Origin of the sequence: Acidithiobacillus marinus (genome assembly GCF_002847505.1) — a bacterium.
GTDB classification, from domain to species: Bacteria; Pseudomonadota; Gammaproteobacteria; order Acidithiobacillales; family Acidithiobacillaceae; genus Acidithiobacillus; species Acidithiobacillus marinus.
In genome coordinates, this window is sequence record NZ_MXAV01000010.1 from 1 (window position 1) to 55,660 (window position 55,660).

The following is a 55,660-nucleotide window of genomic DNA, read 5'->3' on the forward strand; positions in this document are numbered from 1 at the left end:
CCCACTTGAAATGACGAGGAACCTTTTTTGTTTCATTATAAATAAATGGATTGGGGTGATTCATTACAACCTCCTCTACAAAAGCCTCTTTCACTTTACTTTTACGAAGTGATTTTTAATATACCTTTTGGTATCATGATTTTGCTTTTTTATTTGGTACGATGAACAACTTGACCGTGATCTAATAGTAAGAATGCATCACAAAACATGTTCACCTGCTCCTGACTATGCGAAACCAAAATCAAAGACATCCCGTTCCTCCGCATTTCCGCAATCTTATTCAGGCACTTATCCTGAAAAGCCTGGTCTCCCACCGCCAGTATTTCATCCGCCAGAAGGATATCCGGTTGCAGGTTCACAGCAACCGAAAAACCAAGGCGCATCTGCATACCAGAGGAGTAGTTTTTCAGAGGCGCATCGATAAAATGCTCCAGCTCCGAAAATTCAATGATGCTTTTGACACGCCTTTTGATTTCCTTGTTGAGAAAGCCATAGAGGCTGGCATTGAGAAATATATTTTCGTAGCCGGTCAATTCCGGGTTGAAGCCCACGCCTAATTGAATCAATGGCGCTACTCGTCCGTTGGTAATGACGCGGCCCTTGCTGGGCTGCAAAATCCCGGCGATAATTTGCAGCAGGGTGCTCTTGCCAGATCCATTGTGGCCCAACAAGCCTAGGGCTTCCCCTTTCTCCAGAGTGAAGCTGACATCATCCAGGGCCAGAAAATGCTCGCGCTTTTCCCGTTTGTTTTTGTGAAACACGCTCAGAAAGCGGGTTTTTAACCCCATGGCGCGGTTGTGACGGAGAATAAATTCCTTGCTGACGTGTTCCACAATAATGGCGGGTGGCATCAGAGGTCTTCCACCAGATGCCGAGCCTTGCGGCGGAACAAGACCATACCGACGCTCACCGCGCCGAGGGTCCAAGCACTGGCGATGAGCACATGATTCAGGGCGGGGAGAGTGCCCGCGTAGAGCAGGGCATGGAAGAGATCCATGAACTGAGTCAGCGGATTCATGGAGATGATCTCCAGAAACGGCGGTTTGAGGACGTTAATGTCATAGACAATGGGAGCAGACCAGAAGCCAAACATCAGGGCAATGTCCACCAAATGTTTGAGGTCTCGAAATTCCACTTGCAGCACCGAGAAAGCCAAGGCAATTCCCCAGATGAAAGCAACATACAACCCCAAGATCAATGGGTAGAGTAGCAAACCCCAATGGTAGATTCCGCCCAAAAATGGATAGAGCACCACCAGGATCAGAATGGCAACTACCCATAAGACAAGGGTGAACAGCAGACTGGAGGTAGGCACCAGAATACGCGGAAAGTAGATTTTCTGAATGAGACCGGAGGCGCTGGTCAAGCTTTCGCAACTCTGGCTGACTGCCTGGGAAAACAGATTGTAGTGCAAGACACCGACAACCAGATACAAAATATAGTTGGGCAGATCACTGCGAAACACATGAGTAAAGACAAAATCATAGAGCAGGATCAGGGCCAGAGGGTTGCCCAGGGACCAGAAAAATCCCAGCACGGCGCCTTGGTAACGTACCTTGAGATCCTTGATGACCAGATTGCGAACCAGGTCGCGATATTGCCAGTAGGGGCGGAATGTAGCGGCAATCGGGTTAGGCACCAGGCGCTCTCATACGAAAAAAGGATGCAGAAACTTAGCCTTTATGACTAGACAGGTCAAGAACTGGCCCGCACTGCGGCATTGAGCAGGGCAGCGGTTTTGTCGCCCCGCCAGGTAAACCGGGCGGCATGGGCGCGGCCTTGTGCAGCCAGTTTTTGGCAGAGGGCGTCATCCTGCAACTGTAGAATGCCCCGACGGATGGATGCCTCGTCCAGAGGGTCACAATAAATGGCCGCATCGCCGCAGACTTCGGGCATGGCGGTGACCTGACTGACCAGTACAGGACAGCCGCAGGCCATAGCTTCGATGGGGGGTAGGCCAAAACCTTCGTAAAGGGAAGGGTAGAGCAATGCCTGGGCACCCTGGTAGAGGGCCGGAAGGAGTTCGTCGCGCAGGTAACCGGGCATCAGCACTTCGCCGCGCTGGATGAGGGCGTCGAGCATGGGCGCGAAGCGCGACTCCTGCCAGCCCATTTGTCCGACCATCACCAGAGGGTGCTGACTTTTGACATTGTCGGGGAGCAGAGCATAGGCGCGGAGCAGGCGTTCCACGTTTTTGCGCGGTTCCAGGGTGGAAAGAAACAGAAAGTATCGGCGGGTTTCGCCGCCCAGTGCAGCGCGCAGGGCGCGTTGCTGTTCATCGGTGCTGGGCTGACGAAAGCGCTCGGCGATGCCGGGATAAATAACGCGGATGCGACCCGCCAGCTCGGGAAAATAGTGGAGCAATTCCTGTTTGCTGAATCGGGAGATGGTCAGGATGACATTGGTTCTGGCCAGAGTGGGACGCAAATGTTTTTGTAGAAAGCGTACGCGGCCTGGTGGGTGCATTTCAGGATGGCGCAGGTGCGAGAGATCGTGCACAACCAGCACTGTGGGCCTTGCGGTTTTGGGGAGGATGTAATTGATGCCGAGGATCACGTCGGGGTGCCATTGCTGTGATAGTTTGCGCAACTGCCATTGTTGCAGGATTAATTGCAGGCTGCGGCCCATGGGAATCTTTTTTTTCCAGGTGCTGGCAAAGCGTTTGGGAATATGCAGGCCAGCCGGGGAGGGCATTCTTGTGGACCAGCCGTTAGCGGTAAAATAACTCAGGCGAACTTTAGGATTTTCAGCAAGGGCCGCGCAAAGCTGTTCGGCATAATGTCCTATTCCGGCGCGTTTGCCTTGCAGAGTATTGGCTTCGATGGCAATGCGTAATTGTTGACGGCGCTCCTGACGGGCTTCACGTTCTGCGTAATCTGTGTATTCTCCGGCATAATCCTGGCCTGTCCAGGCCTGATGGATAGCGGGCCAGTTGGCAGGCTGGAAACTGCAGAGGCGGCGGAACAGACGCAGGCTGGTGCCTATTGCCCAGGCTACGCGGGGGTAGCGTGTGTAACGCTGCAGAAAGGCTCCGGTGGAGCGGGTGACATAGTAGTCCTTGAGAGGATGTGCTCGCCCCAAGCTGGAGGAATGTTCATGCCAGATGCGGGACAGGGCGGCTACGGTCAGTTTCCAGCCCCTTCGCCGCAGGCGCAGGCAAAGGTCGGTATCTTCCCAGTACATGAAAAACTGATCTTCATCAAAAAGCCCGACATCCTGCAGGGCCTGTCGGCGAAGCAGCAGGCTGGCGCCGGTAATGTAATCCAGGCGTGCAGCTGCGACCGGATGATGGAAGTGAGTAGCGAGACCCGCCCACAGTAATACCTGCCCACCGCCCCAGACCTCGACACTTTCCGGTTTGTGCAGGTCATAGATGACCGAACCAACAGCGCCGATCCGGGGGTCGCTATGCAAAGCTTCCTGCATGGACTGTAGGGCATGGGTGTCGGCGATGGCATCGTTATTGAGCAGCCAGAAGCTGTCGGCACCTGCTTCCATGGCCCGCTGGATGCCAATATTGCAGCCCCCGCCAAAGCCGAAATTCTGACCACTACGCACCAGGGTGGCGGACAGGGGTGATTTTTTCAGATAATTTTCCAGACCGCTAGCACTGTTATCGGTGGAGCCATTGTCTATCACCCAGACATGATCAGGCGCTTGGGCCAGCTCCTCCAGAGAGCCGAGACAGCGACGGGTTTTGTCGAAGCTGTTCCAGTTGATGAGGATGATGTGGGTGTGTGCTGCTGAATCCAAAGGATGCTGGCCGTCAAAATGAATGGGCCGGATAATAACGAAATTATCTGATGCCGTCATTGCCGTCGGAAGGATGACGCCGACTATTCCCTGTTCAGGAGAGCTCCAGGCGGCGCTCAATGTGTTCTATGCGTGTAATGATCTTATCAATACGCGTTTGTTGCCGATAGGTATCTTCTTTGGGCGCCGACGACATCACGACGCAAACCGACGATTTGCTCTTCTACGCGCCCCAACCGATGTTTGATATCGCTCAGTTCCGAGCGTGTTTCACTACGGAATGCAGTGAGATCATTACGTATGACTCGCAGATGCTCTAATACCAGATTTTCGACAGTTTCGGTCATGTTACGGCTCCAAAAGTTACTTTATGAGCATAAATTCAGTTTTGGAACAAAGATGTCACATGTGCTCATAAATGAGTGCAGCATAACCGGAAGGTTTAATCAAGCTAACCATGCGAAAAGTATTGGATTGCTGTTTAATTTGGCGTCCCCAGGGGGGTTCGAACCCCCGTTACCGCCGTGAAAGGGCGGTGTCCTAGGCCACTAGACGATGGGGACCTGGACAGCGCTGTGCATCCTACACAGATGCACGCTGTCTGGCAAGTACGATCACGGTAAAACTCCGCGTTAGCCGGACAGGGCTTCAAGAACGCCATGGCGTAGCCCCGCAGGGGGAACTTCGGGTAGACTGGGCGGCGTATCATTTTCAGTCACTCCGGAAAAGAAGGGTCTTATGGAAGAACAAGAAGCAATATTCATGATTGAACGGATTTACGTTAAAGACATTTCCTTTGAGTCACCCAATGCGCCCCACAGTTTTGTGCAGACCGAGGCTCCGACGGTGGATGTGGGCCTGAATACCGCCAGCACCCAGGTCGAAAACATGGATGGGCTGACCGAGGTGACTTTGACTGTCACGGTCAAAGCCAAGGCCGGTGAGAGTACCTATTTTGCTGTTGAAGTGCAGCAGGCAGGCCTGTTCCGGATTCAGAACATTCCCGAAGAGCATATGCCGGCTCTGGTGGCGGTGCATTGCCCGACCATTTTGTTCCCCTATGCCCGCGAAGTGGTGGCGGATCTGGTCGGACGGGGTGGCTTCCAGCCGCTGCATCTGCATCCGGTCAACTTTGAGGCGCTGTTTCAGCAGGCCCAGCAAGAACAGATGGGTCATACGACCCAGTAAATCATGAGCTGGAAGCCATGAGCTGGGCGGTACTGGGGGCGGGGCACTGGGGTACTGCGCTGGCGGTACATTTGTGTCGGCAAGGGCAGGTCGTGCGACTTTGGGGGCGCAACCCGCAACGCTTGCCGGACGGAAGCAATCCCTCCCGATTGTCTCCGGTTTTTCCGGATTTGCCCTGGCCTGCGGGTTTAGGGGTAGAGCCGGACCTGGCCACTGCCGTGGCCGGGGCAGAGGGTATTGTCCTGGCGGTCCCGAGTCATGCCTTGCGCAGTCTTCTGAACAGCTTGTCCTGTCTGGATTTGTCCAGCGAAACTGTGCTGGTGCTCGCTGCCAAGGGGCTGGAATTGCCCAGTGCCCTGCGTCTGGATCAGGTGGTTCAGGCAGAATGCCGCCAATTGCCTCTGGTGGTCCTTTCCGGCCCGAGTTTTGCCCACGATCTGGTGCTGGGCAAACCCTTGGCCATGACTGCTGCTTCCCACGATATGGTCCGGGCGCAGAGGGTGGCAGGGGTGTTTGTCAGTGATCAGATGCGGGTGTATCGCAGCGATGATGTGGCCGGGGTTTGTCTGGGCGGGGCCATCAAAAATGTACTGGCCATTGCGGCGGGTATTTCCGATGGCCTGGACAATGGCGATAGTGCCCGGGCAGCCCTGATTACCCGGGGTATCGCCGAGCTGCACCGCCTGGGAACAGCGCTGGGCGGGCGCACCGAAACCTTCATGGGCCTGACCGGGACGGGGGATCTGATTCTCACCGCGAGCAGTGATTTGTCGCGGAATCGACGAGTGGGCATTGGCTTGGGGCGTGGCGAGACCCTGGAAAAGGTGCTGGCGGATATCGGCCAGGAAGCCGAGGGGGTGCGCAGTGCCCAGGCGCTGTTTCGCTTGGCCCGGCGCCTGGGCGTGGAGATGCCCATTACTGAACAGGTCTATCGGGTGCTCTATACCGGAGCCGACGTGCGCCAGGCCAGCGAGCAATTGATGCGGCGGGCCGCCCGGGCCGAGCATCCTGCTGCGCTGTCCCCGGCTGATAGCGCCAGCCGGGAAGCAGGCGCCTAAGTTTATGGCGATTTTGCGCTTACCTGGTGGTGCCGATGGTCGCACGCGCATACCTTTTGCGCCTTTTCGGACCCTCGGGGTGCTCCTGGTGCAGTTTGTGGTGCTGGCTTTTCTGCTTTTGGGGATATTGCTGGTACATACCAACCAGGACCTGCGCACCCTGGACGCCTATACCGCCTACATGGCGGATTTGTCCCGGACCTCCCAAGATACGCTGCGTACCTGGCAGCAACAGGGTTCGGCCACGGCGCTATTGGTGCTCCGCAAGAACCTGCAGAAAATAGCGGCAACGCATCCGGAAAAAATCCGGGGTAATCCGCACTGGACAAAATTGCAGGCGCTGGTCCATCGCCAGGATGCGGGGCTATTACCCGAGGCTTTGCTGCAGCTTTCGGATATCAGCATGCAAGAGCATGCCAGCGGCCGGAGGCTGGTGTTGGCGGCCGGCCATGATGCCCGTTATACCCTGATCGGCACGGCGATAGCGCTGTTTTCCTTCATGATTTTTGTGCTGGTGACCCTGGTTTTTTTTCGCCTGCGTATTCTCGGACCGTTGCGTCGCCTCCAGGATGCCATGCATTCCCTGGAAGTCGGCGCTTTCCGGCGGGTGTCAGAAGCCCATGCGGACCCCGGTATCAGCCCCTTGCTGCAATATTACAATCACATGATCGGGCGTCTGGAGGACCTGGAAAAAACCCGGCGTCAGTATTTGCAGGATTTGCAGCGGGAAGTGAATGAGGCCGCGCATACCCTGGTGGCACAACAGGCAGCGGTGGCCCGTTCCGAGCGGCTGGCGGCAGTTGGCGAAGCAGCTGCAGCTTTCGCCCATGAATTGCGCAATCCTCTGGCCGGATTGCAGGTGGGCTGCGCCAATATTCGTCGGGAAATTCGCGATCCCGAACTGGCCGAGCGCCTGGGTTTGATGGAAGAGGAGCTGCGCCGGGTCAGCCGGCTCCTGGATCAGCAGTTGCGCGGTGCTCGGCAGGCCCATGAGAAGGGACGCCGGGTGGCCCCCCGGGAAACCGTGGAAACCCTGCTGACTCTGCTGCGCTATCAAATGCCCGCCCAGGTCAAGCTGGAACTGTTGCCGGGAGAATGTCGCGATTGCCTGCTGCCCCTGGATCAGTTCCGCCAGGCACTGCTCAATCTCATTCTCAACAGCATGCAGGCTCTGGCGGGTGAGGGGGGCCAGATCAGTGTGGCTCTTGCCCAGGTCGACAAGCGGTTACAGGTGGTTGTCGCGGATAATGGTCCGGGCTTTCCCGATACCCTGTTGCGCGAAGGAATTCGTCCCTTTGCCAGCAGCAAGGAGCAGGGTACCGGACTGGGTTTGTCCATGGTTCGGCGTTTTGTGCGCAGCCTCGGTGGTGAGGTGCAATTACGTAACCGGGAACCGCACGGTGCCGAAGTGTGTCTTTTGTTACCCTGTCCTGAAATTGCCGGTAAGGAGTAGCAGATCATGGCGGATGCTTTGCTGATCATTGAGGATGAGATTTTTCTGGGGCGGGAAATGTGCCGCTTTTTTGAAAAGGAAGGCTGGGAAGTGCATTGGGCGGAGCGCTTTGCCGATGCCGAGGAATTGCTGCTGAAGCAGGATCTCAGCCCGCTGGTGACTCTGGCTGACCTCAATTTGCCGGATGGGAACAGCCTCGATCTGCTGGAAAAAGTCCGGGCAAGGTCGGGTACGGGAGAATGGATTTTTCTGACGGCTTTCGGCAGCGTGCCCGATTCGGTCCGGGCCTTGCGCCTGGGGGCCTATGACTTTCTTGAAAAGCCCTGCGAGATGGAACGCCTGGAGATGGTGGTGCGTTCGGCGGGGCGGGGCGCCCGTGCCCAGCGCCGGGTGGCTGAGGATACTTCGTCCCAGCACCGCCGCTATCGCCCGGAAACCTATCTGGGTGAAAGTAGCGCCGCTGCCAGTGTGCGCAGCATGCTCGATCGTCTGGCACAGGTTCCCTACAGTGCCCTGGTGATTTCCGGCGAAACCGGGACCGGCAAGGGACTGGCCGCACGCATCCTGCATTACAGCAGTGCCCAGGCGGGCGGGCCGATGGTGGAAATCAACTGCGCAGCCTTGCCCCGGGAATTGCTTGAATCCGAACTGTTTGGCTATGAGCCGGGGGCATTTACCGGTGCGGCGGTACGTCATCGCGGACTGGTGGAACAGGCCAACGGGGGAACCCTGTTTCTCGATGAAATTTCCGAAATGGAGCTGGATCTGCAGGCCAAGTTGCTGAAGGTCATTGAAGATCACAACTTGCGACGGCTGGGTGGGGATCGCGCCATTAGCGTGGATGTACGCTTCATAGCCGCCAGTAATCGTGATCTCGAAGCCCAGGTCACTGCAGGTGATTTCCGCGCCGATCTTTATCATCGCTTGAGTGTGTTTCGTCTCGCTCTGCCTTCCCTGCGTGAGCGCAAGGACGATCTGCACGCGCTGGTGCCGCATTTTGTGGCTGAGTTCAATGCGCAGGCCGGAAAGCATGTGCATTATGTCAGTCCAGCAGTCTGGGCAGCACTGGAGGCTTATGACTGGCCGGGCAATGTCCGGGAACTCCGCAACGTGATTGAGCGAGCGGTATTGTTTTCCGAGACGGATGAGTTACCCATGGAGTGGTTGCAGTTGCCGGGTCAGCTCACTCATGCCTGTCCGGCGCCTGCAGGTTGCCCGGTGGACGGACAGCATATCATTTTGCCCATGGATGGCAGTATGGATCTGGAGGCCATGGAGCGGCAGATTTTGCAGCAGGTGCTCAGTTTGAGTGAGGGTAATGTCACTCGCGCTGCAAAAATGCTGGGGATTACCCGGGAGACTTTGCGGTACCGGATTCGCAAGCATGGTCTGGGTGATGATGACGAATCCTGATTGGAGATGCATGGTCTATACTTGCAGAAATGTTGCGAGATAGTTACATTGCCGCGATGCAACGGGTCACTACAGGCACCCGGACAAATAGAACAAGGAGTTTGGATGTCACCGGACAGGACCGCTGCATGTCGGTAGCCCTCGATCAGGCCTTGGCCTGGCAGCAACAACACCTGCAGCTTGTTTCGCGTACTTTTGCGTTGACCATTCCGCAGTTGCCGGAAGCCTTGCGGGCGACCGTGGGTAATGGGTATCTGCTTTGCCGTATTGCTGACACCATCGAAGATGATCCCGTCATGCTCTGGAAAGAAAAAGCCCACTGGCAGGAGATATTCCTGCAAGTCGTGGAAGGGCGGACAGTCCCCGCTGTTTTTGCCGAAGGCTTTGCAGCGGCAATGTCCGGGGAAATGCCTGCTGCCGAGCTGGATCTGGTGCGTCATACGGCCGACGTGGTGCAAATTACCCACAGTTTCAGTCCTGCTGAGCAGGCCGCCCTGGCGCGCTGTGTGCGGATCATGGGGGCAGGCATGGCCGAGTTCCAGCAGCATGCTTCCCGGCAGGGACTGGCGGATATTCCGGCCCTGGATCGCTACTGTTATGTGGTGGCGGGGGTAGTTGGTGAAATGCTGACCAGTCTCTTTGTGGAATACGAACCCCGTTTGCGTTCCCGGGAAGCGGAAATGCAGAAACTGGCTGTATCTTTTGGCCAGGGTTTGCAGATGACCAACATTCTCAAGGATATCTGGGATGACTGGGCTCGCGGCGTAAGCTGGATGCCCGCCAGCCTCTTTGCCCGGTACGGTTGCGATATTGCCAGCCTGCAGCCGGGCAGCCAGGATCCTGGCTTTCAAGAGGGACTGGAAATCTTGCTGGATATAGCGGCCAAACATCTGGAAAACGCGCTGCACTATACCCTGATGATTCCGGCAGCGCAGACTGGCATGCGCGATTTTTGTCTTTGGGCGCTGGCTATGGCGGTGTTGACCTTGCGACGTATTGCCGAAAATCCGACTTTTGCCGCCGGGGCTGAGGTCAAAATCAGCCGCAACAGCGTACAGTGGGTCGTGCTCCTGTCCAAGCTCATGCACCGCTCGGATGCCCTGTTGCTGGCCAGTTTTCGGGCGGCGATCAAACCCCTGCGGTGCGCGCCGCTGGCTGCACAGGCATGAATCGCTTGTTGCAACCAATGCCTTTGGCCGGCGAGATGCTGCGTACATTTCGGACGCAAAGCCGCGAACAGACCCCCGCCGATGCCTTGGAGACTGCGCGGCGCTTGCTGCTTGAAAAGCAGGCGTCTGACGGACATTGGTGTTTTGAATTTGAAGCCGACTGCACCATTCCTGCGGAATACATTCTGATGCAGCATTACATGGATGAGCGGGATCCGGCCCTGGAGGCCAAAATTGCCGTGTATTTGCGCAGTAAACAGGCGGATCATGGCGGTTGGCCGCTGTATTACGGCGGGCATTTTGATCTGAGTGCTTCGGTGAAAGCCTACTATGCCCTGAAACTAGCGGGTGATGCCCCGGATCTGCCCCATATGCGCCGAGCCCGAGAGGCGATTCTCGCCCACGGCGGTGCCGAACACGCCAACGTGTTCACCCGGATTACCCTGGCCCTTTTTGCCCAGGTGCCGTGGCGGGCGGTGCCTTCCATCCCGGTGGAGATCATGCTCCTGCCGCGCTGGTTTCCCTTTCATATTTACAAAGTGGCGTCCTGGTCGCGGACCGTCATGGTACCGCTGTTTATTTTGTGCAGTCTCAAGGCCCAGGCCAAAAACCCTCTGAAAGTGCATATTCGTGAGTTGTTTCGTCGGCCACCCGAACAAATTCAGGATTATTTTGCCTGTGCCCGTCAGGGGCTGGTAGCCCGGAGTTTTCTGGCCCTGGATCGTTTCTGGGAGGTGATCGAAAAGGGCATTCCCGCTGCGCTGCGCCGGATTGCCGTACGTCGGGCCGAGCAGTGGTTTACGGCGCGTATCAACGGAGAAGACGGTTTGAACGGGATTTTCCCGGCCATGGTCAATGCCCATGAGGCCCTGGAGCTGCTGGGTTATGCCCCGGAACATCCCTATCGTCAGGCAACCGCTGCGGCATTGCATAAACTGGTGGTGGAGCGAGCCGATGATGCTTACTGCCAGCCCTGCATGTCTCCGGTCTGGGATACTTGTCTGGCCCTCCATGCGCTGATCGAGGCTGATGGCCCCGAGAATCTGGGAGATGCGGCAGAAAAAGCCATTGCCTGGTTGAAGGCGCGGCAGATTCGTCAGGAGCCGGGAGACTGGCAGGTGCAGCGCCCCCATCTGGCGGGAGGCGGCTGGGCTTTTCAGTATGCCAACCCTTACTATCCTGACCTGGACGATACTGCAGCAGTGGCTTGGGCGCTGGCGCGGGCCGGACGCCCGGAGGATCAGGAGAGTATCGAAACAGCCGCCAACTGGCTGGCGGGAATGCAGTCCCGCAATGGTGGGTTTGGTGCTTATGATGTGGATAATACCCATTATTATCTGAATGAAATTCCCTTTGCCGATCATAAGGCGCTGCTGGATCCTCCGACTGCGGATGTGACCGGCAGGGTCGTGGCCTTTCTCGGTTATCTGGGCCGGGCCCGGGATCGAGATGTGCTGCGCCGGGCGGTTGCCTATCTGCTCCGCGAACAGGAATCTTCCGGAGCCTGGTTTGGTCGCTGGGGCACCAATTATATTTACGGTACCTGGTCGGTGCTGATGGCGCTGGGAGAATTGCAGGATCCTTCCCTGCAACCGGCCATGGATCGGGCCGCCGACTGGCTGCGGGCCATGCAGCAGGCCGATGGTGGCTGGGGAGAAAACAACGATTCCTACGCAGAACCCGGGCTGGCCGGTGCAGGACAGGATTCCACGGCCGCCCAGACCGCCTGGGCCTGTCTGGGCCTGATGGCGGCCGGTGATAAGGGCTCCAGGGCGCTGCGGCGCGGAATTCACTGGCTGGAGACTCATCAGGATAGCCATTCGGGCTGGCAGGATCCTTTTTTCAATGCCCCGGGATTCCCCAAGGTGTTCTATCTCATTTACCACGGTTACAGCGTGTATTTTCCCCTCTGGGCTCTGGCCCGATTCCGGAATCTGGGATGTCAGCCCCACGGATAGGTGTAGTGGTGGCCCTGGATGCCGAAGCCCAGACCCTTCATTCCGGCACCTTAAGCCATCAACGGATGATTGCGGTCAGTGATCAACTCAGCATGGTGATTTCGGGCATGGGGCCTTTAGCTGCCAAGCAGGCCGCTGAACAATTACTGCAGTCTGGTGTTGCCGCTTTGCTCTCCTGGGGAACCGCCGGCGGGCTGAATCCGGATTGTCAGGCCGGAGATCTGCTGGTGCCGGAACAGGTGGTCTGGAATGGACGCCACTGGCCGGTGGACCCGGCCTGGCGTATGACCCTCTTGCACCAGCTTTCTTCCCGGGTGCCGGGTGGTGACCTGTGTTCCGTAAGTTTGCCCTGTGCTTCCATTGCCGCCAAGGCCCAACTTCGGGCAGAACATCCTGATGCCCAGGCAGTAGATATGGAGAGCGGGGCGGTAGCGGAGTGCTCTACCCGGGCAGGTCTGCCCTTTCTGGTAGTGCGCAGTGTGGTGGACCCTGCCAGCCAGGCGCTGCCAGCCACTGCCACCCGTAGTGTCGATGCCTATGGCCGGCCGCGCTGGCTGCCCTTGTTGGGGGGGCTGCTGCATCATCCCGGTGACCTGCCAGCCCTCATGGGGCTGGGCCGACAAATGCAGGCGGCCTTGCAGGGTTTGCGTCGGGTCCAGCCTTATCTCGAAACAGCGAGGCCGTCATGAAAGCCCTGCTGACCGGTGCATCGGGTTTTGTGGGGGGGGCGGTACTCCGGCGTCTGCTCGCCGAAGGTCTGGAGGTCCGGGTCTTGTATCGTCCGGGGGCTGACAGCAGCAACTGGGAAGGGTTGGAGGTGGAGCCGTTTCCGGGGGATCTGGCGGATGGCCGGGCTCTGGATAAAGCCGTTGCCGGTTGCTCTCTGGTGTTTCATGTGGCCGCCGATTATCGCCTGTGGGTACCCGATCCCCAATCCATGTACGCCGCTAATGTAGAAGGGAGCGAACGGCTGGCCCGGGCGGCCCTGGATGCGGGGGTGGAGCGCTTCATTTATACCAGCAGCGTGGCAGTACTCGGGCATTATACGGATGGCCGGGTGGCTGATGAAGCTGCCCCTTCCACGCTGGAGGACATGATCGGGCATTACAAACGCTCCAAATTTCTGGCAGAGGAGGCGCTGCACAAACTCTGTCAGCATGAGGCCGCGCCGATTGTGATCGTCAATCCTTCCACACCCATTGGGCCTGCGGATCGCAAACCCACCCCGACCGGGCGCCTGGTGCGGGATGCCGCAGCTGGGAAAATGCCCGCTTATGTGGATACGGGCCTGAATGTGGTGCATGTGGATGATGTGGCCATGGGACACTGGCAGGCTTTTCTGCATGGTGAGCCGGGGCAACGCTATATTCTCGGCGGCGACAATCTTTCCTTGCAGGCCATTCTGACCCGCATTGCCGGTCTTACCGGCAAACGTTCGCCGCTGCTGCGCATTCCGCGCAAGATGCTTTATCCTCTGGCCTGGACCGCCGAGAGTGTGGTGCGCCTGCAAGGGCGGGGGACGCCCCTGGTGACCCTGGATGAGCTGCGCATGGCCGCCCATAAAATGTATTTTTCCTCGCAGAAAGCTGAGGAGCAGCTGCATTATGTGCATCGTCCGGCCGAAGAAGCCTTGCGCGATGCGGTGAAATGGTTTGCCGAACATCATTATTTGTGATCATGATGGATGAGATTCTGCAGGGACTGTTGTTCTTGCTGGCCATGGCGGCCCTGGGTTATCAGCTTCTCGCCATGTGGGTGCTGCGGGCCTGGCGGCCGGTGCTGACCGAGGCAGATGGTGTTTCCCTGCTTGCTGCCGATGAAACATTACCCGCCCTGAGCCTGCTCAAGCCCTTGCATGGCGATGATGGGCATTTGTATGCCTGCCTGCGCAGCTTTTGTCTGCAGGATTATCCCTGCTATGAAATTGTTGCCGGGGTGCAGGATGCCGACGATGCGGCCATTGCCGTAGTGCAGCGCCTCCAACGAGAGTTTCCTGAGTTGGATCTGCGTTGGGTGCTGACAGAAGAAAAAACGGGGCGTAATCCCAAGGTCAACAATCTCACGGGTATTCTCGGCGCCTGTAAGTATGATCTGCTGCTGATCAGTGATGCCGACATTGTGGTCGGACCCCATTATCTGCGCCAGCTGCTGCCGCAGTTGGCGGACCCGCACACGGGGGTGCTGACCTGCCTGTATCGGGGACTGGCCGAAGCGAACCTCGCTTCCCGGTTGCTGGCCAGTCAGATCAACAGTCTTTTTTTACCCTCGGTGCTGGTTTCGACCCGGCTGGGGCCCAATATTTTCTGTGGAGGCGCAACCATGGCCTTGCAGCGCTCTACCCTGCAGGCGCTTGGCGGATTGCAAAGGCTGGCCGATCAACTGGCTGATGATTACTGGCTGGGTGCCCATGCCCGCCAGCTGGGTAAAGCTACGATCCTTGCCGATTATGTGGTGGATACCCGAGTGCAGGAAGCCAACTTTCGAGTATTTTATCAACATGCCTTACGTTGGGCGCGCACGACCCACAGCGTGCAGCCGATGGGCTACCGTTTGGCTTTTTTTAGTTATCCTTTGCCGCTGGTGACGCTGCTGACCCCCTGGCTCCTGCTGGGGTCGGGATGGGGAGGGATCATACCGCTGGGTATGGTCCTCTTGTTGCGCCTCGTGTACCATAGGCAAATTATGCACAAACTCAGTGCAACAGATACTTGGGTAATAGCTCTGCTGGCAGATTTTGTGGGGCTGTGGATTTGGTTTCATGGACTCTTTGCCCGGCAGGTCGCCTGGCGGGGAGCACAATTTAAGGTCGGTGCTGACGGACGTCTGGGCGGCCAAGATGGAGCAAGATAATGACGATGAAAACCCTTTTCCTGCAGGCACCTTCTTTTGAAGGCTTTGACGGTGGTGCTGGTTCCCGTTATCAGGCCAAACGGGAAATTCGTTCTTTCTGGTTTCCCACCTGGCTGGCCCAGCCGGCCGCGATGATTCCCGGCAGTCGTCTGCTCGATGCCCCGCCGGCTGATGTGAGTGTGGAAGAAACCCTGGAAGTGGCCGCTGCCTATGAATTGTGCATCATTCATACCAGTACGCCTTCCTTTTCTTCGGATGTGCGCATGGCGGAATTGCTCAAGGAGCATTATCCGAAAATGATGATCGGGATGGTTGGTGCCAAGGTCGCCGTCGAACCCGAGGAGTCCCTGCGCGATGCTGGCCATGCCGTGGACTTTGTGGCCCGTGAAGAATTTGACTACACCCTCAAGGAAATTGCCGAAGGCCGTCCCCTGAGTGAGGTGGATGGTATCAACTATCGCGCTGAGGACGGGCAACTGATCCATAACCCCGACCGGGCTATGATTGAAGACATGGATGCCCTGCCTTTTGTGTCGGAAGTGTACAAGCGCGATCTGCATATTGAAGATTATTTCATCGGCTACCTCAAGCACCCTTATATTTCCTTTTATACGGGTCGGGGATGTCGTTCCCAGTGTACCTTCTGCCTCTGGCCCCAGACTGTTGGCGGGCATCGTTACCGGACCCGCAGTGCTGCCAATGTCGTTGAAGAAGTGCGCTACATTCAGAAAAACTTTCCCCAGGTCAAGGAAATTTTCTTTGACGATGATACCTTTACGGATGATCGTCCACGCGCGGAGGAAATCGCCCGGGGTCTGGGCCAACTGGGGGTGACTTGGTCCTGCAATGCCAAGGCCAATGTCCCCTATGAAACCCTCAAGGTATTGCGGGAAAACGGTCTGCGTTTGTTGCTGGTGGGTTATGAATCCGGTGACCAGCAGATTCTCAATAATATCAAAAAGGGCATCAAGGTGGAGGCAGCACGTAAATTTACGGCGGACTGCCACAAACTGGGTATTGTCATTCACGGCACCTTCATTCTCGGCCTGCCCGGAGAAACCAAGGAAACCATTCAAAAAACCATCGAATTTGCCAAGGAAATCAATCCGCATACCATACAGGTGTCGCTGGCAGCCCCTTATCCCGGGACCTTTTTGTACAATCAGGCCAAGGAGCAGGGCTGGCTGACCGAGGAAGATGAATCCCATCTGGTCAATGACCGGGGGGTGCAGATCAGCCCGATGAGTTATCCGCACCTGAATCACACGGAAATATTTGATTCCGTAGAAACCATGTACAAACGTTTCTACTTCCGTGCCGGGAAAATTGCTGAAATCACAGGTGAAATGCTGAAAAGCACACAGATGATGAAGCGACGTTTGCGGGAGGGCGTTGAGTTTGTGCGCTTCCTGCGGCAGCGCCACGGCTGAAGTGGGGCAGGCACCCACTCGGCGATTGATTCTCAACGCCGACGACTTTGGTCTGGATCTGGCGGTCAATGCGGCGGTGGAATCAGCATACCAGCGAGGTGTGCTGACCACCGCCAGTCTTATGGTAGCGGCCCCTGCGGCGGCAGATGCCATTCAGCGGGCTAAAAAGCTTCCCGGCTTGGGCGTGGGCTTGCACCTGACTCTGGTGGATGGCACTCCGCTGTTGCCAGCGGAGCAGGTTCCAGATCTGGTGGATAGCAGCGGGCGTTTTGCGGCTGATTTATGGTTGCGTGGAGTACGCTATTTTTTTCTGCCCAAGGTGCGTCGCCAACTGGCCGCAGAAATTCGCGCCCAGTTTGCGGCCTTTGCCGACTCAGGCCTGGTTCTGGATCATGCCAATGCACACAAGCATCTGCATTTGCATCCCACCGTGTTGAGCCTGATGTTGGACATTGGCAGAGATTTTGCCCTGCGAGCGGTGCGGCTACCCTGGGAATCCCTGACACTGGCCAGATGTGGCGGGGCACAGGGTTTTGCCCCGGCCTTCTGGGCTTTTTTTTTGCGCCCCTGGCTGGCCAGAATGCGCAGGCAGCTGGAAAATCGGGGGCTGCTTTATAATGACTTACTTTGTGGCCTGGATGCCACAGGGCATATGACCGAGCTGCGTTTGTTGCAATTGCTGAAATGCTTGCCCCGGCAAGGTTTGATCGAAATCTATTTTCATCCGGCGACGACACAAAGTCCGCTCCTGAAAAAGTTGATGCCGGACTATGAGCCTCAGGCAGAATATGCGGCATTATTGAGCCCCTTGGTTGGGGAGTATTTGCGTGAGCAGCAGATTATGAGAGGTCGATTCCGTGATTTTATCAGCGGCTGAACGTTTCCTGGAACGCATGGGCCAAGGTATTGCCTATTTCATGGTTCAGGTGGTGGATTTTTCTGTGCGGCGCGCCATTTGGGTGATTGGAACCCTGCTGCTCCTTACCCTGTTGGCATTGTTTTACGCATTTACGCATTTTTCGGTAGATACCAACACCAGTAATGCCTTGTCCCGGGACCTTCCTTTTCAGAAGCGAGAAGTCGCTTACCATAAGGTGTTTTCCCAGGATCAACATACCATTGTGGTGGTACTGCAAGGGAAAAATCCCCAGAGTACGGCGGAGGCGGTCAAACGTCTGGAAGACTGGGTGCGGGCCCATCCCCAACATTTCCACAGTGTGTACGTGCCTGGTGGAGGCAGTTTTTTTGAGCGGAATGGGTTGCTGTATTTGTCGCCAGCACAGGTGCAGGCATTTGCCAATCGGATCACCAACGCCCAGCCCCTTATCGCGCGGCTGTCTGCTGATCCCAGTCTTGGTGGTTTGAGTGACCTGTTAAATCTGGCTATCAGTCAAAGGTTAAGTAACGGCGTGCAGTTGCCGGGAATGACCGCTATTTTCACGGCCCTGGATGAGGCAGTGACAGCGCAACTGGAAGGCAAGCCATATCAGCTTTCCTGGAGCAAAATGATGGGTGGGAGTCTGGCCAAACTTGGTCCTGCCCAACGTTTTGTCATTATTCAACCGGTCATGAATTTCCAGTCCTTGCAGCCAGCAGGCGCGGGGATTCATGCTTTGCGCGCGGGCTTACAAAGTCTGCAGCTCAATGCCGCCCATGGTCTGAGTGTCGGGATAACCGGTGGTGCGGTACTGGATGCCGAACAGCTGAAAACGGTGAGTCAGGGGGCCGGATTCTCTCTGGCTTTGACCCTTGGTCTCGAAATCATCCTGCTCAGTATTGCCCTGCGCTCGGTCAAGCTGGTGTCAGGTGTGCTCATTGGGCTCGTATCCGGCATTATTTTGACGGCTGCCTGGGCCCTGTTTTTTATCGGTCCGTTCAATCTTATTTCTGTGGCCTTTGCCATTTTGTTTATTGGACTCGGCGTGGATTTTGGCATTCAGTTTTGTCTACGCTATCGGGAAGAAATGTTTAACGGAGCCGTACATCGGGTGGCCATGCAAAGGGTCACCCAGGGAATGGGCGCGGCATTGGGGCTGGCCGCCGTGGCGGCGGCGCTCAGCTTTTACGCCTTTGTGCCCACCAGCTATGCCGGCATTGTTGATCTGGGTCTGATTTCCGGCACCAGCATGCTTATTGCCCTGTTACTCACCCTGACTTTTCTGCCAGCCTACCTGACCCTGTGGCCGATTGCTGTCCAGGGTTCAAAGAATACTGCCTATTATCCGCATTTTCGGGTAATTCCAACCTTGGCGAAGCATCCAATTCATCGCTATGCCTACTGGATTCTGGGGTTGGTCACGTTGTTGGCATTGGGGGCGATTCCTCTGGCCATGCATGCCACTTTTGACTTCAATCCCTTGCACATGATTGATCAGCATGCCGAAGGGGTGAAGGTTTTTGAGAAGCTGCTGGCCAATCCGGATACGGCGCCTTACCGGATGGAAGTGCTGGCTCCTGATCTGGATGCCGCTCAGGCTGTGGCGCATCGTGTCAAACAGTTGCCAACGGTTGCCCGGGCGCTGACGGTGCAAAGCTATATCCCCAGCAAGCAAAAAGAAAAGCTGGCCATTTTACAGAATTTGCAAATTGTGGTGCCCCCCTTTTCGCTGATGATGCCGACCTCACTCAAGCCACCAGCGGCTGACACAGGCAAAAAACTCGAAAAGCTGGTTAAGGAATTACGTTCTCTGGCCAATAAAGATGGTCACGATTCTGCGCACGGTAAGGTGGCTACGCAACTGGCCGATCATTTGCAGCAGTTTTTGCGCCAGGAAGGCGGTCATCCCCACGCTATCGATGCGCTGCAAAACAGCGTGATGGGCACTTTACCCGGCGAGCTGAAGGAGCTGGGAATGGCCTTGATGGCGGGACCGGTTACTTTGAAAACCTTGCCGGCAGCACTCCGGGAGCGTTATCTGGGTCCTTCCGGGCAGGCCAGGGTGGAAATTTTCCCCAAGGAAGATCTGAGCAGTAATGCGGCCATGTACCGTTTTGTGAAAAGCGTTCTCAAGGTCGAGCCGCAGGCTGTTGGAACTCCAGTGATGCTGGTTCAAGGGGGCGAGGCGGTACTCGGCGCTTTTCAGGAAGCTACCTATATTGCGCTGGCCAGCATCAGCATTTTGTTGTTACTGGCTTTGCGGCGCTACCGCGATGTGCTGCTGATCATGATCCCCCTGTTGCTGGCAGCACTGTTTACCGTGGCGGCCATGAGTCTGCTGGGATTGAGTTTCAATCTGGGGAATATCATCGTTCTGCCCCTGCTCATCGGCCTGGGTGTGGCATTTGCCATTTATCTTGTGGTGCGCTGGCGCAATGGGGTGGACGTGGCCCATTTGCTGGGTACTTCAACACCGCTGGCTGTATTTTTCAGCGGACTGACCACCCTCAGCGCTTTTGGCAGCATGGCCATTTCTCGTGATCCGGGCATGGCCAGTCTTGGAGAGGCCTTAAGCCTGGCTCTGGCCATAGTGCTGTTGTGCATTTTGATCATTTTGCCGACGTTGATGCTGCTCTGTACGCCTTCACCCCGTGAAGAGGGAATTGAACAGGATGAGGGAAGCTAGGCCGTGAGGCAGATGGCTTTTATTTTGCTCTCAGGGGTATTGGGGCTGGCTCTCGCTGTATATCTGGTGCTCCATGCTGGCCTGATAGGGATCATGGCCTTGCTGGCTGTCGCTGGCTGGAGCTTGCTGTGGCTTGTACCCTTTCATTTGCTGCCCTTGGCACTGGATACCTTGAGCTGGAAATGGCTGCTCAGTAGCGAGTCCCGTGCCCGCTTTGGATTGCTGCTCTGGGTAGCATTAGTGCGTGAATCGGTGAATAGTCTGCTCCCCGTAGCCCGTGTCGGTGGTGAACTGCTGGGTATTCGTCTGCTTGCGCAACATGGGCTCTCTCCTTACGTGGCGGGTGCCAGTATCATGGTAGAGGTCACTCTGACCCTGTTGAGTCAGGTGCTGTTTACCTTGCTGGGCATCGTCGTCTTGATGGTTGCACTCACTAATCACTTGCTAGTTCTGGAGGTTTTGGGGGTATTGTTTCTGTCATTACCGGTGTTAGGTGTTTTTTACTGGTTACAAAAGCACAAGGGACTGTTCTGCTTGTTGCAGTTGATCGGAAAAAAACTACTGGGTGGCTATGATCTGTTGGGGAATATAACTGATCCGACATTGCTGGATGCTGAGATCCGGACCTTGTATGGCAGGGGATGGTCGCTGCTCGTGGCCAATTTCTGGCAACTGTCGAGTTTTCTGGCAGGAACCGCAGAGGTGTGGGTGACTTTCCAGTTGCTCCATCATCCCATCCCTTTCTGGGCAGCCTTGCTGCTGGAAAGTCTGGGACAGGCCTTGCGCAGTGCCGCTTTTTTGGTTCCTGGAGGCATAGGCGTTCAGGAAGGTGGGTTCGTCCTGCTAGGCAGCTTCATGGGCATCGGGCCGGACCTGGCCCTGGCCTACGCCTTGGCGCGGCGCTTGCGGGAACTGTTCCTGGGTATTCCGGTGCTCTTGTCATGGTCCATATCAGAGGGTCATTATATGCGCCGGCGATGGTTGAGAATTCCAAGTGGTGAAGAGGGGGTTTCATGACGGCAGCAGCCTTAGAACTGGGTTCTGAGCAACATCGAGATTTGTTTTGTCAGTTCATGCATGACACGCATGTGCATTTTGATCCTAAAAACATGCCCTGGCCTGAACTGGATGCGGCTGCGGAACAGCGGGTCAAGTCCTTGCCTTTCTGGGGCGAGGCGGTGGCAACGGAAAGTGTGACTGCGCGTATGGTCCAGAGTATGGCCGAGCGGGAACCGGACCCGGTGGTGCGCGCTGCGGTGGCTCTGGATGGTCGTGAGGAGCAGCGCCATTCGGAACTGCTCCAGGCGTTGGTATCCCATTATAATATCCAGATTCCACCTTCCCCGCCGCCGCCGCCCCTGCGGGATCCCTATTGGGAGTTTTTATACACGGGTTACGGGGAATGTCTGGACTCTTATTTTGCTTTTGGGTTGTTTGCCGCTGCGAAAAAATCCGGGTTTTTCCCTCCGGATTTGGTCGATATATTTGAGCCAGTGATGCAGGAAGAAGCCCGACATATTATTTTTTTCATCAACTGGTTGAAATGGCATCGCCGGCGCCTGCCCTTCTGGAAAAAAATCGTGCTGGAATATCAGCGTATTCAGGTAATTGCCATGCAAGCCTGGGCGCGTATTCAGACGGCTCGGGGGCTGAATGATCATCAGGAAGAAAATTTTACCATGACCGGTCATGAGCAGGTCAGCAGCGATATCAATCTGACCCAGTTACTGGCTTTGTGCCGGGCCGAAAATGAGCGGCGCTTTGCCGCTTATGATGCCCGTCTATTACGACCGAAGCTGGCGCCAAGGCTTGCCAATTTCCTGTTTTTCTTTCTTTCGCGCGGGAAAACCGCCTAATTTCTGTTGCGCTTGTCCCACATACGCTTTGGTATGTTATACTTGATGGAATTATGCGGTTTGTTGTTCACCAGTTTTAGGGCCGTCAGGCGGGGGTGTTAATATTATGGGTGTTCCTTTGATTCAGAGCTATAAGGTCGGTCGCTACATCATTTCGCAAAAATTGCGGGGGCGTAAGCGTTACCCTTTGGTGCTGATGCTGGAGCCGCTGTTCCGTTGCAATCTGGCTTGTGCCGGTTGTGGAAAAATTGATTATCCGGATGATGTACTTGATAAGCGCCTGTCTGTGGAAGAATGCATTGGTGCTGCCGAAGAGTGTGGTGCGCCCATTATTTCCATTGCGGGTGGTGAGCCTCTGATTCACAAGGATATGCCGGAAGTCGTCAAAGGCCTGGTCGAACGTAAGCGCTTTGTTTACCTGTGTACCAATGCGCTGCTCCTGAAAAAGCGTATGGATGACTATGCACCGTCACCGTATCTGACCTTTTCCGTGCATCTGGATGGCAATGAACACCGGCATGATGATTCTGTGTGTCAGCCGGGTACCTACAAGCGTGCGGCGGCAGCTATCCAGGAAGCCGTTGAAAAGGGGTTTCGGGTGACGGTGAACTGCACGCTGTTTCAGGGCGAAGGTGCGGAAGAAGTGGCCAACTTTTTGGACGATTGCAAGGCGCTCGGTGTAGAGGGGGTGACCATTTCTCCCGGATTCAACTATGAGCGCGCCCCTCAGCAGGAAGTGTTCATTCAACGCCGGGCCTCCCGGCAATTGTTCCGGGATATTTTCCGGATCGGCAAGGAACGCAAGGCCAAATGGACATTTAATCAGTCCAGTTTGTTCCTGGATTTTCTGGCCGGTAATCAGAACTATCAATGTACGCCTTGGGGGAATCCTACCCGCAATATTTTTGGTTGGCAGAAACCCTGTTATCTGCTGGTCAGTGAAGGGTATGCCCAAACTTATAAGGAAATGATGGAGACAACGCCCTGGGATCAGTACGGCGTGGGCGTGAACCGTAAGTGCGATCAGTGCCAGGTACATTCGGGTTTTGAGCCGACGGCGGTCAATGATACTTTTGCCCATCCATTGCGTGCTCTGAAAGTGGCTTTGCGCGGACCGCGTACGGAAGGACCGATGGCCCCGGATATGCCGACCATGCCACCCTCTCAAGGACCCAATCATCCGGTATTTCCGTTGCGGGTGGAACGATAAGTAGCAACTGATGGTCTTTGTATGACCATATAGAAAAGGAGAATCATAATGTTCTTGAAAAAAAATGTGCTGCTTACCGCCGTTTTCGCCATGTCGATGGCTCCATTGTTGCCTGCCTGGGCAGGCACAGCGGCCGAGACTGCGCCCCATACTGCAGCAGTAAAGGCGATGACACCTCAAGCTACCATTGATTCCTTGGACGCTGCTTTGCTCAAGGCGATGCATGGCGGAAGTAAAATTGGCTATCATGGCCGCTATGCCATCATTTCTCCGGTGGTTCGTCAGGTCTATGATTTCACAAGAATTGCGCATCTGACCTTGGGAGACACTTGGACCAAACTGAGTTCGGCGCAGCAGAAAGCTTTTGTGGAGGTGCTGGCAGATTATACGGCGGCTACCTATGCAGCCCGTTTCAATAATTATGCCGGGGAGCATTTTGCGGTAGTGAGCAGCCAAAATATGCAGCCTGGCACCGAAGGGGTATTTAGCACGCTCACCATGCACAATGGCAAGGTCCATCGCTTTGACTATTTGTTGCAGCAGCAGGATGGGCATTGGCGTATTGTCAATGTTGTGGCAGATGGCGTCAGTGATCTCTCCCTGAAGCGGGCAGAATATACAGAAACCATCAAAAGTAAGGGGTTTGCAGCTTTGGTAGCCCATTTGAAAGCGCAAATTGCCGGCTACGCTAACGGTAGGTCCTGATGAGTCACCGGGGCTTTCTGCTGGGCACTGCTTTTGCCGCTGGGGTGTTGGCGATATCGGGTTGTGCCACCGTGCATGGTCCGGGTTCCGCAGCGTCGACGCCGAGTCGGCCCCCGCTGCAGGCCTTCAATCATACCATGTTCCACTTGAACATGGGTCTTTATGATTATGTGCTGGAGCCCGTTTCCACAGGCTACAAGGCGGTCACCCCGGGATTTGTACGCACGGGTGTCAGTAATGTATTTTCCAATGTCGGCATGCCCTATATTTTTATTAATGACTTCCTGCAAGGGCGGGTTCAGCAGGGCATGGAGGATATGAGCCGTTTTCTGGTGAACTCCGTGTTTGGTCTGGGTGGCTTGTTTGATGTGGCCGACAAGCTGGATCTCCCTACGCACGATAACAGTCTGGGAGTAACGCTAGGCGTGTGGGGCGTGCCCCAGGGTCCCTATCTGGTATTGCCCTTTTATGGCCCCAGCTCCTTACGCAGCCTGCCCGGTCTCGCTATGGTCATGTTTACCGGACCCGCTTACTATGTCACCAGCACGCCGGCCAAATATGCACTGTCTGGTATGGGTATTATTAATACTGGCTACGTGGATGGACCAAAAATTCGCATGGTTCAGGAAGCCGTTAATCCGTATCAGTTCATGCGCAATGCCTGGGAGCAGCATGAACAGTATCTGATCAGTGGTGGAATGGTGAGTAAAAGTCAGTTGCTGGAAGGCTTGTCCCTGCCTCCGGCGGCTTCTCCCGAAACTCCGTCTGCTGCGACTGAATCTTCACCCCAGAAGCAAGGGAAGCATTAAATATGGCATTTGATCAGGATGCGGTGCGCCGTACTGCCCATCTGGCGCGCATGGCCTTACCTCAAGAGGAGGTGCCTGCGGTGGCCGGACAGTTGGAAAAAATCATGACGATGGTAGAAGCGTTGCGTGCGATTCCTACCGAGGGAGTCATGCCCATGGCGCATCCTCTCGATCTGGAGCAAGCACTGCGGCCCGATCAGATAGCCAACGCCGATCAACGGCAACGTCTGATGGCCAGTGCCCCCGCCGCTGAGCATGGGCTTTTTCTCGTCCCCAAAGTCATCGAATAACAGGAGCCAGACTTGGATCTCCACCATTTATCCCTGCGCCAACTCCGTGAGGGTCTTCATAACAAAGACTTCTCCGCCCTTGAACTGACCGAGACGCTCTTGCAGCGTATTCGTGCCCTGAATCCGCAACTCAACGCATTTATTACGGTTACGGAAGCGGCGGCACTGGAATCTGCGACTCAAGCAGATGCCCGCCTGGCCAAAGGCGAAGCCGGTGCATTGTTGGGCTTGCCCATGGCCCACAAGGATATTTTTTGCACGGCCGATTTACCCACCACTTGCGGTTCCAAAATGCTGGAAAACTTTGTCGCTCCCTATAGTGCGACGGTTGTCGAGCGCTTGGCTGCGGCAGGGATGGTGATGCTGGGCAAGCTGAACATGGATGAATTTGCCATGGGTTCTTCCAATGAAACCAGTTATTTCGGGCCGGTACGCAATCCCTGGAATGTGGATATGGTACCCGGAGGGTCTTCCGGTGGATCAGCGGCGGCGGTAGCGGCGGGATTGGTGCCGGTGGCAACGGGTACGGACACAGGTGGTTCCATTCGTCAACCTGCCGCCTTGTGTGGCATTACCGGAATCAAGCCGACTTACGGGCGGGTATCGCGCTATGGCATGATTGCCTTTGCCTCCAGTCTGGATCAGGGCGGACCGATGGCCCGTTCTGCGGAGGATTGTGCTTTACTGCTGGATGCCATGGCCGCCCATGATCCTCGGGATTCCACCAGTCATCCTGCGGCTGCCAGTGATTTCTTGCGCGGTCTGGACCGCCCTCTGCAGGGTTTGCGGGTGGGCGTTCCAGAGGAGTTTTTTGGTGAGGGGCTGGATCCAGAAGTGGCTGCTGCTGTGCAGTCGGGTATTGACCAGTTGGCGAAACAAGGGGCATCCATCCAGTCCATTCGCCTGCCCAATAATCCTCATGCCGTGAGCACCTACTATGTGTTGGCGCCGGCCGAAGCTTCCAGCAACTTGTCGCGTTTTGACGGAGTCCGCTACACCCATCGCAGTCAGGCTGTGGAAAATCTGGATGACTTGTACCGCAAGAGTCGCTACGAGGGCTTTGGCGCGGAAGTCCGTCGCCGTATTCTGGTGGGAACCTATGTGCTTTCCGCCGGCTATTACGACGCCTATTATCTCAAGGCCCAGCAGGTACGCAGTCTGATACGCGAAGATTTCCGCCGGGCTTTTGCCGAAGTGGATGTGATTGTTGGTCCGACTACCCCGAGCCCAGCGTTTGGCCTTGGGGCAAAAAACGCTGATCCTATCTCCATGTATCTAGCCGATATTTATACTATAGCGGTCAATCTGGCAGGGATTCCGGCGCTCAGTCTGCCTTGTGGATTCACCCGGTCGGGGCTGCCTATCGGCATGCAATTGATGGGGGATTATTTTGCGGATGATCTGCTGCTCAATGTGGCGCATCGCTACCAGCAGGAAACCGACTGGCATCTGGCGCGACCGACCTTGCAGGCGGGGGAGGCATGAGTATGGATTGGGAAGTGGTGATTGGTCTTGAAGTCCATGCCCAACTGAATACAGCCACCAAAATTTTCTGTGGATGTTCTACAGCTTTTGGCGCGGAGCCCAACAGTCATACTTGTCCGGTTTGTCTGGCGATGCCGGGTGCTCTGCCGGTTTTGAATGCGGCGGCGGTGGACAAGGCGATTGCCCTGGGGTTGGCTATTGGGGCACAGCTCAACCGGAAAAGCATATTTGCCCGCAAAAATTATTTTTACCCCGATTTGCCCAAGGGTTATCAGATCAGTCAGTACGAGCTGCCGGTGGTCGGGCAGGGACAGTTGATGGTGCAGATGGCCGATGGCACGGAAAAGGTCATCGGGGTGACCCGAGCCCATCTCGAAGAAGATGCCGGTAAATCCTTGCATGAAGCTTTTGTCGGTCAGTCGGGCATTGATCTGAATCGCGCCGGTACGCCTTTGCTGGAAATTGTCTCCGAGCCTGATATGCGTTCTTCGGCGGAAGCAGTGGCTTATCTGAAAAAGCTGCATGCCCTGGTGCGCTATCTGGAAATTTGTGACGGAAACATGCAGGAAGGCTCCTTTCGCTGCGATGCCAATGTTTCCTTGCGCCGTCCCGGCGCGCCTTTTGGGACCCGGGCGGAAATCAAAAATCTGAATTCTTTCCGCTTTCTGGAAAAAGCCATTGAATACGAAATCCTGCGGCAGAAGGATATTCTCGAAAGTGGTGGCAGTATTGTCCAGGAAACCCGCTTGTATGATGCCAACCGCGATGAAACCCGGTCCATGCGCAGCAAGGAAGAAGCCAACGATTACCGTTACTTTCCTGATCCTGATTTGTTGCCGCTGGTGCTGGATGAGGCACGCATTGAAAAGGTGCGGCAGGGTTTGCCGGAATTACCTGATGCCAAGCGTGCGCGTTTCATGGATCAGTATCAATTGTCTGCCTATGACGCTGGAGTGCTGACGGCCAGTCGTGATCTTGCTGACTACTTCGAAGTGGTGGCGGATGGTGTGGAAGGTAAACTGGCCGCGAACTGGGTCATGGGTGATTTGCTGGGTGCCCTGAACAAGGCGGGTATCGAGATTCAGGAATGTCCTGTGCCTGCCGATAAACTGCGCTTGCTGGTGCAGCGGATTGAAGACAAAACCATTTCCGGGAAAATTGCCAAGGATATTTTCGAGGAAATTTTCCATCAGGGTGGTGAAGTGGATGCCATCATCGATAGCCGTGGGTTACGCCAGATTACCGACGTAACCGCTATTGCGGTGATGGTGGACGCCATTATTTCTGCCAATCCCCAACAGGTAGCGGGTTACCGGGCCGGAAAAGATAAATTGTTGGGCTTTTTTGTAGGGCAGGTGATGAAAGCCAGCCAGGGCAAGGCCAATCCAGACCAGGTCAATGCCTTGTTGCTGGAGCGTCTTCAGAAACCGGATTGAGCTGTTGTCAGGAGATATCCGCTCAAGCAAAAAGGGCGCCTGCAACAGGCGCCCTTTTCAGTATCTTGAATCAGTGTGTTCAGGAAGCCGGAACCGTAGCTGGCACTTCCTTGACCAGTTTCAGGAATTCAGAAAAAGGTCCCATGTTTTCCATGGCTTCCATTTTCGGACCCTTGAAGTTGAGACGACCAAACATCATGGCCATCATGGGTGAACCCATGTGATGCCAGTCGTGGGTAGTAGCCCACATTTTGTAATCATAGTTGTAGTTCAGGTCTGTCACCTTGACGGCTCCGCCATAAATACATTCGGCCTTGCCTTCCTTGGCAGCGATTTCGAGCTGAATGGGAGGGGTGCTTTTCATGCTGGAATCGGAAACTTCCATGACTTTATAACCCTTGCCACCGTTGTTCTTGACCCAGGATCCGGCCAGCTTTTCTGTCAATGTCGGATTGTTGTTCCAGGCGGTACAAAGTTCCTTAGCCCAGGCCGGGGACATGAAAGCTGGGGTTGTTGTCGCGCTTGCAGCGCTACTCTCTGTCGCAGCGGTGTTGGAATCTGCAGCCATTGCCATTGTTGAACCTGCGAGACCCAGTCCCAGAATAGCCACCATCGTCATTTTTTTAAACATCGACCTCTCCTCCGCCATATGATTGCAGCGCTCCCAGTGAGCGTTTCTGGAGTATAGACCGATTTTAGTCTATGGGAACCAAGGTATTTTTAATTTGGTGATAAACAAGTAGAAATTCAGTATATAAGGAATTTTTATTTTTAGCCGTTTCTGCACTGTCATTTCTGCCATTCACATTTTTACAGGCTTTGGGTACACTCCACTGGCACGGAGGTGTGGCAGAGCGGTTGAATGCACCGGTCTTGAAAACCGGCAGGGGTTTACGCCCCTCGTGAGTTCGAATCTCACCGCCTCCGCCAATAAATGAAAGTAACTGTTTGATATATAATATTGGTCTCGAGATTGCCATAGCAAACCGCACCTGGTGTTGATTTATCGCCAGGGAGATGCGGTTCTCATGCTGAACTCGAACGGTCCGTCAACCTGAGCCTCAGCTATCGTTTTGAGGGGCATCCTCGGCAGCCCATTGGCGGGCCAGGGCATCGAGGCCATCCAGAACGCTGCCCAATTGCCGGCCTCTTTCCGTGAGACCGTAACTCACTTCGGGCGGAACCGTCGGACGATAATCCCGGTAGAGGATACCGGCGTCTTCCAGCAAGCGCAGGCGCTGGGTCAGCACCCGTGCCGAAATCTGTCCCAACTGACGTTGCAAGGCGCCGAAACGTAGAGCCCCTTGCGTTCGTAACACCCAAAGGATCTGCGTTGTCCAGGGGCCCATAATCAGGCGTAGCAGGGCATCCATGGGGCATGGATTTTCTTCTCGGGTTTTTCTCATGGTTACTAATCAGTACCTACTTTTATTAAACAAGCAAAGCCCATATTATAAGAAAAACAGGGGGCAATCCATACCAGCCCCAAGGAGCTAAGCATGAAAGAAAATTCTCTGCGTGCCATCGAACGTATTGTTCACGGCCGCCCTACCAGTGACGGTGCAGGCGTTCGGTTGATTCGCCTTTTTGATCGGGATTTGCAACGCCGCCTCGATCCCTTTCTGATGCTGGATTTTTTTGGCAGCGAAACGCCCGACGATTACATCGCCGGCTTTCCCGACCATCCGCACCGGGGTTTCGAGACCATTACCTATATGCTGGAGGGTCGCATGCGTCATCGCGACAGCGCCGGCCATGAAGGCCTTCTGGAAACAGGCGGAGTGCAATGGATGACCACCGGACGCGGGGTTATCCATTCCGAGATACCGGAACAGCAGGAAGGGCGGATGGCCGGTTTTCAGCTCTGGCTGAATCTGCCCGCAGCCGACAAGCTCTGTGAACCCTGGTATCAGGACTTCACGGCGGCAGAATTGCCTCACTTTACTTTGAGCAACGGCATCACCGGCATTGTCATTGCCGGAGACAGTCAAGGCGTTATCGGTGCGGTGCAACGACCCATCACCGAGCCTCTGATCCTGGATTTGCACTTGCCTGCCGGGGCACGCTTCGAGCAGGAAATCCCCGCCGATCGCCATGCCTTTCTGGTTCCTTATACCGGCCAGATTCAGGTCTTGGGAAAAAGCCTTTCGGCAGTGCAGCTGGGTATTCTTGGGCCAGGTGAAGCCGTCGCGCTGGAAAGCACCGAAGCCAGCCGGGTATTTCTGGTAGCCGGCAAGGCGCTGGACGAACCTATCGTCCAGCACGGGCCTTTCGTGATGAACGACGAGCAGGGTATCCGGACGGCTCTGGAAGATTTTCGTGCAGGCCGTCTGGCCTGAGTCTTTTCCATTCACAAGGAGTCGAATATGAGCAAGATTTTGGTGCTGTATCATAGTCTTTGGGGGCATGTGGAAAGCCTGGCCGAGGCTGAGGCCGAAGGGGCCCGATCCGTAGCCGGTGTAGAGGTGATCGTTAAACGGATTCCGGAATCCCTGGAAGCAGAGAAACAGGCCGCCATGCACGTCAAGGCCCAGTTGGCGCCCGAAGCCCATCCCCACGAGCTGGGGGACTACGATGCCATACTGTTTGGCACGCCTACCCGTTTTGGCAACATGAGCGGGCAGATGCGTAATTTTCTCGACCGCACCGGCGAGCTTTGGCAAAAGGGCGCTCTGGTGGGCAAAGTGGGCAGCGTTTTCGTCAGCACCGCCACCCAGCATGGCGGGCAGGAGAGTACTATCCTGAGCTTCCATCCCTTCCTGTTCCATCAGGGGATGGTGGTCGTGGGCGTTCCGTACAGTTGCCCGGAACTCAGCAACATGGACGAAATCACCGGGGGCACGCCCTATGGTGCCAGCACCTTGGCCAAGGCCGATGGGAGCCGGCAACCCTCGGCCAATGAGCTGGCCATCGCCCGCTTCCAGGGCCAGCATGTGGCGGAGATTACCCGCAAACTCCATCCTGGGAACTAAAGCCCCCATCAAGTACTGACGGCAGCATCATCCATGGAGCACAATCAGAATGATGCTGCCATTCCAGAGCAGGTACTGCAAGCGGCCTGCATTTATGATGGCACCTGATTTTTCCTCTGAAATTACAGTAATGTTTCAAGCTTTCAGCGGTAATTAGCCGTAGGCTGCCAAAACGCAAGGGCCGACTGTGGAATTCTTCTCGCTAACGGGTTATGGGGCTGACGACGGGTATGCTGGTACTTTGTGGAGGAATGCTGGACGGACTTTCAGTGCCTGTCACGTAAGGCTTTTTCTATGACCTGGCGCAGCTTCTCGGGCTTTTTGGACGAAGCATAGCGGCCGATGATCTTGCCCTTGCGGTCCAGCAGAAATTTAGTGAAATTCCAGCGAATTTTAGGGCCTAGCAGTCCCGGGCGGGATTTGCTCAGCCATTGATAAAGTGGATGAGCAAGTGGTCCATTGACGTCGATTTTTTCGAACAGTGGGAATTGCACATCAAAACGCTGGGTACAAAATTGCAGAATGTCGGAGTTATCTGCTGGTTCCTGATGTCCGAACTGGTCGCAGGGAAAGGCCAGTACCGTAAATCCCCGGGACGCATAATCACGGTATAAGTCATTCAATCCCGCATATTGGGGCGTAAAACCGCAGGCGCTGGCGGTGTTGACAATTAAAACCACTTGCCCCTGAAATTGAGAAAAGGGGATGATTTCGCCACTGATGCTCCGTCCTTGCATGGCATAAAATGGGCTCATTGTGGTGTTTTGCTCCAGATCGATAAATCCCGAATGATTGCTCATTGAATGGCTTCTATACTGCCCTCCAAAAAATGCGCCAGACTTTGGGCATGTTCGGCATCAGTGAAAATGAAGGCAAAGCCCAGTAGGGCAAATCCTTTGCCGGGCACGCTGACACTGTCGGAATTTTCAGGATCCTGGGTGATGAGTGCCGAGCGCCGCAATTCCGCCAGGCCGCGCCAGCGGGTGTGGTCAGATTTGAGCAGGATGATATCTCCCTGTTCATGCAGGCGCAGGTCGAGGCTGCCGTCATCATAAGCGGCCATATGCATTCCCCCCAGAAATCCTCCATAACTGATATCCATGACCTGTCCATAGATGGGTTCATTTTTTTGCGCATTGGTCCAGAAGGCCGTCATATTCACCGTCAGACCGAAGCGTTCATTTTTTCTGGCATTGCGGATCCATACTTGTTGGGGATAGTCAATATGCATGCCAGTGGCATCCAACAAGCGGATGGTAGAGAGAAAGCCCAGAGACTGGTCAGGCCCGTAATAGACGCAGAGCACTTTTTCGCCGATTTGACCGATCAGCATGCGAGATTCAGCGGCTTTGATCAGTATGGCGCTGGCTGTCATTTTGCCCAGCAGGATCTGATGGGTGAGGGCGCTTTGTTCGCGAAAAAGGGTCAGACGTTTTTTTTGCAGCCGTAAATCAATCAACAGCTCCGGTATTTCTTTGGCTTCTACCTGGATCCAGGATAGAAACAGTTCCTGGGCATGCTCGTAAAGTGGTTTTTTGATCATGGCCAACCCTTTTTTGTAGTGATCAGCATACCATGATTTGCAGGTTTGGGGATGCGTTAGTTCAGACATTAATAATATAACTAATCAATAATATTAAATTTATCCATCTTTTATAAATCATAGAGCCTCATAGATTTTTTATTGTTGTTCTACAGTAGATAGTAATGTATATATCGCATAACACTATCCAATATAAAAGAGATGGTGTCGGAAGTATCGGATAATGATTTGCACAATCCGTTGATAATAATAATTTTTATGGAATATCAATTCATTATCGTCTGCTAATAAATGCCTCATTGAAGGAGAGGTGCATATGTTGCATAAAATGAAATACATCCGCTGGCGGTACTGGATGTTTGCTCCCTTGCTACTGTTATTGAATGGCTGCGCAAAACATTCAGCCTGGTGGATTTTTGATCCCAAGGGTATTGGTGCCCATGCGAGCTTCATCTACATGATGGTTGACGTGGGAGTCATGCTCAGCATCGTTGGTATTACGGCAATTTTGATTGTCTGGTTCATGTGGAGGTATCAGAAAGGAAAAAATCGGGGTGCCTATGATGGCAAATGGGAGCATTCCAACAAGCTGGAGTTGGCTTTCTGGGGTATTCCCATTGTGGCTGTGGCTTTCTTGTCGTGGGCGGTGGCCGTGCATGGCAGCTTTGCGGTCAATCCCTACAATCCTACGGTCATTACCAAGCATATGAAATCCAAAGGTGATCCCATTGATATTGATGTGATTGCTACGGATTGGCAGTGGTTATTCATCTATCCCCAGTTTCATAACATGGCGATAGCGAATGAGCTGGTGGTGCCTGCGCATACGCCGGTATTTTTCAAGCTGACGTCTACGGCAGTGACAACTGATTTTTTTGTACCGCAACTGGTGGGCATGATTGATGTCATGCCGGGCATGCGTACCAAGGATGCGTTGGAAAGCGATCATCTTGGCACCTATCAGGGAATCGCCGCCGATTATTGTGGGGCGGGTATGTCCTGGATGCTTTTCAAAACCCATGTGGTCAGCATGGCGGACTTCCAGAAATGGGCCAAAGGCGTCGAAAGTAGCCCTCATACCATGGATTACGCGCAATTTAATCGTTTTGCGAAGCCCTATATTAATGTTCATAACAAAACCCCGGTTTATGGGCATGTGGAAAAAGGTCTGTTTAATCATCTGCTACTGGAAGTCATGAATGGTAAGAAGTGGCCGCTACCCATGTTTATGACAGAAAACATGTTCCACTACTTAAAGTTGCAGGCAGCTGAACATCGCGCCTGAAATAAACTGAGCTGCAATGGAGAACTGCTATGCTGGTTAATTTACCTGGACCATGGAGTCCATTTCTGGGACGTCTCGCGCTCTCCGAGATCCCTTATACCAATCCCATTCTGGCGCCCCTGTTTGTGGTGATTGTGCTTGCTGGTATCGCGCTGGTGGCGGGTATTACTTATTACGGCAAGTGGGGATATCTCTGGAAGGAATGGTTTACCACGGTAGATCATAAAAAACTCGGAATTATGTATATCATTCTTGGTTTGATTATGCTGTTTCGAGGATTTATTGATGGTCTGATGATGCGGACGCAGCAGACCCTGGCGGTGGGATCCGGCCATAATGGAATGCCGGTTATGGGGGCCATTCATGGCTACCTGGCGCCCTTTCACTTTGGGCAGATTTACAGTGCCCACGGGTTGATCATGATTCTGCTGGCGGCCACCCCGCTGCTGGTGGGCTTAATGAATATCATCGTTCCCCTGCAGATTGGCGCTCGGGATATGGCTTATCCCTATCTGAATGCTTTGGGTTTGTGGATTACCGCAGCTGCCGTATTCCTGATCATGATTTCCCTGTTTGTAGGAGATTTTTCTCATAATGGTTGGTTTGGCTATGCACCGATTTTCGAGCTGGCTTACAGTCCCGGGGTGGGCGTGGACTACTGGATATGGACCCTGGAGCTGGTGGCCCTGGGCACAACCTTGGGAAGTATCAATTTTCTGGCAACGGTAGTGAAAATGCGGGCGCCCGGCGTGACCTGGACGCGCTTGCCGGTTTTTACCTGGACAGCGGTTTCCGCCAATATTATTGCTTTGACTTCTTTTCCTTGTTTGCAGGTGGCCCTGGCTTTGGTCGGCGCTGATCGTTATCTGGGCACCCATTTTTTCACGGCCGGGTTTGGTGGTAATTTGATGCTTTACACCAATCTGTTCTGGCTGTGGGGTCATCCCGAAGTATATTTTGTGATCTTGCCGGCTTTCGGCATGATTTCAGAGGTGATCCCCACTTTTTCCGAAAAACCCATTTTTGGTTATATCACCATGGTACTGGCTTCTTTTGCCATTGCCGGGGTGTCCTGGATCGTCTGGTTACATCACTTTTTTACCATGGGTATGGGGCCTTATGTCAGTACCGAGTTCAGCGTGGCGACCATGCTGGTAGGTATCCCGACGGGAGTGAAAGTGTTTAACTGGACTTTCACCATGTATCGTGGACGACTGACGTTTTCCTCGGCCATGATCTGGTCTATTGGTGCACTATTTCTGCTCTTGATTGGTGGTTTGACCGGCATGATGTTATCCATTCCGGCCATCAATTATATGGTCCATAACAGTGTATTTGTGGTGGCCCATTTCCACATGATGTTGCTGTGCATTGTGTATGCCGTGTTCAGTGCCATTATTTTCTGGTTTCCCAAGGTGTTTGGTTTCAAACTCAACGAAGCCTGGGGAAAAATCATGTTCTGGTTATTCAGTGCGGGAACTTTTCTGGTGTTTTTCCCGATGTTCATGCTCGGCTTCATGGGTGAAACCCGGCGTCTGGATTGGCCGTTCAATCTGCAGTGGGCACCCTGGTTTGATGTTCAGGAAGTGGGTATTGCGGTGTATGTGCTTTCAGTACTGGCATTTCTCTGGTTGATTTATGTCAGTATTCGGGATCGCGCTGAGAATCGCGTGGGCGCAGATGCCTGGGGTACTTCCCGTAGTCTGGAATGGATTACCGATTCTCCAGTGCCTTTCTACAATTTTGCCATGGTCCCGCATGTGAATCATCGCGACGAAGCGGCCTGGCGGAGAGAAAACGGGTTTTCCGATAAACGTCCGGAAAAATTTGTAGATATCCATATGCCTAACAATACTCCGGTGGCGATCATTATAGGCGCACTGACTTTTGTGGTCGGGTTCGGTTTAACCTGGCGGATATGGTGGCTGACCGTATTGGCCCTGGTGGTAACGGTGCTGGTCATGATTTACCGTTCGGGTAAGGGCGATCCCGGTTACATCATTTCGGCGGAAGAAATGGCAAAAATGGACCGTGAATCTCGACAGAAAATGGATGACGGTCATGCACATCTTCCCAAGGGCGGTGGTTATACCGGTGGTACGGTAACTGCCTATTCCGCTGGAGCAGGTGACTCTGGATCGTCAGGCACCCCGCCTGGAAATTCCCGGCCGCTATCCTGAATTGTCGACTTGGCGTGACGGCGTTCGTTGCTGTCACGCGTATTTCTCCATTAAAAAGGAGTTGTTTATGAGCTCTGCGCATGACAAGCCCGTGAATCCAGATCAGGTGGTACTGTGGTCGGATGATTATGAGGGGCATGATGTTATTTCGACGCGGACCTTCGGGTTCTGGATGTATATTCTCAGTGACGGGATGTTGTTTGCGACGCTGTTTGCCGCTTACGGCGTGCTGAGTTATTCCCATAGTTATTATACGGGGCCAACGCCTGCCCAGTTTGTGGCGCCCTGGTATACCTTTATCCAAACCATGGCCTTGTTTTTGAGTGTCTTGGCCTATGGCTTTTCCATGGCATCCATGAAAACCGGCAGTAAAGCCGGGGTGATCAATGGGATGATAGCTTCCATGGTTTTAGGGGGCGTGTTTCTTGGTCTCAATATTCATGACGTACTACGCATGATCAGCATGGGGATAACCCCCGAAGTCAGTGGCGGGTTGTCGGCCTTTTATGCGCTGACTCAGGTCCATGCCGCCCATATATTTGTCGGGCTCATCTGGATGCTGGTGATGTTGTATCAAATCCTGAAAAAAGGCTTCACCGAGGATGTGGTGGGCAGACTCATCAGCCTGCGCATGTTCTGGCAATTTCAGGCGGTGATGTGGGTATTTATTTATGTGTTTGTTTATTTGTGGGGGTATATGTCATGAGTCATGGTCACAGCAATCCGCTGCAACATCCGGAAGTACAGATGGCGAGTCGTAGCAGTTATCTGGCAGGATTTGTCATTGCCTCCCTATTGATGCTGGCTGCCACCATTCTGGTAAGTGGCCAGGTACTTGCGCCCTTTGCGCTGTTATTAACCATCATGGGTTGTGCCGGTCTGGCGGCCATCGCCCAGATGTATTTCCTGCTCCACATCGATATTTCTGAACACAATATCTGGAATACGGTGGCTCTGGTCATGTTCATCCCGCTGTTTGTCATTACCATCGGTTTGACCTGGTGGATGTTTTCTCAGTTGTATATGCGGACCATGCCCATGATTCCGGGTATGCCCGGCATGCATTGAGGCGGATCCCATGGACGAGCGCATCGTAAGACAAACTGCCGAACTGGGCGGAGCAGGTGGGGCAGAGCATATTCCCCACGCCATAGAAGGAGAGCTGACCCCGGCGGTACGGCTGATCGGGCGGCTGATCACGCTGCTGCTGCTGTTGTCGGTAGCGGCGGGGCTGTGGCAAGGGTTCAGCAGTCACAGCCTGTTGAACGGGGTGGTGAACGGCCTCAAGGCCAGTGAAGTCGGCTTTGCCATGGTGCTGATCCTGCTGGGCAGTATTGTCGAAGGCTTTGGTTATGGACTGTCTCTAGGGACCAAATGGCCCTACACTCGCAACATTGTGCTATTGATGGTCCGGGGAGACCCTGAAGCCGCCCACCGGGTGGTCGCCACCCTGGTCGGCCTGGTCGCCCTGGCTCTGGTCATTCTTGCCCCCGGCATCAGCACCATCAGCGGTCTGATCCTGATCGTGGTCACCGCCCTTTTTGGCATGGGCACCCTCTACGTCCTCGCCGGCCGGGCCCCGGCCTTTGTGCATGGCACCCATGGCCTGCTGGCCTACGGCGTATTTCTCATCTACCTCACCGGCCTCGCCTATCCCGGCCTCGACTTCTGGACCTATCTTGGCGCCATGGGCGCGCTGCACGCCCTGCTGCTCGCCGTCTTTCTGGGCGGCATGACCACCGGACAACGGGGATTCGGGACCGCCATCGGCGCCTTCGTGCAACCGAAGAAAGTGTCACAGTGGACTGTCGCCGCGCACATCACGGCCGGCCTGCTCCTGGTGGCGACCCTGGGCTACCTGATGCCCGCCTATCCCATCGCCTTTTACCTCGCGGTCGGCCAGTTCGCGGTCGGATTTTTACTTTTTCACGCCGTTAGCCTCAAACCCAAAGACCCCGGCATCATGGTCGCCTTTCACCAGAGCATGGTATTGCTCATGGCCCTGGCCATCGTCCTGGTCTGGCGCTGAGGCACGGTGACAGGAACCCCCATGAAAAGTCACATGATTGCCTCCCCCCCCAACGACCCCGACGGCCTGTTACCCGCCGCCAGCGCTTCCCTGACGGGCACGGTAACCGGCAAGCTGGACCGCCGCAGCGGCAACGGCTTTCAACCCGGTCTCCTGCTCCACGACCTCTGGGTACTGGCCAAAGCCCGGGTCGTCTCCCTGCTGGTATTCACCGCCGCCGTCGGCGAGATTCTCGCCCCCCACGCCCTGATTCACTGGCAGGCCGCCCTGGCCGGACTGCTGGGCATTGCCCTCGCCGGCGGGGCCGGCGGTGTCCTCAACCAGATCGTCGAACCGGACCTCGACCAGCACATGCGCCGCACCCTGCACCGGCCCCTGGCCGAAGGCCGCATCAGCCGCCGGGGCGCCATGCTTTACGCCATGGTACTGATGAGTGCCGCCATTGCCATTCTCGCCTGGGGCACCAACCCCCTGACCCTGGTGCTCACCCTGGCGGGTACCGTCGGCTACGGCGTGGTCTACACCCTCTACCTCAAGCCCAGTACCCCCTGGAACATTGTCTGGGGTGGCCTGGCCGGCGCCTTGCCACCGCTGATTGGCTGGACCGCCATCACCGGCAGCATCGCCGCCCTTCCGGTAGTGCTGGTACTGCTGGTTTTTGTCTGGACCCCCGCGCACTTCTGGCCCCTGGCCATCAACTGCCGGCGCGACTACGCCAAGGCCTGCATTCCCATGCTGCCCTGTACCCACGGCATCGACCGCACCCGCAAGGAAGTACTGAATTACGCCATCCTCACCTGGGGGGTGAGTCTGATCCCGGCCTTGCTCACCGGCGACTGGATTTATGGCGGCATTGCCTGGCTCTCGGGGGCCTGGTTTGTCGGGATGGCCCTGCGCCTCAAGGCCCTGCCCGAAGGCCCGGAAATGGATCAATATGCCCGCAGCATGTTCGCTTATTCCATCTCTTACCTGTTTTTGCTTTATACCGGGCTTATTCTGGGCCGATTGCTGATCGGATGAAGGCCGAGACCGTGCACCTGGCTTGTGCCTCCTGTCTGTGCCCCCTGTCTGTGCATTTAGCGGGACCAAGCCTGACATGCGCTGTGCCATCTGGACCAGGCGATCCTTCAGCCCGGAGGCTATCCCGCATGAGAGGGATGAACCGGGTCTGAACTAGGTCTTGACCAACTCTTTTTTGCTGATTATGTATAACGCAACATCCTGTTTAAAATAACAAAAAAATAAGCAGATGGTATTATCAAGAGTTTTTGGGCTGAGATGAGAATATTCTCGGTTTCTAGGCATACAGTTTGCTACAAACTAATTAGTTTATACATGAAGGCCGTTGTAAAAAGTTCTGGGAAATAATGGTCGAGGTTTTGGAAAGGGGTCCCCAATAATGAAATTTCGTGGAGTAGTTGCGCTGGGTGTGAGTCTGTGCGCAAGTCTGTGGGTCACAGCGGTGGCAAGCCCGGTATATGTGGAAAAAGTAGACATGCCTATGCAAGCCACCATGACGGAAGTGAAAAACGTGCTGCATGATGGCGGTTATAAAATTGTACTTCATCTCAACATCTTGAAGTTGATCAAGGCGCAACAGAAGCAACTTAAAATACCCGATTTCAATGCCCGCAAGTTTACCGACGTGCAGGCGCTGGTGTTTTGTAATCCCTATGACTTCAGCAAACTGCTGAATGCGGACTGGCCTGCTGCTGCAGGTTGTCCGCTCACGCTGGATGTGTTCTCAAAAGGTTCGAACAGCTACATCGTCTATGGGTTACGTGCAGATTTTGCAAATACGCCAGCCTCCAAAAAAATCACCCAATCTTTTGATCAAGCAGTGATCAAGGTGCTTCAGGGAATCCCCATGTCAAGAGAGATCAGCAAAATCCCGGACTTGTCCGGTAAATAATGGAATTGGCTTAAGGCTGCAAAAAGGAGATGTCAATGGAACAAATGAAGAGAAGAAAGTTTTTGGGAATATCCGCAGCGGGTATGGCTGCAGTGGCAGGTTCAAGTGTTCTGATGCCTGCCATTGCCAATGCGGCTAATGTCGCCGGTTGGCCGGCAGCAGCCTTTGATGCCAAGGCGCTGGATGCCGCCATGAAGGACAGTATTGATACGACCTCAGTCAAAGTTTCAACGAAAGTGCATCTGACTGCGCCGACTATTGCCGAGAACGGTGCGGCTGTACCGGTTACTGTCGATGTGGATCATCCGATGACGGCCGATGATTATATTGAGACCGTTTATTTGTATGTGGACCATAATCCTACCCCCTTGGCCAGTGCATTTCATTTCACCGCAAACAGTGGTCAGGCTTATTTCCAGGAACGCATAAAAATGGCTAAAACCGATATGGTCAGAGCGGTCGCTAAAACCAATAAAGGGGTGTTGATGGCCTCCAAACCCCAGGAAGTCAAAGTCACTATCGGTGGGTGTGGCGGTTAAAGCAAAGTTTCTGGCAATAATGATTTGAAGAAGGAGAGTTTATTATGGCAGCAATAGGTAACCCGATGGTTCGGATGGCTTCACATGCCAAAAAGGGACAAGTTGTAGAGGTGCGTTCTTTGATCATGAATCCAATGACGACCGGACTCAGTAAAAACAAGGCAGGCAAATTGATTCCTGCCCATTTTATCCAGACCGTTACGGTCACTTTCAATAAAAAGCCATTATGTAGTGTGGACTGGAGTACTGCGATTAGCGCTAATCCTTATTTGGCTTTCAAAATGCGTGCTGACGAAAGTGGCACTCTGGAAATGACCTGGAAGGACAATACTAATGGTGTCTGGTCCAGCAAGGCGTCCATTACCGTGGCCTAAACGATAGTTTCACAAAAAACATGCGAGGTGAGTATGAATCTGACACGTAGAGATTTCATGGCCATGATGGGGATTGCCGGTGCAACCGGATTTCTATCACCGTCCGCTATTGCTTCTTCCTGGGGTTCAGGAAAAGACCCTTATGAAATAGATGATTATGGTAATGTTACATTGCTACATCTTACCGATAGCCATGCCCAGTTACTGCCCGTATGGTGGCGTGAACCGGGAACCAATATCGGAACCCGGAAACAGAAAGAATGGGGAGTGACCCCGCATCTGGTCGGTGATCACAAGCTGGAATACTACGGCATCAAGGCTGGTACGCCCGAAGGGTATGCCTTGTCCTGCATGGACTTCGATACTCTCGCGCATAAATACGGAAAAATCGGCGGTTATGCCCATATTGCCACTCTGGTGAAGCGTTATCGTGAACAGGTGGGCAAAAAAGCCATTCTCTTGGATGGTGGCGATGCCTGGCAGGGCTCTGCCACTAGTCTATGGACCAAAGCCGAAGACATGGTGGGAGCCCAGAACCTGCTCAAGGAAGATTATTTTGTTGGTCATTGGGAATTTACCTATGGTGCAGATCGGGTCGAGTACCTGCTGAAACACAAACTCAAGGCCAAATTCCTTTCTCAGAATGTGTTTACCATTCCCTGGGATGAGCTGGTATTTGATCCCTATGATATTCGGGAGATCAACGGTCGCAAAGTCGCCATTATTGGTCAGTCCTTTCCTTTTACGCCCATTGCCAATCCCGCCTACTTTGTACCGAAATGGGCTTTTGGTATTCATCCCGGACACATGCAGAAAATGGTGGATGAATGTCGTGAGAAACATCATGCAGATATTGTCGTGGTGCTCTCCCATAACGGGGCTGACGTGGACAAGAAAATGGCCTCGCAGGTCAAAGGCATTGATATTATTCTGGGCGGGCATACCCATGAAATCATGGGCCCACGTCCGGTTAAAATCAACAATACCTTGGTTATTAATACCAGTACTAATGGCAAGTTCCTGGCTCGTTTTGATCTGGATGTGGGCAAGGGCAAACTCAAGGGCTGGCGTTTCCATTATCTCCCGATTATATCCAATATGATTCCGGAAGATAAGGAAATGGTAGATTACATTACCAAGGTCCGCGCACCTTACGCTAAAAAACTGGCAGAGCCTTTGGCGGTCACGGAAAGTCTTTTGTATCGCCGCGATAATTTCAATGGCACTTTTGACCAGATTCTCTGCGACGCTTTGCGTGAGGAAATGGATTGTGAAGCCGCCTTCTCTCCGGGCTTCCGCTGGGGTTACTGCAAACTTCCTGGTGAAACCATCACCATGGAAGATGTCATGGGCCAGACGGCCATTACTTATCCTCAGGTAACCGTTACGGAATATACCGGTGCTGAGCTGAAAAATGTCATGGAACAGGTAGCCGATAATTTGTTCAACCCGAATCCTTATTATATTCAGGGCGGAGACATGATTCGCGTCGGGAATATCCAGTACACCATGGATCCGGGCGAAACCATTGACAAGCGCATCACCGATTTGCGCATCGGCGGGAAAATGGTGCAAGCCAACAAACGCTATAAGGTGGCGGGTTGGGGCGCCATGCAGCGCGTCGAAGGGACTCCGGTTTGGGATATTTTTGCCAAATGGTTGCGGTCCAAAAAGACGGTGTCGGCCAAAACCCGGGATTTACCGGTGCTGACCAAAAACATGGCAGGTAATCCCGGTATTGCCTATCCCAAGGATTATGACCTTTAGGCAAAAACTGCCGCTCAATCGGGAGACAGAAAAGTGATGCGCACCCTGGCAAATCTCAGCATGTCAGAAAAAATCATGCACACCGGATTTATTTTTCTGGTGGGCTTAGGCCTCTTGGTGGCCGAGGCTTACACTTATACCGTGATTCAAGGACTTGATGGTAAGCCGGGTATATCCATGCAGGATCTGGTTGTTCATTACTATGGCAATCGCAAGTCCAGCAAGCTGCAGGAAATGCTCCCGGCCATGATGCCCATGGCCCATGTGCCTGCCAGTGAGCGGCCGAAAATGTTGCAGGCGGTCAATCACTGGATTGCCAACGGGGAAACCCGCAATGACTACGAGCAGGAAGTAAAGCCGTTGATTAATGGTTCCTGTTTGAAATGTCATACCATGGGTATGCCCAATATTGGCAGCTACAAATTGCTCAAGACCCAGGCGCATGTGGATATGGGCATGCCTTATTCGCAGATGCTGATGATGGGCATGATTCATTTGACCACATTAGGTGTCATTTTCTGGATTGCGGGCTGGATTTTCAGTAAAGCACGATTCCCGCGTATTCCTAAATATCTGATGATAGGCGTGCCATTTTTCGCCTTTTTCCTGGATTTTGCCGGTTGGTTTCTCACCAAGCAGGACCCCCACTGGGTGTGGCTGGTATTGATCGGGGGTATTTTGTCCTGCCCATTGGTGCTCATCGGCATGGCCATCAGTCTCTATCAAATCTGGTTGTATCCCCGCCAGGAGGAAGTCCAGCCATCGTGAGTAAAGAGCCATGTTAGAAGCCCATGCCCCTGTTTATACAGAGCCCTTAAGCATCCGGATAGTTGTTCGGGTGCTTGGTTCCATGCGTTTGGCAGTGCATTTGCTGCTCTTTGTCGCCATTGCTTCCATCATCGGAACGATTCTACCGCAGCAGGAAGTTTACACGGACTATCTGCACCAGTTCGGTCCATTCTGGTTCACCGTATTGGGTCATCTGGATTTGTATGATGTGTATCGTTGCGGGTGGTACATGGGGATTGTCGCTTTTTTGATTACCTCCACAACCGTCTGTGTATTGCGTAATGCGCCTCCTATGGTTCGGGAAATGCGTCATGTGCCGTCCAGTCCATCAGCACATTTTTTAAAGAAAAGACCTGAGCATTTTACTTCCATTTCAGCAAAAGCTCATGGCGAAATCCTTCAGTCTGCTGTCGCCGCCTTGCGCGATTTTGGTTATCAGGCCAGGTCTGTCCAGGATACTGCAGGGAAAACACAGCTTTTTGCACAAAAAGGACGATTTTATCGTATCGGTTATCTGTTGACCCATGTCGGTATCATCCTGTTTTGTGTCGGTGCCATCTATAACGCCAATTTGCCGCTGAAATGGGCGGAGTGGACGGGAACGGTGCATCCCGAAAAGAATTTTGATCTTCCTCTTTCCAAAATTCCCCAGTCCAGTTGGTTGTCATCTTCCAGCTCAGCATTTCGGGGGATTATCACTATTCCGGTAGGACAAACTGTTAATGCCATGTTTGAGCTGGTAGGCGATGGTTTTCTGGTACAGCATCTACCCTTCATGCTGCGTCTGGACGCCTTCAAGGTTACCCATTATTCTAATGGGTTAGCCAAGGATTTTGTTTCAAAAGTATCGATTTATCATCATAATGGAAAGTTGTTTAAGACAGGGATTGTCCGTGTCAATCATCCGTTGTCAGTAGATGGTGTACAGATTTATCAATCCAGTTATTCGGATAGCGCCTCAAAGTTGCAACTGCATAATTATCTGCTGTCTGATCCGGGATTGCCCCCGGCTCATATAGTGACCGGGGTTGGTGAACAACTGAAAACTTTTGGCGCGAAATACGCTATATCCATCAGTGACTTCAAAACTCAGAATGTCATTCCACGCAAGGCGGTAGGTCTTTCTTCCGGGCCGAATCAAGGGATGATCAATATGGGACCGACCATCAGTTATCAGGTGACTAATCATCGGAATGGCATGCAGGTGCTGATCAAATCCTATCTAAAGCCTTTTTCCAGAAATGGGGAAGAATACCGTTTGATCGGGTTTCGAGAGAAGGGATCCACTGCTTATCATTACCTGACTATTCCACAGGGTCCTGAACATGGCATTAGACTGTTTATGGCTTACCTGGGTGATCTGGAACAGGCTGCGAGCAATGGAGATGATGCGACTAAAGCCATTTTTATCCGTAATCTGGACAAGGCTCAAGCGCAAACCAAGATTTATCTGGCGCCGCAATATAAGGATCTTTTTCTTCAGTCCAGCTTGAAAGTCATGCAAGAGTTGCGCAGCTACCCTTTACCTTTTCTGACTATTTTTCATCATTATGATTTGCACTGGTCTGCTGGTCTTGAAATCACCCGTTATCCAGGGATGAAAGTTATTTATACTGCCTGCTTCGCGCTGGTTTTCGGGATATTCATATTGTTTTATGTACCTCGGCGGCGCATTTGGATACAGATTGATGACAGCAAGGAGAAAAAGAAAATTCAATTATTTGCAGATACTTCTCGAAATGAGGAAGATTTTCATCGAGATATGGAGGAACTGAATGAGCAGTTGCAGGAAAGGCTATAAACAAAAAATTTTAACTGAGTTTCAAATTTTTAACAGGAGGTTGTCATGAAAAAATCTCAATGGTTAGTCATGGCTGCAATCATTGGTGCCGCTGCATTTGCAGGACTTGATACTGCTGCCATGGCTGCACCGATGACAAAAGCACAGGATATCGCTGCAGGAAAATCCATTGCGTTCAATCGTACGCAAGGTAACTGCCTGGCTTGTCACGTATTACCAGGCGGAAAAATGGCTGGGAATGTGGGGCCAGATCTCTCGGTGTTACCGCTCAAAGCCATTTTCAAGACCAAAGAAAAGCTGGTGGATTTTTTGTATGATCCGGAAAAAGTGATTCCCCATATCAATATGCCCCAGTTTGGTAAAAACAAGGTATTGACGCATCACCAGATGGAATTAGTGGCAGATTATCTCTGGTCACTGAAGGGCTGAGAGGCTTTTCCAGAAAATAAGGAGTGCAAACATGAAAAAGTTCATTATTGTGGCTGCCGCGCTGAGCCTGGTCGGAATAGCTGGCAGTGCTGAAGCCATCGACTGGTGGAATCTGGGTAATACCAAAGTTGGTCCTGAACAGACTCTCAAGGATTTTCACCAGTATTTCAAGGAACAGTTTCCGAAAATGTCGCTGCAGAAATACGCTCTGGGCAGTTATGCTTTTAGCCCGGAAATGTATCAACAATATCAGCAGGCTATTCAATTTAATCCCGGTGACCTGACGCTCAGTCAGGGTAAAACCGCCTGGGATAAAAAATTCCCTGACGGTAAAAGCTACGCCTCCTGTTTTCAGAATGGCGGGAAAGGCGTGGCGGCCAGTTATCCCTATTTTGATAATCAGACCGGACAGGTGGTCACCAAGCAGATGCGTTTGAACAGCTGCCGGGTTAAAAATCATTTGCAACCCCTGAAATATGGTAGCGCCACCATGATTGCTCTGGATACCTACTTCACTTCGCTGTCCAATGGCATGCCGGTGGATATCAAAGTGCAGGGGCCGGGTGCGGTCAAAGCTTTTGAAGAAGGTAAAGCCAATTATTTCATGAAACGTGGGCAACTCAACTTCAGTTGCGCGACCTGCCATGTCGCCTATGCTGGCAAATATTTGCGCGCCCAGATTATTTCGCCTTTACTGGGACAGAGCGCGCATTATCCGACCTATCGGTCGGCATGGGGCGCAGTCAACACCTTTGAGAAACGCTTCAAAGGCTGTGACAAAAAAGTGGGTGCGGTTCCACAAAAGCTCGAAAGCGTTAATTATCGTAATCTGGATTATTTCATGTCGTACATCAGTAATGGCATAAAAATCAATGTCCCAGGTTATCGTCCCTGATCATGTATTCATCATGGGAGTCTCCTTATGTCTATTGAAACCTCGGAAATACGCCATCTGCTGACCTTTGGCGGAATGCGTGTCGAAGGGCGTCTGGCCGCCCAGCTTTGGGCCGCTTTCCTGACGATTGGTGCTTTTTTGGTCTGGTATCTGTTTCGGGCCGACTTCTGGATGTGGCAGTTTATTGTACTGGGCTTGTGGTACGCAGGTCTGATGTGGTTTGGCATCCGCTGGCCCGCCTTCCGGATTTTATTTCTGGTGGTGATTGGCATCGCCGCCATTGGTGTGGGGCTTTATCAATCGGGATATACAGCGGCCAATAGCGCGGCGTTGTATTATGTCTTCCAGAGTACCTCCATGTTTTACTGGATGAGTGCCGCAATTCTGATCAGTGCCATCGGGTATTATCGTTATTTGTTCAGTGGTCATCAGTCGGCAGGAGACTGGGGGCATCGCTTTGCCTGGGTTACCGTGGCTCTGGGCTTTGCGGGCTTGGCCATCCGTTGGCAGCAGTCCTATATTGGCCATCCTTCCTGGGGACATATCCCGGTGACCAATATGTACGATGCCATGGTGCTGCTGTGCACGACCACGGCACTCTTCTACTTGTATTACGAAGGTCAGGGTAAAAATCGCGGGCTGGGTGCTTTTGCCATGCCCATGATTCTGGTGGCGGATATCTTCCTGGTCTGGGTCGGGGTGGCTTATCACCAAAACCAGATTCAGCCGGTGATTCCCGCCTTGCAGAGCTTCTGGATTAAACTGCATGTACCCTGTGAATTTATTGCCTATGCCAATTTTTACCTGGCAGCCATGGTTGGCGTGGCTTATCTGCTCAAGGAAAAGGCGGAACGTACGGGTGGAGCCCTGGTCAGCCGTCTGCCCGACCTCAATAAACTGGAACGCATCATGGGGTCCATGGTGATGTTCGGGTTTTTGTTTTTTACCGCCGGGACCATTCTGGGCGCGGTATGGGCCGCCAAGGCCTGGGGCGGTTTCTGGTCCTGGGATCCCAAGGAAACCTGGGCACTCATTGTATGGCTGAATTATGCGGCCTATTTGCATATGCGCAGCAACAAGTCTTTTGGACAACAACACAAGGGGCGTAAGCTCGCCTGGTGGGCGGCCATCAGCCTGGTAACCGTCACTTTTTGTTTTATTGGTGTGGATTTGTTTTTAGGCGGGCTTCATTCTTACGCCAAGCTGTAGCGTTAGAAAAGATGGATACAGGTTGTGGTGTAAGATGCTGCAGCCTGTGCTAGTCTTAATAAATTCAAAGTGATATGTAAATCATGGAAGCTTCTGTTAACCACTATATTATAATAAAAAAATATACTTTTTATGCTCCATTCATATATTCTCGATGTAATTAAAAATTTCTTTGTTGTCATTAATCGAGGTATAAGCTATAAATTAGATAACAGTATCTCATGTGAATTGTTAAGTAATTCATCATGGATTGTAAGATGCTGAGCAATAGTGCTGATAAAAAGAGGTGTCGATATGAGTTCACAAGCATCAACAAATCAACCCCGCCTGACCCTGTTCTCCTGGCCATTACTCGCTGCGAGAGGGGTTGCCGCCTTACTATTCGTGATTGCTTCACTGATTGCCTTTGGTGAAACCATGACTTTGCTGGTATGGTTTTTTGCCATTTACGTGTTTTTTGATGGGGGTTATTCTGCCATGCGTCTCGCCCAGAAAGGGAGTGGCGCCTGTCCCAAGGTGTTGGTTGCCATCAAAGCGGTCATTGGGATTGCTGCCGGTATTGCCGTTATTGTCCTTTCCCAAAATGCGCATTTGCTACCGACGCTGCTGACCATTTTTGCCTGGGTGGCCATTGTTGGGGTCATTGAAGGGATATGGGTACTGCGTAATGTCCGCAATAAAGAAGCGGTGATGATCATTGGTTCAACGGCTTATCTGGCCCTTGCGGTAGCGCTGCAATTCATTTTTGCACTGGCGCCCGATGCCGGCCCCTCAGTTTACAACTGGATTATTATCGGATTCTCTGCTGCCTTTGCGGCCGCCATGTTCGGCATGGCTTGGGCAATGCGCCGCAATCTGTTGAAAATGGGTGGAGGTAACTCCACTGTTGCTCAAGCTAACTCTGTTTGAATGACAGATTTGGTGGACAGATTCCTGTTGCTACATTTCTTTCAGTAATCACCATCTATTATCAGAGCCACACCGGATGGTGTGGCTTAGCTATATCCATAAAAAAAACGATAGGGGAATCCTATGGTATTGGGCAAAGCCACAGAACAAGCATTGCGCGGTCTCATTTATATTGCTGCACAGCCGCGTGGAGAACCGGTACTGAGTCGTGAGATTGCGGATTATTTGGGTGTTCCCGTCCAGTGTATCACCAAGCTTATGCGTAATCTGGCCAAGCGCGGATTTCTGGAGTCGGTTAAAGGCCGGGGCGGGGGGTTCGTTCTTCTCCCCGCTGCAGAAACCCTGAACATCATCGACGTCGCGGAGGCCGTGGAGGGACATCCCCTGTCTCCACACTGTGTTTTGGGGCTGAAAGTCTGTGCCGATGAAACAGCCTGTCCTTTACACCGGCAATGGTCAGTTTTACGCCGACAGGAGATTGATTGGTTACGCACCCAGACCATCTGTGAAATGGCTAAAATGTGTTTCTCCGGTATGCAAGTAGCGTGAATTCAATGGTCATCACTACGGATGTTTCGACGTCAACGATCCGCTTAAGCGGAATTTTTGACATCGGTGTTCAGGTGTCGCGGCGTATCCGTATGGTCTGAAAATGACGGTAGATGACCTGGCCCGGTCCACCACCGGGCTTCCGTTGTACATGACGAATTTCGGTCCAGTCCACTTCCGCACTCAAGGCCCGTGATTGGCTGTGTTGCAGTGCCAGACGTGCCGCCGTCGCGATGACGGTTTCCGGGACTGCAAGCTGGGCATGGCTGCGCCGTAAAACGACATGACTCCCGCTCAGATCCTGCACATGAAACCAGAGATCCCAAGGCTTGGCATGACGAAAGGTAAGGCGATCATTTTCGCGGGCATTGTTTCCCCAGAGGATGCTGAATCCGGCCACAAGGGCCTCGTGGAAAGATTCTGTGGGGGGCTGCGAAAAGCGTCCGGAAGTTTTTCGCAGCCCCTGAATAGGGGGCTTGGGATATAGTTCTCGGGCCCGGGATAATGCTTCTACCCCTTTTGTATTCAAGGCGTCGAGCATTTTTTCGCTATCCTCCAGGCGTTGGTGAATTTTTTGCGTGGCCCGCTGACTTTTGAGGGCTTTTTGCATATATTGCTGGGCCTGTTGATGCAGCGTCTTACCGGGAGTCACAGTGATTTCCAGCACGGGGCCATCCTGATGGGTATGATCTGTAGCCTGAATGGGGGATTTTCGGCAGATGGCATCGGGCAGGGCAAAAAGAGCAAAGGCGAGCGTCCGGTAATGCTCGGGGGCTTCCCATTGTTGCAGGTCCAGACGCATTTTGTGGATGCGTTGCTCCAGACGTTTTTTTTCAGCCGACAATATCTGTTCAGCTATGGAGGGTGCTTGAGAAACGCTCGCCATTGGCAGCTGGAGCGCTGTTTCTGGAGATATCTCCGCCATGGGCGATGTATCCGTTAAGCGCAGGGGATACACCATTGGGTGGGGGGGGCTGCTTTGCCACCAGGAATCCGTGGCGTTGCGGGCTGCCCATTGTTCCTGCAAATAATTTTGTGCGGACAGGGTTGCAGGCCGATAGCGCGGCGCCATGAGTGTTAACCAGAGCGCAGAATCGACTGCAGCAGTGACAAACTGGCGAGCTGGTGCTGGTGCTTGGTACCTGATGCCCGGCAGAAAGCGCGGCGCTGCAGGAGCGTCAAGACTATCCCAGCGCATGGCCCAGCGGATTTTTTCCTCGGCATCGAGCAGGGCGAGATTGCCCCGACCACCGAAACACTCGGCAATCAGACTCCAGCGGTCGACTCTTTTGCTGATATGTATCCGGCTGAAGTCCAGACGCACAATCCGATCTGCCCACGGTACACTGATATTGCTTATCACAAAGCCTTTAAGTCGCTGCTGGAGCTGTTGGCTGGGCGCAGCAGCTTCCTGAAATATCGTACTTTCAGTCGTCAGCCACAGCCCCAGGGGCGCGCGCTGAACGATGCAGGCCAGAATTTGCCTGCCAGCTTGCAGATAAATACCACCAGTAGCCAGCGCGATTTTTTGCACATTTTGTCCGGCCAGTTGCTGCTGAAAAAACGGCGCTGCAGCAGCAAGCTGGAGGGTATCCATGAGGGATGGTTCAGCGTTTGATCATGGGATCGTTCACGGCTCCCGAACGATGCAGTAAATCCATCAGACTCCCCAGAGCCGCTGCCGGTGCTTGCTGGGCATGATTCACGACGCAATCCGGATGTTCCGGTTCCTCATAGGGATCATCTACGCCGGTGAATCCGGTGATTTCGCCACGCAGCGCTTTTGCGTAAAGACCCTTGGGATCGCGTTCGGCACAAACTGCAAGGGGGGTCGCCACATGCACTTCCAGAAAAAGACCCCCTGCTTCTTCTACCAGACGGCGTGCCTCGGCCCGAGCCTGCCGGTAGGGAGAAATGGCAGCCACTACGGCAATACCGCCATGGCGGGCTACCAGGCTGGCCACAAAGCCAATGCGGCGGATGTTCTCGTCCCGATCTTCGCGGCTGAAACTCAAACCTTTGGACAGGAAGCGACGGATGATATCGCCGTCCAACAGGGTCACGGCGCGCTCATCATCTGCTTCCAATTGGCGTACCAGCATCCCGGCCAGCGTACTTTTGCCACTGGCGGACAGCCCTGTAAACCAGATGACCAGACCGCGGCGATCTGCGCCACGGTAAGCCTGCCGCAGTATCCGGATGACCTCCGATGGGGAAAACCACTCGGGGATCTCTTCCCGATTAGCCAGTCGACGGCGGAGTTCCGTACCAGAGATGCCTGCAAGAGCTTCGCCGTTGGCTTCACTGACCGGCACATATTGCTGGCGGACCGGAGAATAGGCATATTCCGGCAGAAAAATCCCGGTAATCCCCATTTCCTCTGCGTGTTGGGCAAACAGTTCCTGAGCAGCGAAGGCGGGATAAAAAAGACCGCCGCTGCTGGCGCCGGGATCGGCATGACCACGTCCGACAATAAAATGTGTTGCGCCAAAGTTACGACGAATCAGGGCATGCCAGAGGGCTTCGCGAGGACCAGCCATGCGCATGGCCAGGGGCAGGGGAGACAATAGTGCTTGATCCTGGGGATAATGATTCAGTACCGCGCGATAGACCCGCATCCGATAAGCAGCTTCAATATCACCGGGTTTGGTCGGACCTATGGCGGGGTGCAGTAGCAATTTAGCACCCGCCCCGGCCTGTTCCAGTCCTGCCCGGGTGACAGCAATGTGGGCATGATGCAGCGGATTGCGCGTCTGAAAAGCCACCACCGGATATTGTCCAGACCACTGTTCGCGCAGTTGCGCGGGAGTGCGATATTCCGGGGGAAACTCTACGGCTGCAGCGCGGCTAAGACTATGGGTATCCCAGGCGCTAATGGTGCCTCCCACGTACCAGGGACCCCGGGCCAGCAACTCCGCCACCCCGGGATGGGTGCTGTCGGTGCTGCCATAAACCGCTGCGGCCTCCTGCATTTTGTCGGGCTGGTATAGATCGGCAACCGTCAGGGCCGCTAGGGGCGTTCCATCACTGCGCTCCAGGCGCAGACAGTCTCCCGGGTGCAAGGATTTGCCCAGCGCGTCACTGACATCCAGAACAATGGGAATAGGCCAGAGGGTACCATCGGTCAGGCGCATGGACTGCAGCACCGATTCCCAATCTGCTTGGGTCAAAAAGCCGGTCAAGGGCGCAAAAGCCCCCGTCAACAGCAGTTCCAGATCGCAACGCTGGCGTTGCGTCAAAACATGAACAGCAGCATCTTTCATAAGCAGTGCTTCAAGCGTCAATAGGGAAAACGGGCAGGTGCGCCAGAGCGATAACCTCCGCCCATTGCTCGGGATCACCTTCAGTGCAAATGGCGGCAACGGCGGCGACTTCGGCCTCGGCTTCAGCCATCAGGGTGCGCATGGCCGCCAGGGTGGACCCGGTACTGACCACATCATCCACCAGAGCCACCTTTTTGCCCTGAAGGGCGGCACGATCCTTGGCATCCAGATAGAGGGTCTGGGTTTTGCCGGTGGTAATGGACAACGTCTCAGTGGACAAGGCTTCGCCCATGTAGGATTTGTAATTTTTGCGCAATACCACATAAGGGCGGGCACTATGTACGGACAGGGCATAGGCCAGTGGAATGCTCTTGGCCTCGGCGGTAACAATGACATCAAAGGTAATATCCGCCATGCGCTGCTGGAGGGCAGTGGCAGCGGCCTCGGTGAGTTCGGTATCGCCAAGAATATTCAGCACCGCAATGGCCAGATCCGGCTGCACTTTGAACAGCGGAAGATCGCGTTGCACGCCATTGATATGGAGGGGGTGACTACGGGGTGGCAAATGTGTGGGATTCATTAAAACTCCTTTTCTGGTATTTTGCCACAGGGGAAAGGGAGTGGATAGTTTTAGTCAAGCGCAAGGCGCCGGCTGGTGCGGATGTCCACCGTGACAGTCATTCCCGCGCTCTTCGAGTGCTTAGTTCCATCCACCCACAAGCAGTCCTGTCTGGGTTGTACATGCACCTGATTGCGGCCAATGGCATGCGCTTCTATGAATATACTCTTAAGCATAGGTGAATAAATGCCTGCCAGGTTGGATTTGGTATCCAAATCGCCCGCATGGGATAAAGCGCAGCATCCTCACACTCAGCCAGGCATAACCTTCTGTAAAGATAGATAAAAACGGACACTCGCTTGTTCTTTGCACAATGCACCCAAATATCACGACCCTTAAACGCTTTCAATGTGCAAAAAAATTGTTCCAACTGATAGGGCTCAGGCCGTTCCCAACGTACAGGAATATGGACATAAGCAATACCCTGCCGAGTAATCATTTCAGATTCACCAAGCAGGGCATTGGCTGAAGTGGGTAGTGCCAAGTTAATAACTGCAGCGATGTTATACTCAGGCAAGCGTCCTATGTCACTTTCAGACAATTGCCCGGAAGTCCAAAGCCAGTCAAATACTTGATAAACATTTTCAGCATCCAAGATCATATCACCTTAACAGCACATACCGTCTTATGAATGCACACACCTGTAGTGTAACAAGCCCCGGTCCCGAGGGTCCTGAGAGGCCTTTCCAACATAGCCCAGTTCTTGGCGTGCGGCGATATCACTTATACAGAATTCTCTACCGATCATGCGCACCAGAGAGCGCGATAATGGCGGATCATCGTTTCTACGAAGTATAGTCCAAGCGACATCCATGAATCGCCCAGTAGCTGAGGCCAGCCAATAGGGTATTGAAAAAAAGTGTTCAAGAGGTAAATCATTTGTGCTGGCAATTGACGCGACAAATTCCCGGAAGGTTTGCACTTTTTGATCAGCGATAAAAAAAACACGGCCACCCTTCGGATATCTTAGAGCACACTGAACGGCTTCAACCAGGTTTTCTACGTGGCAAGTTGAGAATATATAATCACCACGATCAATAAAGACAAACTTCCGTGAACGAATCGCATGCAGTATGCCACTGCTGAATTGATCACCCGGTCCCCAGAGAGCTGTTGGACGTAAAATAATAGTACGAAAAACAGGTTTGTTAGCTTGCAGAACAAGTTTCTCGGCCTGCGCCTTGCTCGCCAGATACGCAGAAAAATGTCGTGAATAAGTGGGGGTACTTTCATCCGCGCAGCGGATAGGTGAACCGGACTCATCCATAATGACACCTGCTGCACTGATATGAACAAAATGTGCAATGCCAGCACATTCAGCGGCAGCCAAAATTTTGGCAGTGCCATCTACATTGGTGCGGTAAAACGGCTGGATTGATCCAGAGAAGCGAAACATCGCCGCAGCGTGAACAACAGCATCAAGCTTCGGCAACATCAGTGGCGTATCATCGTCCAGATCGCCCTCAATCGGCTGTGCGCCTAGATCCCAAACTTTTTCAAGAGCAGACGCCGAACGGACCAGCGCAAAGACCTGATGACCAGATTTTATTAACTGAGGAATCAGGCTCGTTCCGAGTAAACCTGAGCCTCCAGTAACAAGAATTTTCATGGTGAATATTCCTTCTTTGCCAGCTACTCATTTTCTAAAAAGCCATTTCACAAATCATCCTGCTGCAATGGAACCAATGTCATGCTGGCGTACTTACGGGCACTAGCCAAACGTCGTTCCGTTATTTTTTGGGCCTGTACGCGGACAGCGTCCAAAACATCAGCCGAAGCCTTCATTGGTGACCCTGAGTCAAATGGTGGTTGCGGATCGTATGCCAGATAAAGTTGGAGTTCTTTGGCTACCTGATCACTACGAAGAAGCGCTGCCAGAACGAGAGCACCATCAAGCCCTGAAGTCACCCCTCCCACACTAATGAATTTCCCGTCAATGACCACACGATCGTCTCTGGGAAAAACCCCATAGAAAGGTAATACCTCCATTGCCGTCCAGTGCGTCGTGGCTTTTCGATCATGGAGCAACCCCGCAGCAGCGCAGATAAGCGTGCCAGTACATACCATGAAAACATATAAAGCAGATTCCGCCTGCTGACGAATAAAGGTGAGCACATCATCATCCAGTGCTGCCTGCTCCTGCCCATATCCTCCAGGAATAAGGAGCACGTCAAGTGGGGGTACATCATCAAAGGATGTGTCTGCAACTATTTGTAGGCCCTGCATGTCTCGAACAATACCTCTATCCTTAGAAACAATATGGATAGTTGAATTCGGAATGCGCGATAAGATCTCAAAAGGGCCAGTGAAATCAAACTGATCTATATCGTTAAAAATCAAAGCGCCAATATTCAAATGTTTTTCATAACAATTTTCAGACATTTTAATTCCTTGAGTGGATAATGAGTTATGTTTTATTACAATGTAATGTGGCTCTTCGTCAGATTGAGTGGGTAGGGGGTAGAATGCTGTGGAGCGGTCGTGCCCTGAATTGGAGTTAGCTGATGGTCCCTGAAGAGCTGTTTTCTCTCGCGTTAGGATTGGTTCCGCCGTGGTTGGTGGATCATGTGACTTTCACGGTGGAGGAGAAACGCCTGGATCTGCACATCAACTTTCCCAAGGGTAGTCGCTTTGCTTGCTCCGTCTGTGGTGAGGAGTGTCCGGTACATGATACCCGTGACCATACTTGGCGGCACATGGATTTCTTCCAGCATGAAGCCTATCTCCATGCCCGCGTACCTCGTGTGAAGTGCCAGGAGCATGGAGTGCATCAGATATCTGTTCCCTGGGCACGGGAAGGCTCGCATTTCACCCTGCTCTTCGAAGCGCTGATCATGACCCTGGTGCGGGAGATGCCGGTATTGACCGTAGCCCGCCTAGTCGGCGAGACCGACACGCTCCTGTGGCGGGTGATTGACCACTATGTGCCAGAAGCCCGTACCAGAGTGGATATGGCCCATGTCCATGCCG

General features: G+C 53.6%; 54 protein-coding genes and 2 tRNA genes. 41 read left to right on the forward strand and 15 right to left on the reverse strand.

Features of this window, described 5'->3' with window-relative positions; translation table 11 throughout:
• Nucleotides 1–149 precede the first annotated feature (149 nt).
• The 5 genes from B1757_RS03535 to B1757_RS03555 form a co-directional block, all read right to left on the reverse strand.
• Nucleotides 150–851: an ABC transporter ATP-binding protein gene (locus B1757_RS03535; protein WP_101537013.1), complete on the reverse strand. Its 702-nt coding sequence runs from the start codon at nucleotides 849–851 to the stop codon at nucleotides 150–152.
• Entirely contained in the window at nucleotides 851–1,639 is a 789-nt protein-coding gene (locus B1757_RS03540; RefSeq protein ID WP_101537014.1) for an ABC transporter permease, read from the reverse strand. Before B1757_RS03540 ends, B1757_RS03535 begins: the two co-directional genes overlap by 1 nt.
• 56 nt (nucleotides 1,640–1,695) lie before the next feature.
• On the reverse strand, nucleotides 1,696–3,873 hold the full coding sequence (locus B1757_RS03545) for a glycosyltransferase (protein WP_253253688.1): 2,178 nt from the start codon (nucleotides 3,871–3,873) through the stop codon (nucleotides 1,696–1,698).
• 26 nt (nucleotides 3,874–3,899) lie between these two features.
• On the reverse strand, nucleotides 3,900–4,100 hold the full coding sequence (locus B1757_RS03550) for a hypothetical protein (protein WP_216360813.1): 201 nt from the start codon (nucleotides 4,098–4,100) through the stop codon (nucleotides 3,900–3,902).
• 140 nt (nucleotides 4,101–4,240) lie between these two features.
• Nucleotides 4,241–4,316 (reverse strand) — tRNA-Glu (locus B1757_RS03555).
• Between the two features lie 175 nt (nucleotides 4,317–4,491).
• On the opposite strand from B1757_RS03555, the gene secB reads away from it, so the two are divergent.
• From secB to gatB, 20 genes are all read left to right on the forward strand, one after another.
• Complete coding sequence (gene secB, locus B1757_RS03560; RefSeq protein WP_101537015.1) at nucleotides 4,492–4,941, forward strand: protein-export chaperone SecB; 450 nt, start codon at nucleotides 4,492–4,494, stop codon at nucleotides 4,939–4,941.
• Nucleotides 4,942–4,958: 17 nt separating this feature from the next.
• Nucleotides 4,959–5,999: an NAD(P)H-dependent glycerol-3-phosphate dehydrogenase gene (locus tag B1757_RS03565; RefSeq protein ID WP_101537016.1), complete on the forward strand. Its 1,041-nt coding sequence runs from the start codon at nucleotides 4,959–4,961 to the stop codon at nucleotides 5,997–5,999.
• Between the two features lie 4 nt (nucleotides 6,000–6,003).
• Complete coding sequence (locus B1757_RS03570) at nucleotides 6,004–7,452, forward strand: sensor histidine kinase (protein WP_101537017.1); 1,449 nt, start codon at nucleotides 6,004–6,006, stop codon at nucleotides 7,450–7,452.
• A 6-nt stretch (nucleotides 7,453–7,458) separates the two neighbouring features.
• Nucleotides 7,459–8,865: a sigma-54-dependent transcriptional regulator gene (locus B1757_RS03575; RefSeq protein WP_101537018.1), complete on the forward strand. Its 1,407-nt coding sequence runs from the start codon at nucleotides 7,459–7,461 to the stop codon at nucleotides 8,863–8,865.
• A gap of 128 nt (nucleotides 8,866–8,993) precedes the next feature.
• Entirely contained in the window at nucleotides 8,994–10,034 is a 1,041-nt protein-coding gene (locus tag B1757_RS03580) for a phytoene/squalene synthase family protein (protein WP_101537019.1), read from the forward strand.
• Nucleotides 10,031–11,992, forward strand: coding sequence for a squalene--hopene cyclase (gene shc, locus B1757_RS03585; protein ID WP_172437583.1), 1,962 nt, complete (start codon nucleotides 10,031–10,033; stop codon nucleotides 11,990–11,992). The genes B1757_RS03580 and shc overlap by 4 nt, the downstream gene beginning before the upstream one ends.
• Nucleotides 11,974–12,681 carry a phosphorylase family protein gene (locus B1757_RS03590; RefSeq protein ID WP_101537020.1) on the forward strand — a complete coding sequence of 236 codons (708 nt, stop codon included), beginning with the start codon at nucleotides 11,974–11,976 and terminating at the stop codon, nucleotides 12,679–12,681. Before shc ends, B1757_RS03590 begins: the two co-directional genes overlap by 19 nt.
• Nucleotides 12,678–13,667 (forward strand): hopanoid-associated sugar epimerase, encoded by a 990-nt coding sequence (gene hpnA, locus B1757_RS03595; RefSeq protein WP_101537021.1) that lies wholly within the window; start codon nucleotides 12,678–12,680, stop codon nucleotides 13,665–13,667. The genes B1757_RS03590 and hpnA overlap by 4 nt, the downstream gene beginning before the upstream one ends.
• Before the next feature lie 2 nt (nucleotides 13,668–13,669).
• Nucleotides 13,670–14,842 (forward strand): bacteriohopanetetrol glucosamine biosynthesis glycosyltransferase HpnI, encoded by a 1,173-nt coding sequence (gene hpnI, locus B1757_RS03600; protein ID WP_253253689.1) that lies wholly within the window; start codon nucleotides 13,670–13,672, stop codon nucleotides 14,840–14,842.
• Nucleotides 14,842–16,272 carry a hopanoid biosynthesis associated radical SAM protein HpnJ gene (hpnJ, locus tag B1757_RS03605; protein WP_101537022.1) on the forward strand — a complete coding sequence of 477 codons (1,431 nt, stop codon included), beginning with the start codon at nucleotides 14,842–14,844 and terminating at the stop codon, nucleotides 16,270–16,272. The genes hpnI and hpnJ overlap by 1 nt, the downstream gene beginning before the upstream one ends.
• Entirely contained in the window at nucleotides 16,235–17,149 is a 915-nt protein-coding gene (gene hpnK / locus B1757_RS03610; protein WP_253253690.1) for a hopanoid biosynthesis-associated protein HpnK, read from the forward strand. The genes hpnJ and hpnK overlap by 38 nt, the downstream gene beginning before the upstream one ends.
• A complete protein-coding gene (locus tag B1757_RS03615) occupies nucleotides 17,130–19,835 on the forward strand; it encodes an MMPL family transporter (RefSeq protein WP_101537023.1) in 2,706 nt (901 codons plus the stop codon). The genes hpnK and B1757_RS03615 overlap by 20 nt, the downstream gene beginning before the upstream one ends.
• A gap of 12 nt (nucleotides 19,836–19,847) precedes the next feature.
• A complete protein-coding gene (locus B1757_RS03620) occupies nucleotides 19,848–20,852 on the forward strand; it encodes a lysylphosphatidylglycerol synthase domain-containing protein (RefSeq protein ID WP_101537024.1) in 1,005 nt (334 codons plus the stop codon).
• Complete coding sequence (locus B1757_RS03625) at nucleotides 20,849–21,691, forward strand: ferritin-like domain-containing protein (protein ID WP_101537025.1); 843 nt, start codon at nucleotides 20,849–20,851, stop codon at nucleotides 21,689–21,691. Before B1757_RS03620 ends, B1757_RS03625 begins: the two co-directional genes overlap by 4 nt.
• Before the next feature lie 106 nt (nucleotides 21,692–21,797).
• Nucleotides 21,798–22,901 carry an adenosyl-hopene transferase HpnH gene (hpnH, locus tag B1757_RS03630; protein ID WP_101537026.1) on the forward strand — a complete coding sequence of 368 codons (1,104 nt, stop codon included), beginning with the start codon at nucleotides 21,798–21,800 and terminating at the stop codon, nucleotides 22,899–22,901.
• 48 nt (nucleotides 22,902–22,949) lie between these two features.
• The gene (locus B1757_RS03635; RefSeq protein ID WP_101537027.1) at nucleotides 22,950–23,606 is read left to right on the forward strand and encodes an ABC transporter substrate-binding protein; all 657 of its coding nucleotides are present in this window, start codon (nucleotides 22,950–22,952) and stop codon (nucleotides 23,604–23,606) included.
• Nucleotides 23,606–24,415 carry an MlaA family lipoprotein gene (locus B1757_RS03640; RefSeq protein WP_101537028.1) on the forward strand — a complete coding sequence of 270 codons (810 nt, stop codon included), beginning with the start codon at nucleotides 23,606–23,608 and terminating at the stop codon, nucleotides 24,413–24,415. Before B1757_RS03635 ends, B1757_RS03640 begins: the two co-directional genes overlap by 1 nt.
• A 2-nt stretch (nucleotides 24,416–24,417) precedes the next feature.
• The gene (gatC, locus tag B1757_RS03645; protein WP_101537029.1) at nucleotides 24,418–24,705 is read left to right on the forward strand and encodes an Asp-tRNA(Asn)/Glu-tRNA(Gln) amidotransferase subunit GatC; all 288 of its coding nucleotides are present in this window, start codon (nucleotides 24,418–24,420) and stop codon (nucleotides 24,703–24,705) included.
• Nucleotides 24,706–24,717: 12 nt separating this feature from the next.
• Nucleotides 24,718–26,190 carry an Asp-tRNA(Asn)/Glu-tRNA(Gln) amidotransferase subunit GatA gene (gatA, locus tag B1757_RS03650; protein WP_101537030.1) on the forward strand — a complete coding sequence of 491 codons (1,473 nt, stop codon included), beginning with the start codon at nucleotides 24,718–24,720 and terminating at the stop codon, nucleotides 26,188–26,190.
• The gene (gatB, locus tag B1757_RS03655) at nucleotides 26,187–27,626 is read left to right on the forward strand and encodes an Asp-tRNA(Asn)/Glu-tRNA(Gln) amidotransferase subunit GatB (protein WP_253253691.1); all 1,440 of its coding nucleotides are present in this window, start codon (nucleotides 26,187–26,189) and stop codon (nucleotides 27,624–27,626) included. Before gatA ends, gatB begins: the two co-directional genes overlap by 4 nt.
• A 79-nt stretch (nucleotides 27,627–27,705) precedes the next feature.
• Here gatB and B1757_RS03660 read toward each other — a convergent pair whose 3' ends face one another.
• Entirely contained in the window at nucleotides 27,706–28,257 is a 552-nt protein-coding gene (locus B1757_RS03660; RefSeq protein WP_101537031.1) for an SCP2 sterol-binding domain-containing protein, read from the reverse strand.
• 209 nt (nucleotides 28,258–28,466) lie between these two features.
• Between B1757_RS03660 and B1757_RS03665 the strand changes: the two genes are divergently transcribed.
• Nucleotides 28,467–28,556, forward strand: a tRNA-Ser gene (locus B1757_RS03665).
• 131 nt (nucleotides 28,557–28,687) lie between these two features.
• On the opposite strand, the gene B1757_RS03670 is transcribed toward B1757_RS03665, so the two are convergent.
• Entirely contained in the window at nucleotides 28,688–29,032 is a 345-nt protein-coding gene (locus B1757_RS03670) for a winged helix-turn-helix transcriptional regulator (RefSeq protein WP_253253692.1), read from the reverse strand.
• A 93-nt stretch (nucleotides 29,033–29,125) separates the two neighbouring features.
• Here B1757_RS03670 and B1757_RS03675 point away from each other — a divergent pair, with 93 nt between their 5' ends.
• Nucleotides 29,126–29,965: a pirin family protein gene (locus tag B1757_RS03675; RefSeq protein WP_101537033.1), complete on the forward strand. Its 840-nt coding sequence runs from the start codon at nucleotides 29,126–29,128 to the stop codon at nucleotides 29,963–29,965.
• 27 nt (nucleotides 29,966–29,992) lie between these two features.
• Nucleotides 29,993–30,598, forward strand: a complete 606-nt coding sequence (wrbA, locus tag B1757_RS03680; RefSeq protein WP_101537034.1) for an NAD(P)H:quinone oxidoreductase — start codon at nucleotides 29,993–29,995, stop codon at nucleotides 30,596–30,598.
• Nucleotides 30,599–30,864: 266 nt separating this feature from the next.
• Here the strand turns inward: wrbA and B1757_RS03685 are convergent, their stop codons facing one another.
• The gene (locus B1757_RS03685; RefSeq protein WP_253253693.1) at nucleotides 30,865–31,398 is read right to left on the reverse strand and encodes a glutathione peroxidase; all 534 of its coding nucleotides are present in this window, start codon (nucleotides 31,396–31,398) and stop codon (nucleotides 30,865–30,867) included.
• Entirely contained in the window at nucleotides 31,395–32,141 is a 747-nt protein-coding gene (locus B1757_RS03690; RefSeq protein ID WP_143484208.1) for a PilZ domain-containing protein, read from the reverse strand. Before B1757_RS03690 ends, B1757_RS03685 begins: the two co-directional genes overlap by 4 nt.
• Before the next feature lie 316 nt (nucleotides 32,142–32,457).
• Between B1757_RS03690 and B1757_RS03695 the strand changes: the two genes are divergently transcribed.
• The 17 genes from B1757_RS03695 (at nucleotide 32,458) to B1757_RS03775 (ending at nucleotide 48,808) form a co-directional block, all read left to right on the forward strand.
• Nucleotides 32,458–33,426 (forward strand): cytochrome c oxidase subunit II, encoded by a 969-nt coding sequence (locus tag B1757_RS03695; RefSeq protein ID WP_101537036.1) that lies wholly within the window; start codon nucleotides 32,458–32,460, stop codon nucleotides 33,424–33,426.
• A 29-nt stretch (nucleotides 33,427–33,455) separates the two neighbouring features.
• A complete protein-coding gene (locus tag B1757_RS03700) occupies nucleotides 33,456–35,606 on the forward strand; it encodes a cbb3-type cytochrome c oxidase subunit I (RefSeq protein ID WP_101537037.1) in 2,151 nt (716 codons plus the stop codon).
• 67 nt (nucleotides 35,607–35,673) lie between these two features.
• A complete protein-coding gene (locus tag B1757_RS03705) occupies nucleotides 35,674–36,312 on the forward strand; it encodes a cytochrome c oxidase subunit 3 (protein ID WP_101537038.1) in 639 nt (212 codons plus the stop codon).
• A complete protein-coding gene (locus B1757_RS03710) occupies nucleotides 36,309–36,674 on the forward strand; it encodes a cytochrome o ubiquinol oxidase subunit IV (protein WP_101537039.1) in 366 nt (121 codons plus the stop codon). The genes B1757_RS03705 and B1757_RS03710 overlap by 4 nt, the downstream gene beginning before the upstream one ends.
• 10 nt (nucleotides 36,675–36,684) lie before the next feature.
• Nucleotides 36,685–37,635, forward strand: a complete 951-nt coding sequence (locus B1757_RS03715) for a cytochrome C oxidase assembly protein (protein WP_172437584.1) — start codon at nucleotides 36,685–36,687, stop codon at nucleotides 37,633–37,635.
• Nucleotides 37,636–37,656: 21 nt separating this feature from the next.
• A complete protein-coding gene (locus tag B1757_RS03720) occupies nucleotides 37,657–38,655 on the forward strand; it encodes a heme o synthase (RefSeq protein ID WP_172437585.1) in 999 nt (332 codons plus the stop codon).
• A gap of 379 nt (nucleotides 38,656–39,034) precedes the next feature.
• Complete coding sequence (locus B1757_RS03725) at nucleotides 39,035–39,547, forward strand: DUF302 domain-containing protein (RefSeq protein WP_101537040.1); 513 nt, start codon at nucleotides 39,035–39,037, stop codon at nucleotides 39,545–39,547.
• Between the two features lie 35 nt (nucleotides 39,548–39,582).
• Nucleotides 39,583–40,086 (forward strand): thiosulfate oxidation carrier protein SoxY, encoded by a 504-nt coding sequence (soxY, locus tag B1757_RS03730; protein WP_101537041.1) that lies wholly within the window; start codon nucleotides 39,583–39,585, stop codon nucleotides 40,084–40,086.
• A 44-nt stretch (nucleotides 40,087–40,130) separates the two neighbouring features.
• Nucleotides 40,131–40,460 (forward strand): thiosulfate oxidation carrier complex protein SoxZ, encoded by a 330-nt coding sequence (gene soxZ / locus B1757_RS03735; RefSeq protein ID WP_253253694.1) that lies wholly within the window; start codon nucleotides 40,131–40,133, stop codon nucleotides 40,458–40,460.
• A gap of 33 nt (nucleotides 40,461–40,493) precedes the next feature.
• Entirely contained in the window at nucleotides 40,494–42,227 is a 1,734-nt protein-coding gene (gene soxB / locus B1757_RS03740) for a thiosulfohydrolase SoxB (RefSeq protein ID WP_172437586.1), read from the forward strand.
• A gap of 36 nt (nucleotides 42,228–42,263) precedes the next feature.
• Nucleotides 42,264–42,995: an Aq_1264-related membrane protein gene (locus B1757_RS03745; protein ID WP_101537044.1), complete on the forward strand. Its 732-nt coding sequence runs from the start codon at nucleotides 42,264–42,266 to the stop codon at nucleotides 42,993–42,995.
• Between the two features lie 10 nt (nucleotides 42,996–43,005).
• Nucleotides 43,006–44,817, forward strand: a complete 1,812-nt coding sequence (locus B1757_RS03750) for a cytochrome c biogenesis protein ResB (RefSeq protein ID WP_101537045.1) — start codon at nucleotides 43,006–43,008, stop codon at nucleotides 44,815–44,817.
• A 45-nt stretch (nucleotides 44,818–44,862) separates the two neighbouring features.
• On the forward strand, nucleotides 44,863–45,246 hold the full coding sequence (gene soxX / locus B1757_RS03755; RefSeq protein WP_101537046.1) for a sulfur oxidation c-type cytochrome SoxX: 384 nt from the start codon (nucleotides 44,863–44,865) through the stop codon (nucleotides 45,244–45,246).
• A 31-nt stretch (nucleotides 45,247–45,277) separates the two neighbouring features.
• Complete coding sequence (gene soxA, locus B1757_RS03760) at nucleotides 45,278–46,141, forward strand: sulfur oxidation c-type cytochrome SoxA (RefSeq protein WP_101537047.1); 864 nt, start codon at nucleotides 45,278–45,280, stop codon at nucleotides 46,139–46,141.
• A 27-nt stretch (nucleotides 46,142–46,168) separates the two neighbouring features.
• Entirely contained in the window at nucleotides 46,169–47,350 is a 1,182-nt protein-coding gene (gene ccsB, locus B1757_RS03765) for a c-type cytochrome biogenesis protein CcsB (protein WP_101537048.1), read from the forward strand.
• Nucleotides 47,351–47,644: 294 nt separating this feature from the next.
• On the forward strand, nucleotides 47,645–48,259 hold the full coding sequence (locus B1757_RS03770) for a hypothetical protein (RefSeq protein ID WP_101537049.1): 615 nt from the start codon (nucleotides 47,645–47,647) through the stop codon (nucleotides 48,257–48,259).
• 123 nt (nucleotides 48,260–48,382) lie between these two features.
• On the forward strand, nucleotides 48,383–48,808 hold the full coding sequence (locus tag B1757_RS03775) for an RrF2 family transcriptional regulator (protein ID WP_101537050.1): 426 nt from the start codon (nucleotides 48,383–48,385) through the stop codon (nucleotides 48,806–48,808).
• Nucleotides 48,809–48,878: 70 nt separating this feature from the next.
• Here B1757_RS03775 and B1757_RS03780 read toward each other — a convergent pair whose 3' ends face one another.
• The 6 genes from B1757_RS03780 to B1757_RS03805 all read right to left on the reverse strand — a co-directional run bounded on the left by B1757_RS03780 (nucleotide 48,879) and on the right by B1757_RS03805 (nucleotide 55,072).
• Nucleotides 48,879–50,405, reverse strand: coding sequence for an NFACT RNA binding domain-containing protein (locus B1757_RS03780; RefSeq protein ID WP_101537051.1), 1,527 nt, complete (start codon nucleotides 50,403–50,405; stop codon nucleotides 48,879–48,881).
• Nucleotides 50,406–50,415: 10 nt separating this feature from the next.
• Nucleotides 50,416–52,071, reverse strand: a complete 1,656-nt coding sequence (gene sat / locus B1757_RS03785) for a sulfate adenylyltransferase (RefSeq protein WP_101537052.1) — start codon at nucleotides 52,069–52,071, stop codon at nucleotides 50,416–50,418.
• Between the two features lie 10 nt (nucleotides 52,072–52,081).
• On the reverse strand, nucleotides 52,082–52,651 hold the full coding sequence (locus B1757_RS03790) for a phosphoribosyltransferase family protein (protein WP_101537053.1): 570 nt from the start codon (nucleotides 52,649–52,651) through the stop codon (nucleotides 52,082–52,084).
• 193 nt (nucleotides 52,652–52,844) lie between these two features.
• Complete coding sequence (locus B1757_RS03795) at nucleotides 52,845–53,285, reverse strand: protein tyrosine phosphatase family protein (RefSeq protein WP_172437587.1); 441 nt, start codon at nucleotides 53,283–53,285, stop codon at nucleotides 52,845–52,847.
• Nucleotides 53,286–53,315: 30 nt separating this feature from the next.
• Nucleotides 53,316–54,299 carry an NAD-dependent epimerase/dehydratase family protein gene (locus B1757_RS03800; protein WP_101537055.1) on the reverse strand — a complete coding sequence of 328 codons (984 nt, stop codon included), beginning with the start codon at nucleotides 54,297–54,299 and terminating at the stop codon, nucleotides 53,316–53,318.
• A 47-nt stretch (nucleotides 54,300–54,346) separates the two neighbouring features.
• Entirely contained in the window at nucleotides 54,347–55,072 is a 726-nt protein-coding gene (locus B1757_RS03805; protein WP_101537056.1) for a DJ-1/PfpI family protein, read from the reverse strand.
• Nucleotides 55,073–55,194: 122 nt separating this feature from the next.
• Between B1757_RS03805 and B1757_RS03810 the strand changes: the two genes are divergently transcribed.
• On the forward strand, nucleotides 55,195–55,660 hold a 466-nt coding region (locus B1757_RS03810; protein ID WP_143484209.1), incomplete at its 3' end, for a helix-turn-helix domain-containing protein.

Coding starts and splice junctions, on each gene's coding strand:
- B1757_RS03535 (WP_101537013.1), bottom strand. CDS start 851: ATGCCACCCGCCATTATTGTGGAACACGTCAGCAAGGAATTTATTCTC.
- B1757_RS03550 (WP_216360813.1), bottom strand. CDS start 4,100: ATGACCGAAACTGTCGAAAATCTGGTATTAGAGCATCTGCGAGTCATA.
- secB (WP_101537015.1), top strand. CDS start 4,492: ATGGAAGAACAAGAAGCAATATTCATGATTGAACGGATTTACGTTAAA.
- B1757_RS03565 (WP_101537016.1), top strand. CDS start 4,959: ATGAGCTGGGCGGTACTGGGGGCGGGGCACTGGGGTACTGCGCTGGCG.
- B1757_RS03570 (WP_101537017.1), top strand. CDS start 6,004: ATGGCGATTTTGCGCTTACCTGGTGGTGCCGATGGTCGCACGCGCATA.
- B1757_RS03575 (WP_101537018.1), top strand. CDS start 7,459: ATGGCGGATGCTTTGCTGATCATTGAGGATGAGATTTTTCTGGGGCGG.
- B1757_RS03580 (WP_101537019.1), top strand. CDS start 8,994: ATGTCGGTAGCCCTCGATCAGGCCTTGGCCTGGCAGCAACAACACCTG.
- shc (WP_172437583.1), top strand. CDS start 10,031: ATGAATCGCTTGTTGCAACCAATGCCTTTGGCCGGCGAGATGCTGCGT.
- B1757_RS03590 (WP_101537020.1), top strand. CDS start 11,974: ATGTCAGCCCCACGGATAGGTGTAGTGGTGGCCCTGGATGCCGAAGCC.
- hpnA (WP_101537021.1), top strand. CDS start 12,678: ATGAAAGCCCTGCTGACCGGTGCATCGGGTTTTGTGGGGGGGGCGGTA.
- hpnI (WP_253253689.1), top strand. CDS start 13,670: ATGATGGATGAGATTCTGCAGGGACTGTTGTTCTTGCTGGCCATGGCG.
- hpnJ (WP_101537022.1), top strand. CDS start 14,842: ATGACGATGAAAACCCTTTTCCTGCAGGCACCTTCTTTTGAAGGCTTT.
- B1757_RS03620 (WP_101537024.1), top strand. CDS start 19,848: ATGGCTTTTATTTTGCTCTCAGGGGTATTGGGGCTGGCTCTCGCTGTA.
- B1757_RS03625 (WP_101537025.1), top strand. CDS start 20,849: ATGACGGCAGCAGCCTTAGAACTGGGTTCTGAGCAACATCGAGATTTG.
- hpnH (WP_101537026.1), top strand. CDS start 21,798: ATGGGTGTTCCTTTGATTCAGAGCTATAAGGTCGGTCGCTACATCATT.
- B1757_RS03635 (WP_101537027.1), top strand. CDS start 22,950: ATGTTCTTGAAAAAAAATGTGCTGCTTACCGCCGTTTTCGCCATGTCG.
- B1757_RS03640 (WP_101537028.1), top strand. CDS start 23,606: ATGAGTCACCGGGGCTTTCTGCTGGGCACTGCTTTTGCCGCTGGGGTG.
- gatC (WP_101537029.1), top strand. CDS start 24,418: ATGGCATTTGATCAGGATGCGGTGCGCCGTACTGCCCATCTGGCGCGC.
- gatB (WP_253253691.1), top strand. CDS start 26,187: ATGAGTATGGATTGGGAAGTGGTGATTGGTCTTGAAGTCCATGCCCAA.
- B1757_RS03660 (WP_101537031.1), bottom strand. CDS start 28,257: ATGTTTAAAAAAATGACGATGGTGGCTATTCTGGGACTGGGTCTCGCA.
- B1757_RS03670 (WP_253253692.1), bottom strand. CDS start 29,032: ATGAGAAAAACCCGAGAAGAAAATCCATGCCCCATGGATGCCCTGCTA.
- B1757_RS03675 (WP_101537033.1), top strand. CDS start 29,126: ATGAAAGAAAATTCTCTGCGTGCCATCGAACGTATTGTTCACGGCCGC.
- wrbA (WP_101537034.1), top strand. CDS start 29,993: ATGAGCAAGATTTTGGTGCTGTATCATAGTCTTTGGGGGCATGTGGAA.
- B1757_RS03685 (WP_253253693.1), bottom strand. CDS start 31,398: ATGAGCAATCATTCGGGATTTATCGATCTGGAGCAAAACACCACAATG.
- B1757_RS03690 (WP_143484208.1), bottom strand. CDS start 32,141: ATGATCAAAAAACCACTTTACGAGCATGCCCAGGAACTGTTTCTATCC.
- B1757_RS03695 (WP_101537036.1), top strand. CDS start 32,458: ATGTTGCATAAAATGAAATACATCCGCTGGCGGTACTGGATGTTTGCT.
- B1757_RS03700 (WP_101537037.1), top strand. CDS start 33,456: ATGCTGGTTAATTTACCTGGACCATGGAGTCCATTTCTGGGACGTCTC.
- B1757_RS03705 (WP_101537038.1), top strand. CDS start 35,674: ATGAGCTCTGCGCATGACAAGCCCGTGAATCCAGATCAGGTGGTACTG.
- B1757_RS03710 (WP_101537039.1), top strand. CDS start 36,309: ATGAGTCATGGTCACAGCAATCCGCTGCAACATCCGGAAGTACAGATG.
- B1757_RS03715 (WP_172437584.1), top strand. CDS start 36,685: ATGGACGAGCGCATCGTAAGACAAACTGCCGAACTGGGCGGAGCAGGT.
- B1757_RS03720 (WP_172437585.1), top strand. CDS start 37,657: ATGAAAAGTCACATGATTGCCTCCCCCCCCAACGACCCCGACGGCCTG.
- B1757_RS03725 (WP_101537040.1), top strand. CDS start 39,035: ATGAAATTTCGTGGAGTAGTTGCGCTGGGTGTGAGTCTGTGCGCAAGT.
- soxY (WP_101537041.1), top strand. CDS start 39,583: ATGGAACAAATGAAGAGAAGAAAGTTTTTGGGAATATCCGCAGCGGGT.
- soxZ (WP_253253694.1), top strand. CDS start 40,131: ATGGCAGCAATAGGTAACCCGATGGTTCGGATGGCTTCACATGCCAAA.
- soxB (WP_172437586.1), top strand. CDS start 40,494: ATGAATCTGACACGTAGAGATTTCATGGCCATGATGGGGATTGCCGGT.
- B1757_RS03745 (WP_101537044.1), top strand. CDS start 42,264: ATGCGCACCCTGGCAAATCTCAGCATGTCAGAAAAAATCATGCACACC.
- B1757_RS03750 (WP_101537045.1), top strand. CDS start 43,006: ATGTTAGAAGCCCATGCCCCTGTTTATACAGAGCCCTTAAGCATCCGG.
- soxX (WP_101537046.1), top strand. CDS start 44,863: ATGAAAAAATCTCAATGGTTAGTCATGGCTGCAATCATTGGTGCCGCT.
- soxA (WP_101537047.1), top strand. CDS start 45,278: ATGAAAAAGTTCATTATTGTGGCTGCCGCGCTGAGCCTGGTCGGAATA.
- ccsB (WP_101537048.1), top strand. CDS start 46,169: ATGTCTATTGAAACCTCGGAAATACGCCATCTGCTGACCTTTGGCGGA.
- B1757_RS03770 (WP_101537049.1), top strand. CDS start 47,645: ATGAGTTCACAAGCATCAACAAATCAACCCCGCCTGACCCTGTTCTCC.
- B1757_RS03775 (WP_101537050.1), top strand. CDS start 48,383: ATGGTATTGGGCAAAGCCACAGAACAAGCATTGCGCGGTCTCATTTAT.
- B1757_RS03780 (WP_101537051.1), bottom strand. CDS start 50,405: ATGGATACCCTCCAGCTTGCTGCTGCAGCGCCGTTTTTTCAGCAGCAA.
- sat (WP_101537052.1), bottom strand. CDS start 52,071: ATGAAAGATGCTGCTGTTCATGTTTTGACGCAACGCCAGCGTTGCGAT.
- B1757_RS03790 (WP_101537053.1), bottom strand. CDS start 52,651: ATGAATCCCACACATTTGCCACCCCGTAGTCACCCCCTCCATATCAAT.
- B1757_RS03800 (WP_101537055.1), bottom strand. CDS start 54,299: ATGAAAATTCTTGTTACTGGAGGCTCAGGTTTACTCGGAACGAGCCTG.
- B1757_RS03805 (WP_101537056.1), bottom strand. CDS start 55,072: ATGTCTGAAAATTGTTATGAAAAACATTTGAATATTGGCGCTTTGATT.